At 37.0% G+C, this 57671-nt stretch carries 53 protein-coding genes and 6 tRNA genes (2 of these 59 cut by a window edge); 32 read left to right on the top strand and 27 right to left on the bottom strand.

The genetic code is table 11. The annotated features are described in order from the left end of the window. From lolB to H4J69_RS07245, 3 genes are all read left to right on the top strand, one after another. Nucleotides 1–346 carry the 3' portion of a lipoprotein insertase outer membrane protein LolB gene (gene lolB, locus H4J69_RS07255; RefSeq protein ID WP_182244526.1) on the top strand. It extends 290 nt beyond the left edge of the window, so only the last 346 of its 636 coding nucleotides appear in the window; its start codon lies off the left edge, out of view; the stop codon is at nt 344–346. Continuing rightward, nucleotides 339–1262 carry a 4-(cytidine 5'-diphospho)-2-C-methyl-D-erythritol kinase gene (gene ispE / locus H4J69_RS07250; protein WP_182244527.1) on the top strand — a complete coding sequence of 308 codons (924 nt, stop codon included), beginning with the start codon at nt 339–341 and terminating at the stop codon, nt 1260–1262. Before lolB ends, ispE begins: the two co-directional genes overlap by 8 nt. 129 nt (nt 1263–1391) lie before the next feature. Continuing rightward, nucleotides 1392–2339 carry a ribose-phosphate pyrophosphokinase gene (locus tag H4J69_RS07245; RefSeq protein ID WP_070376156.1) on the top strand — a complete coding sequence of 316 codons (948 nt, stop codon included), beginning with the start codon at nt 1392–1394 and terminating at the stop codon, nt 2337–2339. A 120-nt stretch (nt 2340–2459) separates the two neighbouring features. Here H4J69_RS07245 and H4J69_RS07240 read toward each other — a convergent pair whose 3' ends face one another. Beyond that, on the bottom strand, nt 2460–3581 hold the full coding sequence (locus H4J69_RS07240; RefSeq protein ID WP_182215473.1) for an alanine--glyoxylate aminotransferase family protein: 1122 nt from the start codon (nt 3579–3581) through the stop codon (nt 2460–2462). Nucleotides 3582–3925: 344 nt separating this feature from the next. Here H4J69_RS07240 and H4J69_RS07235 point away from each other — a divergent pair, with 344 nt between their 5' ends. The 10 genes from H4J69_RS07235 (at nt 3926) to H4J69_RS07190 (ending at nt 7988) form a co-directional block, all read left to right on the top strand. Continuing rightward, nucleotides 3926–4546, top strand: a complete 621-nt coding sequence (locus H4J69_RS07235; protein ID WP_182215475.1) for a 50S ribosomal protein L25/general stress protein Ctc — start codon at nt 3926–3928, stop codon at nt 4544–4546. A 19-nt stretch (nt 4547–4565) separates the two neighbouring features. Continuing rightward, a complete protein-coding gene (pth, locus tag H4J69_RS07230) occupies nt 4566–5150 on the top strand; it encodes an aminoacyl-tRNA hydrolase (protein WP_182215476.1) in 585 nt (194 codons plus the stop codon). A gap of 43 nt (nt 5151–5193) precedes the next feature. Further along, nucleotides 5194–6285, top strand: coding sequence for a redox-regulated ATPase YchF (ychF, locus tag H4J69_RS07225; RefSeq protein ID WP_182244528.1), 1092 nt, complete (start codon nt 5194–5196; stop codon nt 6283–6285). A 292-nt stretch (nt 6286–6577) separates the two neighbouring features. Further along, a complete protein-coding gene (locus tag H4J69_RS07220) occupies nt 6578–6925 on the top strand; it encodes a DUF3718 domain-containing protein (protein WP_182222688.1) in 348 nt (115 codons plus the stop codon). A 216-nt stretch (nt 6926–7141) separates the two neighbouring features. Further along, nucleotides 7142–7218, top strand: a tRNA-Met gene (locus H4J69_RS07215). Between the two features lie 37 nt (nt 7219–7255). After that, nucleotides 7256–7340: transfer RNA gene (locus tag H4J69_RS07210), tRNA-Leu, on the top strand. Nucleotides 7341–7392: 52 nt separating this feature from the next. Further along, a tRNA-Gln gene (locus tag H4J69_RS07205) sits at nt 7393–7467 on the top strand. Nucleotides 7468–7569: 102 nt separating this feature from the next. Further along, nucleotides 7570–7644, top strand: a tRNA-Gln gene (locus tag H4J69_RS07200). 132 nt (nt 7645–7776) lie between these two features. Then, a tRNA-Leu gene (locus H4J69_RS07195) sits at nt 7777–7861 on the top strand. Between the two features lie 52 nt (nt 7862–7913). After that, nucleotides 7914–7988: transfer RNA gene (locus tag H4J69_RS07190), tRNA-Gln, on the top strand. A gap of 101 nt (nt 7989–8089) precedes the next feature. Here H4J69_RS07190 and H4J69_RS07185 read toward each other — a convergent pair. Next, on the bottom strand, nt 8090–9301 hold the full coding sequence (locus tag H4J69_RS07185) for an FAD-dependent monooxygenase (protein WP_182244529.1): 1212 nt from the start codon (nt 9299–9301) through the stop codon (nt 8090–8092). A gap of 252 nt (nt 9302–9553) precedes the next feature. On the opposite strand from H4J69_RS07185, the gene miaB reads away from it, so the two are divergent. The 6 genes from miaB to H4J69_RS07155 all read left to right on the top strand — a co-directional run bounded on the left by miaB (nt 9554) and on the right by H4J69_RS07155 (nt 16783). Continuing rightward, on the top strand, nt 9554–10996 hold the full coding sequence (miaB, locus tag H4J69_RS07180) for a tRNA (N6-isopentenyl adenosine(37)-C2)-methylthiotransferase MiaB (RefSeq protein ID WP_182215480.1): 1443 nt from the start codon (nt 9554–9556) through the stop codon (nt 10994–10996). A gap of 36 nt (nt 10997–11032) precedes the next feature. Then, nucleotides 11033–12079 carry a PhoH family protein gene (locus tag H4J69_RS07175; RefSeq protein WP_182244530.1) on the top strand — a complete coding sequence of 349 codons (1047 nt, stop codon included), beginning with the start codon at nt 11033–11035 and terminating at the stop codon, nt 12077–12079. Next, a complete protein-coding gene (gene ybeY / locus H4J69_RS07170; protein WP_182215483.1) occupies nt 12079–12537 on the top strand; it encodes an rRNA maturation RNase YbeY in 459 nt (152 codons plus the stop codon). The genes H4J69_RS07175 and ybeY overlap by 1 nt, the downstream gene beginning before the upstream one ends. Before the next feature lie 108 nt (nt 12538–12645). Further along, nucleotides 12646–13521 (top strand): HlyC/CorC family transporter, encoded by an 876-nt coding sequence (locus H4J69_RS07165; protein ID WP_070376146.1) that lies wholly within the window; start codon nt 12646–12648, stop codon nt 13519–13521. 5 nt (nt 13522–13526) lie between these two features. Then, the gene (lnt, locus tag H4J69_RS07160) at nt 13527–15095 is read left to right on the top strand and encodes an apolipoprotein N-acyltransferase (RefSeq protein WP_182230472.1); all 1569 of its coding nucleotides are present in this window, start codon (nt 13527–13529) and stop codon (nt 15093–15095) included. A 26-nt stretch (nt 15096–15121) separates the two neighbouring features. Continuing rightward, nucleotides 15122–16783, top strand: a complete 1662-nt coding sequence (locus tag H4J69_RS07155; RefSeq protein WP_182230471.1) for an amidohydrolase — start codon at nt 15122–15124, stop codon at nt 16781–16783. Nucleotides 16784–16844: 61 nt separating this feature from the next. On the opposite strand, the gene H4J69_RS07150 is transcribed toward H4J69_RS07155, so the two are convergent. Both H4J69_RS07150 and H4J69_RS07145 read right to left on the bottom strand, forming a co-directional pair. After that, nucleotides 16845–17813: a diguanylate cyclase gene (locus H4J69_RS07150; protein WP_182215488.1), complete on the bottom strand. Its 969-nt coding sequence runs from the start codon at nt 17811–17813 to the stop codon at nt 16845–16847. Between the two features lie 2 nt (nt 17814–17815). Next, nucleotides 17816–18925 carry a response regulator gene (locus tag H4J69_RS07145; protein ID WP_182215489.1) on the bottom strand — a complete coding sequence of 370 codons (1110 nt, stop codon included), beginning with the start codon at nt 18923–18925 and terminating at the stop codon, nt 17816–17818. A gap of 173 nt (nt 18926–19098) precedes the next feature. Here H4J69_RS07145 and tpx point away from each other — a divergent pair, with 173 nt between their 5' ends. Further along, the gene (tpx, locus tag H4J69_RS07140) at nt 19099–19761 is read left to right on the top strand and encodes a thiol peroxidase (RefSeq protein ID WP_182230470.1); all 663 of its coding nucleotides are present in this window, start codon (nt 19099–19101) and stop codon (nt 19759–19761) included. A 295-nt stretch (nt 19762–20056) separates the two neighbouring features. Next, nucleotides 20057–20548, top strand: coding sequence for an Hsp20 family protein (locus tag H4J69_RS07135; RefSeq protein WP_182230469.1), 492 nt, complete (start codon nt 20057–20059; stop codon nt 20546–20548). Between the two features lie 136 nt (nt 20549–20684). Here the strand turns inward: H4J69_RS07135 and H4J69_RS07130 are convergent, their stop codons facing one another. The 4 genes from H4J69_RS07130 to H4J69_RS07115 are packed head-to-tail and all read right to left on the bottom strand — an operon-like array spanning nt 20685 to nt 24627. Beyond that, nucleotides 20685–21920: an ABC transporter permease gene (locus tag H4J69_RS07130; RefSeq protein WP_182230468.1), complete on the bottom strand. Its 1236-nt coding sequence runs from the start codon at nt 21918–21920 to the stop codon at nt 20685–20687. Continuing rightward, a complete protein-coding gene (locus H4J69_RS07125; RefSeq protein WP_310733593.1) occupies nt 21913–22653 on the bottom strand; it encodes an ABC transporter ATP-binding protein in 741 nt (246 codons plus the stop codon). Before H4J69_RS07125 ends, H4J69_RS07130 begins: the two co-directional genes overlap by 8 nt. A gap of 33 nt (nt 22654–22686) precedes the next feature. Beyond that, on the bottom strand, nt 22687–23892 hold the full coding sequence (locus tag H4J69_RS07120; protein ID WP_182215497.1) for an efflux RND transporter periplasmic adaptor subunit: 1206 nt from the start codon (nt 23890–23892) through the stop codon (nt 22687–22689). 15 nt (nt 23893–23907) lie between these two features. Next, a complete protein-coding gene (locus H4J69_RS07115) occupies nt 23908–24627 on the bottom strand; it encodes a YIP1 family protein (protein ID WP_182215500.1) in 720 nt (239 codons plus the stop codon). A gap of 312 nt (nt 24628–24939) precedes the next feature. Here H4J69_RS07115 and H4J69_RS07110 point away from each other — a divergent pair, with 312 nt between their 5' ends. From H4J69_RS07110 to H4J69_RS07100, 3 genes are all read left to right on the top strand, one after another. Then, nucleotides 24940–25914 (top strand): methylenetetrahydrofolate reductase, encoded by a 975-nt coding sequence (locus tag H4J69_RS07110; RefSeq protein WP_404842436.1) that lies wholly within the window; start codon nt 24940–24942, stop codon nt 25912–25914. Between the two features lie 73 nt (nt 25915–25987). Further along, a complete protein-coding gene (locus tag H4J69_RS07105) occupies nt 25988–26692 on the top strand; it encodes an ABC transporter substrate-binding protein (RefSeq protein WP_182218589.1) in 705 nt (234 codons plus the stop codon). Nucleotides 26693–26708: 16 nt separating this feature from the next. Continuing rightward, on the top strand, nt 26709–26897 hold the full coding sequence (locus tag H4J69_RS07100) for a hypothetical protein (protein ID WP_259367726.1): 189 nt from the start codon (nt 26709–26711) through the stop codon (nt 26895–26897). On the opposite strand, the gene H4J69_RS07095 is transcribed toward H4J69_RS07100, so the two are convergent. From H4J69_RS07095 to H4J69_RS07085, 3 genes are read right to left on the bottom strand one after another with little or no spacing between them, the layout of a single operon-like run. Then, on the bottom strand, nt 26898–27236 hold the full coding sequence (locus H4J69_RS07095) for a HopJ type III effector protein (RefSeq protein WP_182222109.1): 339 nt from the start codon (nt 27234–27236) through the stop codon (nt 26898–26900). Between the two features lie 29 nt (nt 27237–27265). After that, on the bottom strand, nt 27266–28405 hold the full coding sequence (locus tag H4J69_RS07090; RefSeq protein WP_182244532.1) for an RNA polymerase sigma factor: 1140 nt from the start codon (nt 28403–28405) through the stop codon (nt 27266–27268). Between the two features lies 1 nt (nt 28406). After that, nucleotides 28407–29282 carry an alpha/beta fold hydrolase gene (locus tag H4J69_RS07085; RefSeq protein WP_182244533.1) on the bottom strand — a complete coding sequence of 292 codons (876 nt, stop codon included), beginning with the start codon at nt 29280–29282 and terminating at the stop codon, nt 28407–28409. Nucleotides 29283–29479: 197 nt separating this feature from the next. Here H4J69_RS07085 and H4J69_RS07080 point away from each other — a divergent pair, with 197 nt between their 5' ends. Then, nucleotides 29480–29719 (top strand): hypothetical protein, encoded by a 240-nt coding sequence (locus H4J69_RS07080; protein WP_182222105.1) that lies wholly within the window; start codon nt 29480–29482, stop codon nt 29717–29719. A gap of 260 nt (nt 29720–29979) precedes the next feature. Here the strand turns inward: H4J69_RS07080 and H4J69_RS07075 are convergent, their stop codons facing one another. The 6 genes from H4J69_RS07075 to H4J69_RS07050 all read right to left on the bottom strand — a co-directional run bounded on the left by H4J69_RS07075 (nt 29980) and on the right by H4J69_RS07050 (nt 35779). Beyond that, nucleotides 29980–30897: an ABC transporter permease gene (locus H4J69_RS07075; protein ID WP_182242981.1), complete on the bottom strand. Its 918-nt coding sequence runs from the start codon at nt 30895–30897 to the stop codon at nt 29980–29982. Continuing rightward, nucleotides 30894–31754, bottom strand: a complete 861-nt coding sequence (locus H4J69_RS07070; protein ID WP_182244534.1) for an ABC transporter ATP-binding protein — start codon at nt 31752–31754, stop codon at nt 30894–30896. Before H4J69_RS07070 ends, H4J69_RS07075 begins: the two co-directional genes overlap by 4 nt. Beyond that, nucleotides 31751–32107: a GntR family transcriptional regulator gene (locus H4J69_RS07065; protein ID WP_182218583.1), complete on the bottom strand. Its 357-nt coding sequence runs from the start codon at nt 32105–32107 to the stop codon at nt 31751–31753. The genes H4J69_RS07070 and H4J69_RS07065 overlap by 4 nt, the downstream gene beginning before the upstream one ends. A 251-nt stretch (nt 32108–32358) precedes the next feature. Beyond that, the gene (locus tag H4J69_RS07060) at nt 32359–32748 is read right to left on the bottom strand and encodes an acyl-CoA thioesterase (RefSeq protein ID WP_070376128.1); all 390 of its coding nucleotides are present in this window, start codon (nt 32746–32748) and stop codon (nt 32359–32361) included. A 135-nt stretch (nt 32749–32883) separates the two neighbouring features. Next, nucleotides 32884–34362, bottom strand: a complete 1479-nt coding sequence (locus H4J69_RS07055) for a VCBS repeat-containing protein (protein WP_182244535.1) — start codon at nt 34360–34362, stop codon at nt 32884–32886. Between the two features lie 532 nt (nt 34363–34894). Next, nucleotides 34895–35779, bottom strand: coding sequence for an alpha/beta hydrolase (locus H4J69_RS07050; RefSeq protein WP_182222102.1), 885 nt, complete (start codon nt 35777–35779; stop codon nt 34895–34897). Between the two features lie 294 nt (nt 35780–36073). Here H4J69_RS07050 and H4J69_RS07045 point away from each other — a divergent pair, with 294 nt between their 5' ends. After that, on the top strand, nt 36074–38524 hold the full coding sequence (locus H4J69_RS07045) for a DUF748 domain-containing protein (RefSeq protein ID WP_182244536.1): 2451 nt from the start codon (nt 36074–36076) through the stop codon (nt 38522–38524). 170 nt (nt 38525–38694) lie between these two features. On the opposite strand, the gene H4J69_RS07040 is transcribed toward H4J69_RS07045, so the two are convergent. Both H4J69_RS07040 and H4J69_RS07035 read right to left on the bottom strand, forming a co-directional pair. Then, nucleotides 38695–39336 carry a LiaF domain-containing protein gene (locus tag H4J69_RS07040; RefSeq protein WP_070376125.1) on the bottom strand — a complete coding sequence of 214 codons (642 nt, stop codon included), beginning with the start codon at nt 39334–39336 and terminating at the stop codon, nt 38695–38697. A gap of 185 nt (nt 39337–39521) precedes the next feature. Continuing rightward, a complete protein-coding gene (locus H4J69_RS07035; protein ID WP_182242973.1) occupies nt 39522–40295 on the bottom strand; it encodes an ABC transporter substrate-binding protein in 774 nt (257 codons plus the stop codon). A gap of 154 nt (nt 40296–40449) precedes the next feature. Between H4J69_RS07035 and H4J69_RS07030 the strand changes: the two genes are divergently transcribed. From H4J69_RS07030 to H4J69_RS07020, 3 genes are all read left to right on the top strand, one after another. Then, nucleotides 40450–40767: a DUF2956 domain-containing protein gene (locus tag H4J69_RS07030; RefSeq protein WP_070376123.1), complete on the top strand. Its 318-nt coding sequence runs from the start codon at nt 40450–40452 to the stop codon at nt 40765–40767. A 226-nt stretch (nt 40768–40993) separates the two neighbouring features. After that, the gene (locus H4J69_RS07025; RefSeq protein ID WP_070376122.1) at nt 40994–42865 is read left to right on the top strand and encodes a GNAT family N-acetyltransferase; all 1872 of its coding nucleotides are present in this window, start codon (nt 40994–40996) and stop codon (nt 42863–42865) included. After that, nucleotides 42862–43818 (top strand): histone deacetylase family protein, encoded by a 957-nt coding sequence (locus tag H4J69_RS07020; RefSeq protein WP_070376121.1) that lies wholly within the window; start codon nt 42862–42864, stop codon nt 43816–43818. The genes H4J69_RS07025 and H4J69_RS07020 overlap by 4 nt, the downstream gene beginning before the upstream one ends. A gap of 61 nt (nt 43819–43879) precedes the next feature. Here H4J69_RS07020 and H4J69_RS07015 read toward each other — a convergent pair whose 3' ends face one another. The 5 genes from H4J69_RS07015 to yegD all read right to left on the bottom strand — a co-directional run bounded on the left by H4J69_RS07015 (nt 43880) and on the right by yegD (nt 48112). Continuing rightward, nucleotides 43880–44830, bottom strand: coding sequence for a DUF808 domain-containing protein (locus H4J69_RS07015; RefSeq protein ID WP_070377206.1), 951 nt, complete (start codon nt 44828–44830; stop codon nt 43880–43882). 214 nt (nt 44831–45044) lie between these two features. Then, nucleotides 45045–45383, bottom strand: coding sequence for a ribosome hibernation-promoting factor, HPF/YfiA family (gene hpf / locus H4J69_RS07010; RefSeq protein WP_070377205.1), 339 nt, complete (start codon nt 45381–45383; stop codon nt 45045–45047). A 125-nt stretch (nt 45384–45508) separates the two neighbouring features. Beyond that, nucleotides 45509–45853 carry a YajD family HNH nuclease gene (locus H4J69_RS07005; protein ID WP_070376120.1) on the bottom strand — a complete coding sequence of 115 codons (345 nt, stop codon included), beginning with the start codon at nt 45851–45853 and terminating at the stop codon, nt 45509–45511. A 121-nt stretch (nt 45854–45974) separates the two neighbouring features. After that, nucleotides 45975–46652, bottom strand: a complete 678-nt coding sequence (locus H4J69_RS07000) for a hypothetical protein (RefSeq protein ID WP_182171239.1) — start codon at nt 46650–46652, stop codon at nt 45975–45977. A 101-nt stretch (nt 46653–46753) separates the two neighbouring features. Next, on the bottom strand, nt 46754–48112 hold the full coding sequence (gene yegD / locus H4J69_RS06995; RefSeq protein ID WP_182214996.1) for a molecular chaperone: 1359 nt from the start codon (nt 48110–48112) through the stop codon (nt 46754–46756). A gap of 588 nt (nt 48113–48700) precedes the next feature. Here yegD and H4J69_RS06990 point away from each other — a divergent pair. The 3 genes from H4J69_RS06990 to H4J69_RS06980 all read left to right on the top strand — a co-directional run bounded on the left by H4J69_RS06990 (nt 48701) and on the right by H4J69_RS06980 (nt 51657). Next, nucleotides 48701–49813 (top strand): DUF3083 family protein, encoded by a 1113-nt coding sequence (locus H4J69_RS06990; RefSeq protein WP_182222098.1) that lies wholly within the window; start codon nt 48701–48703, stop codon nt 49811–49813. A gap of 137 nt (nt 49814–49950) precedes the next feature. Beyond that, nucleotides 49951–50916 (top strand): 23S rRNA (adenine(1618)-N(6))-methyltransferase RlmF, encoded by a 966-nt coding sequence (gene rlmF, locus H4J69_RS06985; protein ID WP_182222097.1) that lies wholly within the window; start codon nt 49951–49953, stop codon nt 50914–50916. Nucleotides 50917–50934: 18 nt separating this feature from the next. After that, the gene (locus tag H4J69_RS06980) at nt 50935–51657 is read left to right on the top strand and encodes a tRNA (adenine(22)-N(1))-methyltransferase TrmK (protein ID WP_182222096.1); all 723 of its coding nucleotides are present in this window, start codon (nt 50935–50937) and stop codon (nt 51655–51657) included. Nucleotides 51658–51814: 157 nt separating this feature from the next. Here the strand turns inward: H4J69_RS06980 and hppD are convergent, their stop codons facing one another. The 3 genes from hppD to H4J69_RS06965 all read right to left on the bottom strand — a co-directional run. After that, the gene (gene hppD, locus H4J69_RS06975; RefSeq protein WP_070376113.1) at nt 51815–52870 is read right to left on the bottom strand and encodes a 4-hydroxyphenylpyruvate dioxygenase; all 1056 of its coding nucleotides are present in this window, start codon (nt 52868–52870) and stop codon (nt 51815–51817) included. 279 nt (nt 52871–53149) lie between these two features. Continuing rightward, nucleotides 53150–54952 (bottom strand): DEAD/DEAH box helicase, encoded by a 1803-nt coding sequence (locus H4J69_RS06970; protein WP_070376112.1) that lies wholly within the window; start codon nt 54950–54952, stop codon nt 53150–53152. A 499-nt stretch (nt 54953–55451) separates the two neighbouring features. Then, nucleotides 55452–57671, bottom strand: partial view of an ATP-binding protein gene (locus tag H4J69_RS06965; RefSeq protein WP_182215003.1) — the 3' portion only. Its footprint extends 183 nt past the window's final position; only the last 2220 of its 2403 coding nucleotides appear in the window; the start codon falls outside the window, past its right edge; its stop codon occupies nt 55452–55454.

Here is a 57671-nt window from a genome sequence, read left to right as displayed (position 1 = left end):
GTCGGTCAATAATATGCATGTTATTAATGTCGATGGTGAGCGCTACCAAAGCCCTGATTTAAACACCCTGCTTGCTTCGCTAACAGGTTTTACATTACCGACACACGCGATGACTTTCTGGTTAAAAGGCTTACCTTATTTAGCTAGTGATAAAATAACGTATAACGAAACAACACAATTACCCCAAACATTGACCAGCTACTCTGGTGAAAAAAAATGGTTTATTAAGTATAGTGGCTATCAACAAGTAGACCAATATCAATTAGCAACGAAGTTCACCATAAAACAAGATAACATCACCATTAAAATTAATGTTCATCAATGGGACGTGACAAGTAATGACTAAGACTAACCAGCAATTTTATAGTTTTCCTGCACCGGCAAAGCTTAATTTATTCCTCCATATTATTGGTCAACGCAACGACGGCTATCATCAGTTAGAAACTATTTTTCAATTTTTAGATCACAGCGACACCATAGAAATAAGAAAGACTCAGGGTAATAGTATTGAATTACTCACGCCGATTGATGGTGTATTACATGAAGATAACTTAATTGTAAAAGCAGCTCGGTTACTACAAAACCACCTATTAAAAAATCCGACTACTTTTAATAACGTATATTTAGGTGCACAAATAAAAATAACAAAAATTCTCCCTATGGGGGGTGGATTAGGTGGCGGGTCATCCAACGCCGCGACTATTTTATTGGCATTAAATACTTTGTGGCAGGCCAACTTGTCTACCACCGAGCTAGCAAAACTTGGCCTATCGCTAGGTGCTGACGTACCGATTTTTATTCATGGTTTTTCTGCTTTTGCTGAAGGTGTTGGTGAAGAACTCACTGCTGTTTATCCTCAAGAAAGCTGGTTTTTAGTCAGTAAACCTGATGTCAGTATTTCTACTGCCAGTATTTTTACTGATGCTGACTTAACTCGCAATACGGCAAAAGTTAATTTAAATGATGATATTAGTAAGTTAGACATAGACTTATGCCACAATGACTGCCAGACGTTAGTAATAAAAAAGTATCCCGAGGTTGCCAAGTTACTGGCTTGGTTGGTAGAATACGCCCCGTCTCGAATGACTGGTACCGGAGCGTGTATTTTTTCTCGTTTTGATACTGAGCAAGAGGCTTGTCGCATCCAGTCATTACTTCCTAATGGAATAATTTCTTTTGTGGCAAAAGGTGTCAATACATCTCCATTACGCAATGCCATTAACAACTTAGTAACATTGCAAGTAGAAAATGCAGAATATTAATACCATTGAGAATTTATTTTCATAAAAATGCCAAGAACCACTGGAAAAAATTTAATAATTTGCTGATAGTAAACTCAAGGTTTACTAATAGCGTAACTTAAAATGTCAATAGTTTCCGAGGAACTGACCGTGCCTGACATGAAAATATTTACGGGTAATGCCACCCCTGAACTGGCCAAGAAAGTAGCTGATCGCTTGTATATGACTTTAGGCGATGCCAAAGTCGGTAGTTTTAGCGACGGTGAAATCAGTGTTGAAATTAACGAAAACGTGCGCGGTGCGGATGTTTTTATTATTCAATCAACTTGTGCGCCAACGAATAATAACCTAATGGAATTAATTGTGATGATTGACGCATTACGACGAGCATCTGCTGGTCGTATTACTGCAGTTATTCCATATTTTGGTTATGCTCGCCAAGATAGACGTGTACGTAGTGCTCGTGTACCAATTACTGCGAAAGTTGTCGCTGACTTTTTATCAAGTGTTGGTGTTGACCGAGTATTAACGGTTGACCTACACGCTGAGCAAATTCAGGGTTTCTTCGATGTACCGGTAGATAACGTATTTGGCACACCTATTTTACTTGAAGATATGCTTTCTCGTGATCTAGATAACCCGATTGTAGTTTCTCCTGATATTGGTGGTGTTGTTCGCGCTCGTGCCGTAGCTAAATTACTCAATGAAGCCGATCTTGCTATCATCGATAAGCGTCGTCCAAAAGCCAATGTTGCACAAGTTATGCACATTATTGGTGATGTTGCTGACCGCGACTGTATCATTGTCGACGACATGATAGATACTGGTGGCACATTAGCAAAAGCGGCTGAAGCATTAAAAGCACATGGCGCTAAACGCGTTATTGCTTATGCTACTCATCCAGTTCTTTCTGGTAATGCTGCGCAAAACCTAAGAGATTCTGTTATTGATGAGTTAGTGGTAACAGATTCAATACCACTTACCGACGAAATTAAAGCGCTTGGTATTGTTCGTCAACTTACTTTAAGCGGTATGTTGTCTGAAGCGATTCGCCGTGTGTGTAACGAAGAATCTATTTCAGCAATGTTTGACAGTTAAGCATTCCTGATAAAAGAACTTCATAAATAATAAAGCCCCGAGTCATATTTTGACTCGGGGCTTTTTTATTTAACACAACACTGGAGCTACGCTCGCTTAATTCTTTTGGTCAGACGTTGACTATTTCTCTAAAACATCCGCTAAAGCCGCTAAACATAAAGTCACATTTTCAGTTCTTGCCGCATAGCCCATTAAACCAATGCGCCATGCTTTACCAGCAAAACCACCTAGGCCAGCGCCAATTTCTAAATTATATTCATTAAGTAAGGTTTGGCGAACAGCTGCATCATCAACGCCTTGAGGAATCAATACCGTATTTAATTGTGGTAAACGGTATTGCTCTTCAACAACAAACGCTATGCCTAGTTTTTCTAATCCCGTTTTTAATTTCAGGTGTTGGTTTTTATGGCGTTGCCACGCATTTTCTAAACCTTCATCTTGTAACATCACTAAAGATTCATGCAAAGCATAGAGAGAATTCACCGGTGCCGTATGATGATAACTACGTTTACCTGTACCGCCCCAATAGCCCATAACCAAAGATAAATCTAAAAACCAACTGGGCACTTTAGACTTTCTACTTGTTAATTTTTCAACGGCTTTAGTACTAAAGCTAATCGGTGATATGCCGGGCACACACGATAAACATTTTTGACTACCCGAATAAATAGCATCGATTCCCCAATCATCAACCTTTAGTTCAACACCACCTAATGAGGTCACGGCATCGACGATAGAAAGCGCTGAATTTTCTTGAGCTATGGCACATAAGGCTTTTGCATCAGACAATACACCAGTAGATGTTTCAGCATGAACAAAGGCTAAAAACTTAACATCACTATTGTCTTTAAAAGCTTGTTTTACTTTATTGACATCGACAGGCGTTCCCCACTCATCGTTTATAACGATGGCTTGAGCTCCTATGCGTTGAACATTTTCCACCATACGCGAACCAAAAACACCATTTACACAAACAATCACTTTTTCGCCTGGTTCAACTAAGTTAACAAAACAAGTTTCCATACCTGCCGAGCCTGGCGCTGAAACCGCCATCGTTAATTCATTCTTGGTTTGAAATGCGTATTGTAGTAATGATTTAATTTCGTCCATCATCTGCACAAACTCTGGATCTAAATGACCAATGGTCGGACGACCTAAAGCAGATAAAACACGGGGTGAAACATCACTAGGACCGGGGCCCATTAAAGTACGAGGAGTTGGATAGAAAGATGTAATTGTCATAGTTAATTCTCTTATCGACATTAGGCATTAGAAGTTATGAGGCACATATACCCGCTCAATTTCAGGACGCAGGTTGCTAGAGTGTATTTTGAATGGTAACGGGTCTAACACCTAAATTTCAATAAAAAATTATCTATAACGGCCATTTAGCCCAATGATACCCATAATAAGGAGCCATGATTAATAGTTTATTAATCATATTAACGTTGGATATGTTTAAGTTGAGGTGTTATTATGCCGCGCCTTTTATGATGATTGAATTATTTTTATTGTTGTAAAGGTTCATTGTTGTTTTTGGTCGCAAAAAACAACTCAACTAACTCTTTAATATTAGGTATTAAAAAATGACTGATTTATTTACTTTAGAAGCTGAAGTTCGTACTGACCTAGGGAAAGGTGCGAGCCGCCGCCTACGTCACGCAAACAAAGTTCCTGCAATTTTATACGGTGAAGGCCAAGAGCCGATTTCTTTAACGTTAGAGCACAAAAATGTTTACCGTGCACAACAAGAAGAAGCATTCTACTCTCACGTTTTAACTGTAAACATCGACGGTAAGCCAGTTGAGTGTCTTTTAAAAGACATGCAACGTCATCCGTTCAAGCAACTTGTAATGCATTTAGATTTTTTACGCATTGATGCATCTCATGCAGTTCACGTTAACGCTCCTATTCACTTCCTTAACGAAGAAGAAGCAGAGAAAAAAGGTGGCAACATTACTCACCAGATTAACGAAATTGCGATTAGCTGTTTACCTGCTGACATTCCAGAATTCATCGAAGTTGATGTTGCTGATTTAGAAGTTGGTCAAACATTGCATTTATCAGACGTTACTTTGCCTAAAGGCGTAACATCTGACGAATTAGCAAAAGGCGAAGATCATGATCAAGCTGTTGTTTCATTAAATGCACCGAAAGGCGTAACTGAAGAAACTGATGAAGCTGAAGAAACTGAAGCTACTGAATAATCATTAAGTATAAGCTTAAATGACTATTCAACTAGTTGTGGGCCTGGGTAATCCAGGCCCCGAATATACAAAAACTCGTCATAATGCCGGAGTTTGGTTCGTCGAAGAACTTGCTTCTCGCTACAACATCTCCCTCAGACCAGAAAAAAAATATTTCGGACTTTACGGCAAAGGCCTAATAGGTAACGAAGTTGTTCATTTGCTTGTTCCAACAACGTTTATGAATAGAAGTGGTCAGTCTGTAGCGCCTCTTGCAAATTTTTTCCGTATTCCCGTCGATAATATCCTTGTTGCTCATGATGAGTTAGACATGGAACCGGGCGTCTGTAAAATTAAAAAGGGTGGCGGGCACGGTGGACATAACGGCTTACGCGATATTATTTCGTGTCTGGCTAATAACAAAGAATTTTATCGGTTACGCATTGGTATAGGCCACCCAGGTCATAGAGATCGCGTTACCGGACATGTACTTGGCAAAGCACCAGCTATTGACCAAGACAAAATAGATCAAGCGATTGATGAAGCAAGCCGATGTATCGACATCTGGCAAACAGACGATTTAAAGAAAGCTCAAAATCGTTTGCATTCATTCAAACCGCTATAACTAAACTTTTAAAACAATTTTGCAAAACAATTAAGGTATTATCATGGGATTCAAATGCGGTATTGTTGGCTTGCCCAACGTAGGTAAATCAACACTTTTCAATGCATTAACAAAAGCAGGTATTGAAGCAGCTAATTTTCCATTTTGTACTATTGAGCCGAATACGGGTGTAGTACCCGTGCCCGACCCTCGTTTAGATGCATTAGCCAAAATTGTAAACCCTGAACGCGTTCTAGCAACTACTATGGAATTTGTTGATATTGCAGGTTTAGTGGCTGGCGCTTCAAAAGGTGAAGGTTTAGGAAATAAATTTCTTGCTAACATTCGTGAAACCGATGCAATTGGTCACGTTGTGCGTTGTTTTGATAATGACAACATTATTCATGTTGCCAATAAGGTTAGCCCTAGTGATGACATAGAAGTGATCAATACTGAGCTGGCTTTGTCTGATATGGACACAGCGGAACGAGCGATTTTCCGCTTAGCGAAGAAAGCCAAAGGTGGCGATGCAGACGCTAAATTTGAAATGCCGGTATTAGAAAAGATATTAAAGCATGTTGAAGAAGGACATATGATACGTTCTTTAACATTGTCTAAAGAAGAAAAAGCAGCGGTAGACTACTTAAACTTTTTAACACTAAAGCCGACCATGTATATCGCGAATGTGAATGATGATGGTTTTGAAAATAATCCTTACCTAGATCAAGTTCAAGCAATTGCTGATGCCGAAGGTGCTATCGTTGTTGCTGTTTGTGCTGAAATTGAAAGTGAATTGTCTGAAATGGATGATGAAGACCGTGTTGAATTTATGGCTGACCTTGGACTAGAAGAACCTGGGCTTAATCGTGTTATTAATGCTGGTTATTCTTTGCTTCACTTGCAAACCTATTTTACGGCAGGTGTAAAAGAAGTACGTGCATGGACAGTAAAGCAAAATGCTACTGCTCCACAAGCTGCGGGTGTTATTCATACCGACTTTGAAAAAGGCTTTATTCGCGCAGAAGTTATTGCCTATGATCACTTTATCGAATTTAATGGCGAGTCAGGGGCTAAAGAGGCCGGTAAATGGCGTTTAGAAGGTAAAGAGTACTGTGTTAAAGATGGTGATGTGGTTCACTTCAGATTTAACGTGTAAAGTTTACGCTTTAACGCGAAAAAATTAAATAGTAAAAGGAGCTTCGGCTCCTTTTTTGTCTTTAAAAATAAGTTATTACTCGTCATTCAAGTTTAAAAAAATGACTGCAAAAGAAAAAGATATAAATAATAAACAATGAAAACAATAGACTACTTAATTTAAAAAATTTAAAAATATCTTGTTTTATTTCTAAAATATACCACAATTATCATAATACCAATCTGATATAAGTTAAAATCATCAACGTCAGACCAACAAACTATTACTTTAATAAACAATAAAAAGGCAGACCATGAAAAAAACACTCCTACTTGCTAGCTTAATTGCCGCTTCAGTAACTTTTGCCCCTGTGACTAAAGCCGATAATATATCTCTTCGTATTTGTGAATACGTTGCGGCTAATGATAAGAACCGCTTACGTTCATTTATGAAACAAAATAAATTAAAAATTCGTGCACTTTTTGGTAGTATCGAATGTAACGGCCAAAATTTATTAGTTTTTGCTGCATCTAATAGCGCTTTAGAAACAGGTGAATTTATTATTGGTAAAGTTCCTTCAAAAGAAGTTGCTAAACATATCGCCGATATTGGTAAATACTCAAAACATTTAGAAGAAGAAGCAAAAGAACGCGTAAAATAATCATAAGTTGATATCTACGCTTCTTTAAAATAAAGCAAGAACTTAGCGTTCTTGTTTTTATTTTAAAGAGATTGCGCTTTCCTAGAATATTAAACGCCCAATTTGTAGACTAAACAAGCAAACAGAAAGAAATTAGCATTTATTATAAAAAAACGGTTGACGTAGCCTAAGCAGATTTGCATAATACGCGCCACTTGCTGAGAGGCAATACGGAAAGGCTACATAGCTCAGCTGGTTAGAGCACATCACTCATAATGATGGGGTCCCAGGTTCAAATCCCGGTGTAGCCACCATTTAACTCTTAGTAGTGAAAGAAGTATTAGAAGAAATGCGGGTTTGGCGGAATTGGTAGACGCGCTGGATTTAGGTTCCAGTATCGAAAGATGTGAGAGTTCAAGTCTCTTGACCCGTACCATTCTAACTAACATTTATCATCATGATATTTGTTAGAAAGTAAGTAACATTGCAGGGGTATAGCCAAGCGGTAAGGCAGCTGGTTTTGATCCAGTCATTCAGAGGTTCAAATCCTCTTACCCCTGCCACTTTCTTGTTTAACATTCCTTTTTTAAAACTCAATCAGTCTTTATTAAAACTAATATTAAACATTATAAGTGTCATATTTACTTGTTATTTAGAATACCTACAGGGGTATAGCCAAGCGGTAAGGCAGCTGGTTTTGATCCAGTCATTCAGAGGTTCAAATCCTCTTACCCCTGCCACTTTATTGTTTAATATTCCTTTTTTAAAACGTAATTAGTTTTTATTAAAAAAATAGTAAACATTACTGAGTGACATAATAATTATTTGAAATATCTACAAGGCTATTAATGCTTAGTAGTATTAGAAGCAATGCGGGTTTGGCGGAATTGGTAGACGCGCTGGATTTAGGTTCCAGTATCGAAAGATGTGAGAGTTCAAGTCTCTTGACCCGTACCATTCTAACTAACAGTTATCATCATGATAGTTGTTAGAAAATAAGTAACATTACAGGGGTATAGCCAAGCGGTAAGGCAGCTGGTTTTGATCCAGTCATTCAGAGGTTCAAATCCTCTTACCCCTGCCATTCTTTTTGAATCTTACCTTAAACACCCAATAAATATTATCTTAAGACTTAATCTATTACTGCATTGAAAAATTTCTTTTAAGATCCATTATCACTTCAACTTATACACCACAAGCGTAAGCTAAAGCCTTATTTTTCAAAAAAGGTATCTTATTTGCCATTGTCAGCCCTATGTTTCGAAAGAGTTTAATAGCTGGTGATGGGTGGCTAAACGTTGCATACAGTGAATCCATCGTTGTCATCATCAATAGATTGTCTATTCGTCGCTTAGATTCGTAACGTGATAAAACCTCAGGCAAGTGCCAACACTCATTATTACCAATGGCACTGGCTATGACGGTTTGTAAAGCCTTAACATCTTTAAAGCCAAGATTTACTCCCTGCCCTGCCATGGGGTTAATGGTGTGCGCTGCATCACCTAATAATAATACTCGACCTTTTTGATAAGTATTAGCATGTCGACGAGTCAGTGGAAATGCCCCTTTATTAATAACCTTTATTTGACCTATTCGTTGTGGAAATTTTTCAATGATTTCACTTTGCAGTTGTTCATTAGATAAAGCCGACAACCTTTTTATCTCGTTTTTTTGATGATACCAAACCAAGGAAGCATAACCACCTAATTGACTTTCTCCTGGCAGCGGTAAGAAAGCAATTGGGCCAGTCTGAAAAAATTGTTGCCAGGTAATATCTTGTTGTAAATGTTGAGTTTCAACATTAATAAGCATTGCTGATTGCTGATAATCCCAACCCGTTATACCTATATGAGCTAGTTTTCTTACCTGTGAATGAGCGCCATCAGCCGCAATTAATATTTGAGTGGTAATTTTTTCTATTTCACTACACTCTTTTTCAGCCGGTTTAATTGCCAAGCTTACTGCGATTTCATTTTGATGTTCAGTAAAGCTTTCTAAACTCGCTGGTGCAAATAAAGTCACCTTACTGTGAGTTTTAATTTGCTGCCATAAGGCAAGCTGAACTAAGCGATTTTCAATAATATGGCCAAGATGAGATTGCCCAATGTCATCGGCGTTAAACTCGGTATAACTTGCCTGATTTTCCCAAACACCTAATCGTTTATAAGGACACATTCGCCATTGTTTTAATTGTGGCCAAGCCCCCAATTGTGTTAACAAATGCTCAGAAGCAAGCGATATAGCTGAAACACGTAAATCTAGTGCTTGTGTTTCATTAAAACAGACGGGTTGCTTTGGTTCGACAATAGCCACAGTTAACCCTAAGTTTGCCAAAGATAACGCACTAGCAGCGCCGACCATACCACCACCGACCACGACACAATCAAAATTGCTCATAAAATTTACACTTTTTATTTAATGATTTTTCAAAGTTATTCTAACCAACCTATATCAGTTATACGAATATTATTAATGGTTGCGGTCAATAATTGAGATCAGATAGACCCGCGCCACTTAAAGTTGAATCGGGTACTGGCGTCAAGCGTCAAGAAGGAGTAAAATATGCATCCTTAAATTGAACTAACTGCTAAGCAATAAATTTCATGTTAGTTTGTCTAAATTTTTAAATATTTAATGAGTGGAAAGTTAATGAGTAAAAAGCTATATATCAAAACTTGGGGTTGCCAAATGAACGAGTATGACTCGCAGAAAATGGCCGAATTATTAGATTCAACGCATGGTTTTGTATTGGCTGACGAAGCTGAAGATGCTGATGTCATCTTATTAAACACTTGTTCTATACGCGAAAAGGCACAAGAAAAGGTTTTTCATCAGCTAGGGCGTTGGAAACATCTAAAAGACAATAAACCCGGTTTATTAATTGGTGTTGGTGGCTGTGTTGCTTCTCAAGAAGGTGATGCTATTCGCCAGCGTGCGCCTTATGTTGATATGGTTTTTGGCCCACAAACATTGCACCGCCTACCTGAAATGATCCAACAAGTTACTGGTGATCATAATCCTGTTGTTGATGTTAGCTTTCCTGAAATTGAAAAGTTTGATCGTCTTCCTGAACCTAAAGCTGATGGCGCTAGCGCTTTTGTGTCGATTATGGAAGGCTGTAGTAAATACTGTACCTTCTGTGTTGTACCTTACACTCGTGGTGAAGAAGTCAGTCGTCCACTTGACGATGTATTATATGAAATAGCTCAACTTGCTGCACAAGGTGTACGTGAAGTTAATTTATTAGGACAAAATGTTAATGGCTATCGTGGTATTACGCACGATGATGAAATTTGTCGCTTTTCAGAATTATTGCGTTTGGTTGCTACTGTTGACGGCATTGACCGTATTCGCTATACGACATCACATCCGATTGAATTTACCGATGATATCATTGAGGTCTACAAAGACGTTCCTGAATTAGTGAGTCACCTACATTTACCGGTACAAAGTGGCTCAGATAGAATTTTAACGCAAATGAAACGTGGTCATACTGCATTAGAATATAAATCACAAATTCGAAAATTAAAGAAAGCACGTCCAGATATTTGCATGAGTTCAGATTTCATTATTGGTTTTCCTGGTGAGTCGGATGCTGACTTCCAAGCAACAATGGATTTAATTAAAGCGGTAGATTTCGATTTAAGCTTTAGTTTTATTTACAGTGCGCGCCCTGGTACACCGGCAGCAGATATGATTGATGATATTTCTGATATCACTAAAAAAGAACGTTTAAAAGTGCTTCAAGACCAAATTACTCATCAAGCATTACGTATTGCACGTCAAATGTTGAATACAGAACAACGTATTCTTGTTGAAGGTCCTTCAAAGAAAAATCCGATGGAATTACGCGGTAAAACAGAAAATAACCGCACGGTTAATTTTGTTGCTCCTCACACGGTTATTGGTCAATTTGTTGATATTAAAATTACTGATGTTTATGCTAACTCGCTGCGCGGTGAATTAGTGCGCGAAGAAAGTGAAATGGGCTTGCGCATTGCGTATTCTCCACAAGACATCCTAGCGAACAGTCATCATACTAGCAAAAGTAGTAACATCGACGAGTTAGGTGTTGGTAGTTTTACGCCTTAATAATTAAAACCTTAGCCTATAAAAACGGATATAAATTTGACTACAAGTATTAGCAAACAATTTGACTTAACACCGCTTGATAATAATCGCCTAGCGAATTTATGTGGTTCAATGGACGATAACTTAAAAACCATTGAACGTCGCCTTGGTGTTAAAATAAGTTACAGCAGCAATGAATTTAAAGTGATGGGTGAACCCGCAAATTGTGAAGCCGTCATTGTCTTGCTTAAGAATTTATATATTGAAACAGCAACCGTAAAAAATGAGCTAAAAGAAATCACAGAAAAAATGGTCCATCTTGCTATTTTAGACGCAAAAGTGCTTGAGCAAGAGCCCACTAAAGTTGATGTTGATTTCGACAAGTTAGTGACTATAAAAACCAAACGTGGTGTCGTCAAACCTCGTAATCCAAACCAGCAAAGTTATGTGCATAACATTATGAGTAATGACATTAGCTTTGGCGTTGGTGTTGCGGGTACGGGTAAAACCTATTTAGCCGTTGCTTGTGCTGTCGAAGCTCTTGAAAAACAAGAAGTTAGACGAATTCTGTTAACACGCCCAGCCGTTGAAGCGGGTGAAAAATTGGGATTCCTTCCAGGTGATTTATCACAAAAAGTGGATCCTTACCTGCGCCCTTTATACGACGCACTCTTTGAAATGCTGGGTTTTGAAAAAGTTGAAAAGCTTATCGAGCGCAATGTCATTGAGATTGCTCCTCTTGCCTATATGCGTGGCAGAACATTAAATGATGCTTTTATAATTCTTGATGAAAGTCAGAATACGACCGTAGAACAAATGAAAATGTTTTTAACCCGTATTGGCTTTAATGCCCGTGCTGTTATCACCGGCGATATTACCCAAGTAGATTTACCACGTGGTGCTAAATCAGGCTTACGTCACGCGATTGAAGTACTTGACGATATTCCTGGCATTAGTTTCAACTACTTTGAATCAAAAGATATTGTCCGCCACCCTGTTGTGGCTAGAATTGTTGATGCATATGATGCTTTTGAACAAAAAGAAAAACGTTTAAAAGATGAAAAAAGAAATAAAGCGGCACTTGATACTATGGATAATCAATAGTGGCAACACTACTCGATCTTCAACATGCTTGTGATGCCAAAAATTTACCCAGCAATGAACAGTTTCAATCTTGGGTAAATATCGCTTTAAATAATGATAAAACGGATTTTGAACTTACCATTCGTCTCGTTGACGTTAAAGAAAGCCAGTCTCTGAACTTACAGTATCGTGGAAAAGATAAACCGACCAATGTTTTATCATTTCCTTTTGAGGTACCAGCAGAAATTGAACTAGACTTACTCGGTGATTTAGTGATTTGTGCTGACATCGTCGCCCAAGAAGCCAATGAACAGCACAAAGACCTGCATAATCACTGGGCTCATATGGTGATTCATGGCTGCTTACACTTATTAGGTTACGATCATATTGATGAAGTTGAAGCCACAGAAATGGAAGCACTGGAAACAAAATTACTTAAAGCACTCGATATATCCGATCCTTATATTATAAATGAATAAATTTATCCTTTAGAATTCATAGATAAATAACCACTTACTACTTGAATTTACTTTCGATTGATTAGAAAATAAGCAACAAGTTAACCTTACAGGAAATAAATAAGCTCTATGAGCGATGACCACCCCCACTCTAGCAACGGCTCTGCAAATCGATCGATACTTGATAAAATAGTACAGGTCTTTACCGGAGAGCCCAAAAGTAAAGACGAATTGGTTGATGTATTAAATGACGCTGAAGACCGCGACTTAATTAAGCCAGAAACCAAGTTAATGATCCAAGGTGTATTAGAAGTTTCTGATATGCGAGTGCGTGATATTATGATCCCAAGATCGCAAATGGTCACGCTTGATATCAACGATCCGATTGAACATTCTTTACCGATCATCTTAGAGTCTGGTCACTCTAGATTTCCTGTTATTAACGACGACATTGATCACATTGAGGGAATTTTACTCGCTAAAGATCTGCTCGCTTACGGCTTTGGTCAACAAGAAGAATGCATCATAGCCAAAATAATTCGTCCATCGATTATTGTTCCAGAAAGTAAAAGAGTTGAACCGTTATTACAAGAGTTTCGTTCTCAGCGTTATCATATGGCAATTGTTGTTGATGAATATGGTGGCGTTTCTGGTGTTGTCACCATTGAAGATATTCTTGAATTAATTGTTGGTGAAATTGAAGATGAAACAGATGATGAAATTGAACTAGATATTAAGTATCTTGCCGGTAATGTTTATCAAGTTAAGGCATTAACAGAGCTCGATGACTTCAATGAATATTTTAATACTGAGTTTGATGGCAACGATGCCGATACTATTGGTGGCGTAGTTTTACATCAATTTGGCCATATGCCTAAAAAAGGTGAAATAATGACGATTGGTGATTTTGAATTTAAAGTCACCGCCGGCGATAATCGCCGTATCCAAAGCTTACATATTACGATTCCAAAAGACCATAAAATCAATGGAAAGATAGTCGACTAACCTCAATGGCGATCAAGACACTAGGCGCTCGCCTACTAAAACGACTACACGATAACTTATTTAATAAGCGTAACTGGCTCAGCTTCCTTGCTGGGCTCAGCTTAGTGCTCGCCTACGCTCCTTTTTCGCTATGGTGGCTGATGATTATTGTACTGCCGTTATTTCTCCATTCTATTAATGGTACTGATGTAAAGACAGCCACTAAACAAGGTTTCATCTTTGCTCTTGGTTGGTTTGGTAGCGGTATTAGTTGGGTGCATGTCAGTATTGATCAATTTGGTGGTTTACCACTATTTTTCTCACTGTTATTGATGGTGTTATTGTGTTGTTATTTGGCACTTTATCCAGCACTTGCTTGTTATTTATCAACGAAGTTTGCGCCAAAGAAAAAATTCTCTCTGTGGTTACTGCCACCCTGCTGGCTTATTTCAGAATATTTGCGTGCTAACGTCTTGACTGGTTTTCCCTGGCTTTCAATTGGCTATAGCCAAATCGATGGTCCACTAGCTAGTTTTGCACCACTGATTGGTGAAATAGGAATAAGTGCTTTGCTGCTGGTAATCAGTATTGCGGTTATTAATGTTGTAAATAACTGCTATCGCAAGACACATATAATCTTATTGATTGCTGTGTCTATCTCCGCTTATTTATTAACGCATGTTGCTTGGGTAACACCGACCAGCAAAACAATAACCGCTGCTTTAGTACAAGGTAATGTTGAACAATCAATGAAATGGCAGCCCGAAAAAGAGTGGCCCATCCAATTAAAATACCTAGATCACAGCCGAGAAAATTATGATGCTGACATTATTGTTTGGCCGGAGTCAGCAGTAACAGCATTAGAACCCGCTGCACAAGACTTTCTCAGCATGGCCGATAGATCTGCCGCACTCAATGATAGTGCTATTATTACCGGTATTTTAGATTACAAATATCAATCAAAAACCTATTTCAATTCACTGATTGTCATCGGTAAAAAAGAAAGTAACGACGATACTGGGCATTACCGTTATAACCATAGTAACCGCTATTATAAAAACCACCTGCTACCCATAGGTGAATTTGTGCCTTTTGGTGACATATTAAGAAAAATTGCGCCAATATTTAATTTACAATATTCTTCTTTCACCCGAGGTGACTATATTCAACCCAACCTTGTTGCTAAAGGCGTTCATCTATTACCGCTTATTTGTTTTGAAATTGCCTTTCCTGAGCAATTAGCCGCTAACTTTACCAACGAAACCGACATTTTACTCACGGTTAGTAATGATTCTTGGTTTGGCGATTCACATGGTCCACATCAACATTTAGACATTGCTCGCATGCGCGCTTTGGAATTTGGTCGACCACTGCTACGTGCCACCAACAATGGTGTAACCGCTATCGTTGATCACCAAGGAAATATTCAAGCCACACTGCCACAGTTTACTGACGCTGTGCTTAAAGCTGACCTTGAACTCGTCCAAGGAAAGACTTTTTATAGTCAATATTGGCAACTTATTCATTGGTTATTACCATTAATACTATTAATTTTATTTTTCTGCCTTTATCCTATGCTCAATAAAAAAACATAAAAAACAATAATACATAGGATTTATTTATGAAAGTATTGACTAAACACCTGTCCACTTTAACCTTATTTTTACTGACCTCTACCAGTTTAGCCTTCGCACAAACAACCATTATCACCAATGTTCAGGGCTATACTTTAGCTGACCAACAATTAAAGCAGTTTACGGCTATTCAATTTACCGATGATAAAATTGATAAACTTTTTATCGATGGTGAAGTATTACCTAAATCCGGTCAGATGACGGTTATCGATGGCCAGGGTAAAACACTACTTCCGGGCTTAATTGATGCTCATGGTCATATATTAAGTTACGGCTTAAGTTTGATGCAAGCAAATTTACTTGGCTCACTTTCAGAAGAATCAGCGGTAAAGAAAGCCGTAAATTATGCAAAGGCAAACCCAGATATTACTTGGGTACAAGGACAAGGCTGGAACCAAACTCAATGGGAAAACACCCAATTTCCAACAGCAAAATCGCTAGATAAACACTTTCCTAACAAACCAGTATTCTTACGACGTGTTGATGGACATGCGGGCTGGGCCAATACTAAAGCGATGGAGCTTGCTGGTATAACATCAGCGACACAAAGTCCAACGGGTGGCGATATAATTCGTGATGACTCTGGTCAGCCAACAGGAATTTTTATTGATAATGCCATGGATTTGATTACTAAAAGCATTGCCCCTTTGACCAAGCAAGAACAAAAATTAGTCTTAAAAAAAGCGCTTAATAAATTGGTCTCTTTTGGTTTAACCAGTGTTCATGATGCTGGTATTTTTACTGATAACCTTGAACTATTCAAAGAATTGAGCAATGAAAACGCCCTCCCTATGCGTGTCAACGCTATGTTGTATTTACCCTCTGAAAATTGGCAGGAAACACTCAAGCAAGGACCATTCACTAGCCGTGATAACATGCTTAATTTTAATAGTGTGAAAATTCAAGCCGATGGTGCTTTGGGTAGTCGTGGCGCCTCTTTAATTGCTGATTATTCAGACCATGCTGGTCATAAAGGTTTAATGTTACATGACAAAGAAAAGTTAACCTTGTATATGAATACTGCGATGAAGGCAGGTTTTCAGGTGAATACTCATGCCATTGGTGATAATGCTAATAAAGTGGTTCTAGATTTATATCAACACCAAATAAAAGCAACAAATACCGAAGCGCTTCGTCATAGAGTTGAACATGCGCAAATATTACAATTAAGTGATATTCCTCGCTTCGCTGAGCTCAACATTATCGCTTCAATGCAAGCTACACACGCAACTAGTGATAAAAACATGGCTGTTGACCGAATTGGTAAAGAACGTATTTTAGGTGCTTATGCATGGCGTAAATTGATGAATGCCAAGGCTATAATCGCTGCAGGCTCAGATTTCCCAGTGGAATCCCCTAATCCATTTTTTGGTTTACACTCTTCAGTCACCCGTCAAGATCATCAGAACCAACCGAAAAATGGCTGGTTCAGTGAAGAAAGTATGACACGCTTAGAAGCCTTACGAACTTTTACTATTGACGCGGCTTATGCAGCACACCAAGAAAATACTTTAGGTAGCTTAGAAAAAGGTAAAAAAGCTGACTTTATTTTATTAGAAGATAATTACTTTACAGAAAACCAACAAGATATCTGGAAGAATAAAGTCATAGCGACTTGGGTAAATGGAAAAAAAGTTTACGCTCATTAAAGTAAATATTTTATATAAAAAAAGCCCATAAGGGCTTTTTTTATGACTTATTTGTAACGAACTAAACTAGTTGCTTAGGGTGCAAGGCTATTTGATTACGGCCATTATCTTTTGCTCGGTACATAGCGGCATCAGCACACTCAATCCAAGCTTCATAACTTTCAATACTAATGTCTATTTCAGCAATCCCCATACTTACCGTATATTTAACATCAATGTCATTATATTTCACCACAGATTTTTCAATCTCTTCTCTTAATCGTTCAGCAAATACTTTACCATTATCTAATGATGTGTCCGCTAATAATATAACAAATTCCTCACCACCGTAGCGCCCCGAAACATCTGTTTCACGCACATGATGGCGAATAAGTCCTGAGATATGGCGAATAACTTCGTCACCAACGACATGGCCATAGGTATCGTTAACCACTTTAAAATGATCAATATCAATCATCACTAAGCAACTAGGGTTTTGACTACGGATCCAACGCTTGTATTCCGCTTGCAAGCAATGCTCCCAGTGCGTGTGATTAAACAGTTTTGTTAGGCCATCAGTTTGACTCAAAATAGCTAATTCTTTATTCGCCTTAACTAAGTCTTTTTTATGAGAAGCATTATCAGTCACATCATAAATAATGAGGCATAAATGAGTCACTATTCCTGTCGCTGACATCAAAGGAATAAAAGTAGTATTTTGATACATATAATCAGCCGCCCCTGTGATAGGACGATAATTTTGAAACTTAAACAAATAAGGACGTTGTTCCCAAATTGTAAAGGCTTTATTTTTTAGTAAAAAGACTGATTCAGCTTTGCGCTTAAACCATGCTTCAGGTATTTCATCAAACAAAGGGAATAGCACTTTATCTTTCACTTCACGGGGTAACAGACCGCTATGATTCTCCATAAAACCATTCCATATTTGCACTTTATAATCTCTATCTAGTACAACCAATCCTACATCGATGGTGTGTAACATTTCCATTAACCAATGTAATTCATTTATTTGTGATGTTTCTAATGACATAGTTAATCCAGTAAGTAAGAGATTTTATTATTGAGTGTACGCATAGACTCTTCGGTAAAGAGTAAGAGTAAATCACATTTGATTGAATAGTCTTCAATGCTATAACTAATTTCGATAGCTAAGGTACGCTTCCATTTTTTAGAGTTGGTCGCTATCAACTCAGATATTTTTTTATGTTGTCCTAAAACAACGGGGTGGCCTTGGCTAAAAGGCATATCTAATTGGGCAGAAACACCATTTAAACAAGCACCAATAAGTACATTGGCTAGATCCATTAATAATTCAAGCTCAGTACTTTCATCAACTTCATACTTATAATTCATTAATGAAGCAACATCTTTAAAACTTGAGTCATTTAAAATAAGTAGTGCTTCACCAGAAATACCTGCGCCAATAAATCCTTGGCAAATTCCCGAAGTACTTTCTTGTTCTTCTACATCAGAGAGCGCCATGCTCAGTTCACTAACTTCAATTAAATTAACATTAGGAATGGGGAGAACAACAAACACATCAAGTAAACGCGCTAATAAATCTCCTGCTTGTCCCATAGCGACGTTGGCTATTTCTTGGTAACAGTCTCGTAGTTCAGGGTCTAAGAAAAACGCTTCATCTGATTGTTCTCTTTCAATACTAACTGTCTCTGCCGCTTGTGTCAGTGGTGCCAACTCGCTATGTTTAGGAGCTGGGGCTATCACCGGCGGTTTTTCGATTTCAACGGGTAAAGGCTTTTCTTCTTCGCTGTCTTGGGTAAAAATACCGTAAGCCAATAATATTTCTGTTAGTTTGGTTTTATTGACTGGCTTTTGAATAAAGTCTAGAGCACCTAAGCTCGTAACACGTTGGTGTGCTTCTGGCTGTATATCGCCAGAAATTACAATCACCATAGTGTTTAAGTCTTCTTTAATAATAGTTTCAAGGACTTGGTAACCGTCCATCACTGGCATATTTAAATCAAGTAAAAGTACATCACCTTTACCAGCTTTTATTGCTTGAATGCCTTCTTCGCCGTTAGTAGCAAAGCTTATCTCGACATCCCAATCATCAGGTAAAGAACGTGCTACCTGCTTACGCGCCATATTTGAGTCATCACAAATTAACAAGGGTATTGACATATTTTCGTTATTCCTATTTTCAGATAATAGTTGTGGTGATGATTTTTCAACATTTTACTGTTTATCTATAAATAACAATAGATAATATTTGAAATAAAGCACTAAATAATGGCTATTTTTTATCGTCAAAGTTAACATCTCTTTATACAAAATTTTTAAGCGCGCTTAACATTATGAAATTTTCAACCGTATTTCTTACTTTTTCACTGATTTTAACTTTAAATAGCCTGAGCATTTTTGTGGCATCTGCAAAGCCACTTGATGAAGATAATTTACAACAAACAACTGACTTAGTTAAGGCAAATAACAAATTCATCACGCTATTAGGTACACAAGTTGATGTTGGTCAAAAAGCCCCTAATTTTAAAGTGGTTAATGCCAGCTTTGTGCCGGTAACTCTCGAAGCATTCTCAGGAAAAAACATTCTTATCTCTGTGGTACCAAGTTTAGACACCGGCGTCTGTGCCTTACAAACAAAACGTTTCAACGAAGAAATGGCTAAATTACCCCAAGACATTGTTGTGTTAACGATTAGCAATGATTTACCTTTTGCGCAAAAACGTTTTTGTGAAGCAGAAAGTATCGATAAAATAACGGTCTTATCTGATTCAGTGTGGCGCAACTTTGGTAGTAATTACGGCTTACTCATTAAAGATATGGGCTTATTAACACGAGCGATATTTATTATTGATTCATCAGGAATGATCGCTTACAAGGAAATTGTTGCTGATATTTCAAAGCACCCTAATTATGAATTAGCCCTTTCGACCATAAAAGCATTAAGCCCAAGTGAAACACTGGATATGGAAACGGTTCAAGAGAATAACGACAAATAATAAATCACAATATTTCAAAGACTTAAATTAAAATCAATTTTAATTTAAATTTAAAACTTGAAAAATAAAACATCGCGCCCATCTTTATTAATGTAGTCGCCACAAGCTAAACGGGACTACATTAACCGCCTGTTCAATATTGAAAGGCACCTTAAATCTCTGAGAATAATAATTTCAGCCTAGCTATATCGCGACTTTATGTTGGTTATAGTAAGCACAGAAATATTCAAAAGAGATCCCATATTGCTAATACCCTTACATCTCAATTATGGGTATAACTAATAGGATATGAATTATGCGTATACAAACAGATATCAGCCCACTTTACCGTTCATTTATTGGCTTTGAACACTTAGCGGGTTTAATTGAAAAAGCGTCTCGTACAGACAAGCAATCATCTTACCCCCCTTACAATGTAGAATTACTTGCCGAAGACCAATATCGTATTACTATGGCTATTGCTGGCTTTGCCGATGAAGATCTTGAAATTGAATCAAAAGAGAACACCTTAATCGTTACCGGTACCAAACCTGTCAACGATAATGGTTCACCAAGAAACTTTGTACATCAAGGTATTGCTGAGCGTAACTTCGAACGTAAATTTCAACTCGGTGAACATGTCAAAGTCATCGGTGCTTTTATGGAGCATGGTTTGCTGCATATAGATTTAGAGAGAGAAATACCTGAAGCGTTAAAACCAAGAAAAATTGCGATAAATGGTAAAAGTTTACTGCAAAAACGTCCCGTCTCTACGGTTAATAAATCAATATCAGGCAACGAAAGTTAACCTTTTTTGATTGATTGTGTTTATCCCTTATATTTTTTGCCCAGTCAATGACTGGGCTTTTTTTAATCAATTAAATATTGGCTTACTTTACTTAACCTCGAAGATAATTGGTCCTTACCATTAATACTCGCGTTAGTTATTCATAGCGTAGTGCGTCAATAGGGTCTAGGTTAGCGGCTTTCGCAGCAGGTATAATACCAAATAATAGCCCAACTCCCGCGCTAAAACCAAACGACAGCATTACCGCCCACAGCGGAACTTCTGCAGAGGGTAAGTCGATTAAATTACTCACTAATGCGCCAATACCATAGCCAATAGCTAAGCCAATTAGTCCTCCTAATAAACACAAGAACACCGCTTCAATTAGAAATTGTAGCAGTATGTCAACTCGCGTTGCGCCAAGCGCTTTTTGAATACCTATTTCGCGGGTGCGTTCAGTCACTGAAACCAGCATAATATTCATAATACCAATACCGCCTACCAATAATGAAATACCAACAACACCACTGAGCACCATAGTGGTACTTGAGGTAATACTATTGACGGTTTCAAGCATTTGCTCTGCGGTACTAATTTTAAAATCATCCGCTGTTTCTTTAGATATATTATGATTTCGACGCAGTAGATTTTGAATATGCTGCTTAATACTTTCAAGTTGATTTGCATCGTCCACTTGCAGCGAAATACTGATATCGGGTTCTTCAGCACCACCTAACAAAGCTCTTGTTGTTGTATAAGGCAACAGTATAAAGTCATCTTGATCAAAGCCAAAAAGTTTACCACGCTTTTCTAGCACGCCAATCACTTTAAACCACTCACCGCCAATCATAATATACTGACCAACAGCAGAACCTTTGATTTCAAGTTTGTCTATAATCGAGTCCCCTAACACGGCTACGCGGCGTCGAGACTTATCATCATTTATATTAAAAAAGCGCCCCGTTTCAGGAAAGATGCCATATAGAGATTGATAACTAGAGCCTGTACCGACAACGCGTGTTGCCGTTGACTCCCCTTTATACTGAACTACGCCATTTGGGCCTGTTGCGGCAACCGTTGGAGTGATATGGCTAATGCCTGAAACTTTATACTGTATTTCTAAAAAGTCACGGTAAGTTAATTTGGCAACTTTGCCTTGAAGACGTTCTTTTAGCGGCGTAAAAGCATTAATACTGACAACATTAGTGCCCATATCGTCGAACTGCGAAGTAATACTGCTGCTTAATCCTTGTACGACAGAGACAACAGCAATCACTGAGGCAACGCCAATAATAATACCTAAGGTTGTTAAAAAACTTCGAAAACCGTGAGCACGCACCGAATGTGCCGCTGAACGAGTACTCTCAACAATTTTAAAGAAAACACTAGACATTAGCACTCTCCTTTATCAGTTGCTGCTCTTTATAGTGCTGTTCAATATTTGGGTTTAATGAATCAGCAACTAAGCAGCCATCAGTTAAGCGTATAACTCGCTGACAACGATCGGCTATTTCCTGTTCATGGGTTACAATAATTAGGGTTTGGCCATCTTGGTGAAGCTCATCAAACAGTGCCATAATTTCCATTGTGGTTGCTGAATCTAAGTTCCCGGTAGGTTCATCTGCTAACAATATCGCAGGTTCAGTGACTAATGCCCGAGCGATAGCGACACGCTGACGTTGTCCACCAGACAACTGATTCGGTAAATGGTCAATGCGGTCCTTTAAACCGACCCGGGTTAAGGCTAGCTTAGCCTTTATACGGCGTTCTTTGATTGGCATGCCTCGATATATCAATGGTTGCATAACATTTTGTAAAGCACTTGATCTGGGTAATAAATTAAAACTTTGAAAAATAAAGCCAATTTCTAAATTTCTAATACCCGCCAGAGTTGTTTCATCAAGCTTAGCTACATCTCTGTCTTTAAGTTTATATTCACCACTTGTTGGATAATCTAAGCAGCCAAGAATATTCATCAAGGTCGATTTACCTGACCCCGACTGTCCGGTTATAGCAATAAAGTCATTATATTGAATATCCAAATCAAAATTATTGAGTGCATAAAACGCTTGATTACCCATTTTATAAAGGCGAGCGATATTTCTTAATGAAATAATTGGCGCTATCACTTTTTTTTCTTGAGAAATGTTAGACATCATTTATGCCTCTTTATCGATCACTTTCACCGACTGAGCATCTTTTAATTTACCAAGTGCTCTTGCGGGTCCAATGATCACTTTATCACCTACTTTTAGGCCTGAAGTAATTTCTTGTAAGCGATCATTTGAGATACCTAGCTCAACATTCTGCTTTACAGCCTTACCATCAATAAGCACAAATACGTGGTCAACATTATCTGCAAGCGCTTCGTTATCGCTTTCATCGTCTACTTGAACGTTCTTGCCCTGTGTAGCAAAAATGACTGACTCACTGGGTACCGCTATCGTTTTACTTTTACTCTGGGTATATATTTCGGCGCGACAACTCATACCAGGTCGAACGGCGATAGTATTTGAGTCAGACAATAATATTTTAACTTTGAAGCTTAAACCTTGTCGTCCTTGTGCGCGCTTAGCTGTGGTGGCAATGCTCTGAACTTGCCCCTTAAGCGCTTTATCAGGAAAGGCGACCGCAAAGATATCGGCTTGCTGTCCAACAAGAATATTTGCAATATCTGCTTCGTCGACCTCTACTTCAATGAGAATAGAAGAGGGATCAGCTAAAGTAATTAAATTTGATCCTGAAATATTTGTGCTGCCACTAATGGCTGTTTCGCCTTGTTTAATATCAACTGACGTCGCAATACCCTTTATAGGAGAACGAAAAACGGTTTTATCTAAACGCTCTTGTGCTTTATCAAGTGTAGCTTGCGCTTGCAGTAAAGATTCTTGACGAGAACGTAAATCAATTTTTGCTAATGCGTATTGATTGTCGATAAGTTCATAAGCGTCACGGTCAAGAATTTTTCGTTGATATAAGTCATGTTTGCGCTGCCATTGAGATTTTAAGTTTTCAATTTTCTTGCTTTGATGCTCGATGGCAATCTTTTGAATACGAACAAAAGCCGCTTGTTGCTCGACATCAGCACGGAAAGTGCGAGGTTCAAGGCGCATTAATACTTGCCCCTTAGTCACCTCATCACCTTCTTCTATTAACATTTCACTGACTTGGCCAATAACTTCAGAGCGTAACTGAACCTGCTCTTTATAAACTAAAGTGCCTGAGGCCAAAATTGAACGTTTAATGTTTTCAGCAGCCACTTGCTGAACCTTAACTTCAAGCGTCTGGGATTGACCCGTTTTTTTAAAGTAAGCTAAACTGACTAGCCCAATAATAACCACAATAATAATCAGTATTTTTTTCATAAAATCGTGCTCTTTTTAAGCGATAAACATTATGTATAAAGCCCAAGAAATAAAGATAAGTATTTGCGGAGCAGCAGCAATAAAAAATGCTTTTTGAGTGTTAATATTCAACCAAGAGCGCAGACCGATAGTGGTCACTGCAATCAGCCAAAATGAAAATAAGTTAATCGCTTCAAGCAGGCCAAACCAAGCATTGTTTGCCTCAACAGAAAATAATAAGCTATTAAAACTTGTTGGCTGCAAATCTTGCATTGACACCCTACCATCGCCAGCAAATACAATAACAAGTGCACTTAGCACGACAGAAATAATAGCAGGAAAACTTGCCCACCAAGTAAACGCAAACCATTGAGTAAATTTATACTCACTTGCCGCGCTGACTTTCGTCACTATGTGGTAATAGACGGCTGTCAGCATGTTAATAACCACAAAACCTAAAGAGCCACCAATAGCGGTTGTCCAAATCATGGTATCCTTTTGATAAAAACTTGCTACGGCTTTAAGCTCATCATCGGTCATCGGTTTTGACGCCGCAATTTGGTTAATCATTTGCTCTTTTAACCAAGTAAAATCAACAACACTAAAGTAATAGATAAATAACACAAAAGTAGAACTAGTCAGCAGAATAAAAGGTAACCATGACCAGCCTTTTTTTTCTTTAACCGTATCAAAAGCAACAAGGGGTGAAAGTATAGTATCCAAGCAAGCTTGAAAAGGGTTTGCAGACAATTTCATAATCTTCTCTTTTTAGTTTTTTTAGTTTTTTTATATACAGCAATAACTTGTTGAGTTCTATTGCCAACACTGTACAGCTAATTAAATATAGAGCTAACCTATCATTACGAAGTATTACGTCAACTCTTTTTGTAAACTATTTGTAAATTATTAATGATAACTTTGATAAGAAATAACTAAAATAAAAATGATTAATGCCATTTTTATTTTTTATTAACAATAAAATATAAATATCACAAAGATTTTTAGTGGCTAAAAAGGTATTATCATGACATCAGTTTTATCAAATTTACGGTATAGAATAAAGTGAACATAGGATCAGAATTAAGAGCTCGCTATAACGATAATACACGCGGCGTCTATTTTATTGGCACAACACCTCCTAAAAGTGATACACCCGCAGAGCAAATTGAAATTATTGCTAATAAGCTGCTTGAACGTGTCAGTGATATCGATTTTGATGGTTTGATTGTTTATGATATACAAGACGAAAATTCGCGTACCAATGTACCGCGTCCTTTTCCTTTTAAATCAACATTAGATCCCCGTTATTATTCATCATTACTGCAGAATCAATCTCAACGACCCGTGATCACTTATAAAAGTGTTATTCAGTCAAATAACGATGATTTTGATCAATGGGCAAATGAAGCTTGGCACACATATGGCATTCGTGACGTTGTTCTTGTTGGTAGCCCTTCGCAAAAAAACACGATTTCATTGCCACTTGCCAGTGCTTATAAAACCTTAGTTGATAATAAAAATGATTTCTTTATCGGTGGGATCACCATTGCAGAACGTCATGCAAATAAAGGTAATGAACATACTCGGTTGATAGAAAAACATCAACAGGGCTGCAATTTCTTTATTTCTCAAGCTATCTATAATCCACAAGCCACTATAGATATGTTGACGCGCTATGCGATTGAATGTCAGCAGCAAGGATTAAAGCCTCAGCGGATAATTTTAACATTTTCACCTTGTGGCAGTAAAAAAACACTCGAATTTATTGAATGGTTAGGTGTTAGTGTTCCTGAAGCGACTAGTCTACGTATTCTTAATGCGGAAAAACCACTATATGAATCTATTCGCATCTGTTTAAATACTTTACAACAAATACTCGATGCTGTTTTACCCTACGATTTACCATTAGGGTTAAATATTGAGAGTTTAACCAACCGTAAAGAAGAAATTGATGGCTCTATTTTATTATACAAATTACTGCGTTCAACCATGGAAAACTACCTGTCCAAACAAGAGCTCGAGCGATTAATTCATCAGAAGTAATAATTTAAGCACAAGCTATTATTTTTGTTATAATTGAGAGAGAAGAAAACCGAAACAACGAGTCTTTTATAGCATGAAGTGGATTTGTATTTTATTGTTTATCAGCTTAAGCGCTCAAGCAGAAACGATAAGGGTGGCACTTTCCTTCGATGGAAAGCCTCCTTATTCATTTGGTGAACAAGAGCATCGCGGTATTTATGTCGAAGTGTTTCAAGAGATATTTAAACTAACCCCTTATCAATTAGAGTTTGTTTATCTCTCTTCTGCACGAGTACGTTCTAGCTTTACCGACGGTAAAGTCGATATCGAATGTTGTCCTATTGGCGCGTGGCGAGCAAACGAAACGGCCATTTCTATCTATAGCCAACCGCTATTTAAAACTGAAGACGTTTATGTATTTCCGCAAGGAAAATTAAGAAATATAGGTCCGTTAGCAGATGAAACCATTGCAACGATCAACGGATTTGGCTACGCTTTTGATACCGTTTTCACCCGTTATGATGTTGAAAGTGAACTGAAATTATTAAAACTTATTGAAGGCAATAGGTTACCAGTCGGCATTGTCGATAGAACCATAGTTAACTACCTGAGTAGAAGTCATCAGTTAACCGTTGTCATAGGTCAAGTTCATGAACATTCCCTACGCCCGTTACGTATACATAAATCTAAAGCGCATATCGTGCCGATCATAAACCAAGCTATTAATAGCTTAATAAATAATGGAAAAATAAGTGCTATAGTCAGTAAATATACCAGCACGTTAAAAGAAGAAAATTAAGCCATTGAAATTAATTATGAAAACAGCGTTTGATAATTTAAGAAACAATCCGCTCCATCAATACCAAAGCGACACTAATGGCGAAAAACAAGTCATGAAAGTTTATTTTGGTGAGTCACTTATCGCCAAAATGATCAAACTAAAAAAATCTGTTCGATATTTTGGCGTAAAAGGTTACGAACAATACCTAATAGAAGAGGCATAATTACGAAAGCGCAACACCAAAAAAATTAATACCTTGCCAGCCCTGCTTAATGAAGTTTCTAATATTTCCGTGATCTGTCCCCGCAGAATTCAACATAACATCCTCGCGGTAATAATGACCAAAACACGCCAATGTTGCTTCTTTAGATAGCCCCTGTAATTGTGCAAAAGCAAAAATTTTACATGAACCTTCATTCGTGCCTGACAGATTAGTTAATTCACCATTTTCAAATGCACATGGCTGATAATGGTAATTAGCAGAAATAACCGCCATCACTTCATTAAATTCAATCAGTTCTGGGGTAGCATTTACCTTTTCAAGTAACTCATTTAATTGCATAGTGTTCCTATTTAAATCTATATTTTTTATTACCAAAAAGTCGCAAAACGGCCGCTATTGTATAAACCAACAAGTAAACCTGAACCACCCCCCAAGAAGCCCATTATCAAGCCGAACTGGCACCATAACTTATCTTTTTTTGATTGCTTAATCAAATCAGTGTCACTTAATTCTGTTGTAGCAATCGAAAGCCCCACGAGTGTGTTCACTTGTTGAGTTGAACGATAAATAAAATAAAATAATGTTATAAAACATAAACAAGGCATACCCCAACCTTCTGTGAATTCATAACTTAACGTGAAAAAAATACCACTGAGGAACAATTGAAAAGCTGTTTTATTACGTAACACCTTAAGCTGAGCTTTTTGTTTTTCATCTACCATCTTTTCAATGACTTTGGACATACCAATATAACTTGCCACCATACCGAGTAAAGCGCCTATCATTGCGCCTCCTAAAGCCAATAGTACTTTTACTAACCAATGGCTTTGACTACTCACAATACTTTTCGTGACAACAGCTGCAGCAACAGGTGAACTCACTGAAAGTCCTGATAAAACTAACGCCGTTAAACCTAACGGGCTCGTTGATAAAATAACTTTGCCATAACGTGCTAAGACTTGTTCTTTTATTAATGCTCGTACGCGGCTTAAACGTTTTCTAACCGTCGCTTCGTTTAAACCTAATAGCAGAGCTACACACTGGCTACTTTGCTGCTCTCTGTAATATAACAAAACAATTTCTCGACTCTCGTCGGGTAGCTCTGCTAATAGCGTTTGAATTAAAGTATTTTGTTCTTCGCGCAGTAAACTTGCATCGCCCGAATGACTTGGGTCAACAAGTGTGGCAAGTAAAATATCGGTTTCATCACCTTTTACGTTACGGTTAACCTTTTCGCCTCTTATATGATTTAACGCGGTGTAACGGGTGATTTGTCGAACCCAAGGTAAAAAGCTTATATTCTCTTTAAGTTGGTTGATTTCTCGCCATACTTTAATGAAAACTTTTTGGCTCACATCTTCACTGCTATCGAGATCTTTGGTAATAGCTAAAGCAATAGCGCCTACGGTATTTGTTAGTTGTTCAATTAAACGGGTAAAGGCGAGTTGATCCCCCGATTTTGCTAGTGCGATATCAGGAAGTAATTGTTGCTCATCAGTAAATAGCATTTTATAACACCCCCTGTAAGAATATATCTGTTTGTGCCATTAACCATTTATTATCATCCCACATAATAAAATGTCGAGCATCAATGTTGGTAATTAAATGGGCATTAGGCACATTTTCTATTTGTTGTTGATATAACACGGTAGCAAATCGTCGAGATTCTTCATCGGTAAATGCACCTTGCGCAGCAATAAGCAGTAAGGGCGTTTTCACTTGCTTTAATGGCTCTCGTAAATCATTGAGTAATAAAAAATGCAAAGCTGAAGCCACTGTTTTTTGATCAGACACTTTTGCCATAGCAATAACCGCTTGCTGATTTTCTATTGATGTGGCTTGAATAGCAATGGTTTGTTTAGTCATATCAGCCATTTGCTGAGTCGTTGCTTGTTGATACATACTTCGAATGTAGTCAGCTTGTCGTCGCATATCTTTTGGTATAGTCGCAGGTGTTTTTGTAAATATTGGCGCAATATAAGGTAAGCCGTCGACCGCAATAATGGCAGAAAATAATGCCTCATTTTTTATCGCTAAACTATAAGATAAAAAAGCCCCTAAGCTATGCCCTATTAATACTGATTTTTGTAATTGATGTTTTTGTATGTAGCTCAATAATTCAGATTTTACCGCGGGTATAATATTATCTGCACTAGGGCATGGGGCTGTCGTTGCAAATCCTGCAATACTCACCGTATGCACCTGATAATTTTTTGCTAGATATTCTTCACTTTTCTGCCAAATCTCGCCGTTACTCATTAGTCCTGGAATTAAAATTATCGGTTGTCCTTCACCGTGCACCTCAACACTAATGCAACTTTCAGCTTTGGTATTCAGGCTTATCGAAATCACGAGTACGGTTAATATTATATGTACTATATTCATCATTTTTCCTTGTTGTAATCGATAGGAAGACAGAAACTTCCTATTTCATTACCAAGACACCATCACTTTTTATTTCGTGACATTTTTTTAAATTAACTTTCGAAACCTCATGTAACATTTGTAATTAATTTGGCTATAGAGTGAATAAGATAACTTTGCTAAGCTAATTAATATTGAACAAAGAAGAGAAATAAAGCATGAAGATATTTCAAAATAAAGAAGTGCAAGGTTTGTGCTTATGTCTTGCCGTAATGGGGTTAACCTATACACTGTTATTAATGGTTTTAATTTTATTTACGGGTATTAAGTTATATAAAACAGTGATTATTGTTATCACGCTTTCAAGTATACTTTTTACACTAGGGCTCAATAAGCAGGTTAAAAATCGCTTAAAGCTACAAGTTGAAGGTTTTTTTGCAAAAATAGTTACCGCTTAATTTATCTTTATCACGCTATAGTATCAACTATAGCGTATCTAGTTTTCAGCAAGAATAACCGACTCCTTACCTGTTCACACATTAATAATTTATTCTGCTACATTCAGAATAGAACTGCCTCAAGTATATTTAACAACAAATAATAACTCATCTTTATTCTGGTTAATTAATTTAACCCATAAAAAAAACTGCATCATTCACATATTGAATATGTTGGTGATGCAGATTTAAATAATAAAGATTAATGTTCTGTAATTGAGTTACACCTCAGCTTTATTCTTTCTTAACCAATATGTGCCATAAAGTAATGAAATACCCACTAATACACTTCCTATATTTAATTTAGTAATAAGTGCTTGCAATGGTACCGTTCTGGCAAAATTTTCTTGCCCTTGCACAGATTCAACAAATTGTGATGAAAGTGAGAAATACTCAAGTAATAAGCCACCTATATAGAATTGCGATAAATGGAAGTAGTGCACGACAAAGCCTTCCACTAATAAAACAACGGCGACAGGTAATATTGCCCATAAAAATGGTGCTTTCTTCGCATACATAGACGCTAACATTAACCATGCAAACAAAGGTAACATCCAAATAGCAAGAGGGATAAGGTGTAACCAAATAAGTGATACTCCACTTAAAATATCAGCTTCAACCCACAATGCCCATAAGCTAGCATCGTAACCAACCGACAATATAATGCAAACTAAAAACGCTAACAAAAGAATCAAGCACAAAGTAGCGGTTGCGGCGCCTAAAAATATAGCTGGAATTGCCAAGGCTCCGGTAATTAATTTGGCAATAATTGCTGTGACATCAGAAACAGGTAACGAGCGCCAAAACATAATAGATAAATCTCTGCGTTCATCAAATAGACATACAGTAAAATAATAAAGCTGAATGATTAACGCCACCACTAAAAAGGGTGCAAATAAAGAAAGAGCCATTACAAAGAATAACTTAGGAATCATTGGTGCATGCTCAGCAGAAAAAAACTGTTCAGGGAATGTCGTTAAAAACTGAAATAAGTCACTAAAACTTTCATTACTTTGCATAAAAATAGCGAGAGGCATCACGATGACCAAAGCAGCGATAACCATGGGCACCCATTTTAGAATATTGCTAAATTCCCATAATTCTTTTTTAATTGAAGTTGTTAATACTTTCGTGTTCATGAACATATCTCCTTGGTCATCACGCCAACAAAAATGTCAGCTAAACTCGGTACGCTTATTTTACCCAACGCTTGTAAGTCCTCATTTTTTTGATTGTCAAAAAGCATGGTCGTTAACCCCATTAAACTATTTGAAAAGAGCGGTTTAAATTGCTTTGCTTGCTCGATATTGTCCTGAGTTACGGTTAACAATGTAAAACGTTCACGAATATTTTCAGTGCTTTCAGCTATAACAATTTTACCTTCTTGAATAAAGGCAACATCTGTTAAAATATGCTCAATTTCTTCAATCTGATGCGTAGTTATAAGAATACATTTATCTTCCGTATAAAAGTCCTCTAATAAGTGCGTATAAAACTGTCTACGGGTTAAAATATCTAACCCCAACGTTGGTTCATCTAAAACAAGCACTTTAGCGTCTATAGCTAACACTAAAGATAAATGTAACTGAGTAACCATTCCTTTAGACAAAGCCTTCACTTTATCATTCATATCGATATTAGTTTTTGCCAGAAATGTACGTGCTTTTTCAATATCGAAATTAGGATGAACATCATTCATGTAGCTTAATGCTTGAGTAACTTTTAACCATTTAGGCAATATAGCGACATCTGAAATATAGGCGACATCGTTAAGCATCTTTTCACGGTCTTTTCTTGGATGATGGCCAAGAACATTAATGTCACCTTCAAAATCAATTAAACCTAGCAACGATTGAAGACATGTGGTTTTACCCGCACCATTAGGACCAACTAAACCAACAATTTGTCCTTTATGAATACTTAAGCTCACATCAGACACAACATGTTTCTTACCGTAAGATTTGTTTAAACCCGTTATAGAAATTAATTCATTCATAACTTATCTCCTGTTAGCAACTGCTCAGCAGAAAGTTTTAATCGCGTTATTTGTTTTAATATTTCTGGCCATTGCTGAACCAAGAAAGTTTCGCGCTCTCGATCAAGCATTAGCTCTTGCGCTCCTGATTTAACAAATAAACCTTTTCCACGCTGTTTTTCTACAACTTGTTCATCCTGTAACATTTGATACGCCTTAGAAATAGTAATTGGATTCACTTGATATTCTGCAGCCACTTTTCGGACTGATGGCAATGCTTCGCCTTCTTTGATATAACCATCGAGAATACGAGCAACAACTTGCTGGTATAACTGTAGGTATATCGGTTTTTCATTATCCCACTGAGGTGTCATAATATTTCCTAACGGTAGTTATGCTTAAGTTCTGTTATTTATGTTTAAATAAAAACAATATAGGTGTTATACACCACCAACACACTAACACACAAGAAAAATATCTAGATAAAATAATCTACATATGTAAATAAATATTTCAAAATGATTCTTTAGCGGAGTAAAATCAATAAAAAAACTAAAAAAATCAACAGGAAATGTTGATTTTTTATGACAGGGATATTTTTGATGAGAATCTAAACTGGCGTGATTTATTCGGCTTCTTGAGCTTGTAAAGCTAGTAAGGTTTTTCCATGTGGGATAGGTGCTTTAGTTTCAGGGTCGACTTGTACAAAGACAATATCATCAGCTAAACAGATGGTCTTTTTAGTAATTTTATTACGCATTAAACAAGTGATTGTTATTGACGTTTTCCCCACACTTTTGGTTGATAATCCAAACTCAACTACATCACCCTGCACGGCTGGTGATTCAAAATTTATCGCACCAATATGTTTAGTCACTAAGCAGTTAGTCTCTAATTGACAAATAGCAAAAATAGCAGCCTCTTCATCAATCCAGGCTAATGCGCGGCCACCAAAAAGTGAGTTTGCATAGTTTAAATCATTAGGAAGAACCAATCTACGGGATAAAAAGCGCATAATGTGACCTTAAAAATTGTCATGATGTTATTCATAGCACCATGACATTGCTAAAAAAGAGGGAAGGCTTTTGATTTGCTTGCAGCAAAGAACATCGGCATTCACCCGTGATAGTATAGCGAACTTTAGTGTTAATTAACTCGCTGATAACCATAATGTCAGTTTATTTTCGCCCACTTCTTTCTCTTCATCTTCATCATAGTGGGTGCCATATAAAAAGAGGATGTCTGCTTTACCATCATTATTAAAATCTTTAATTTCAGTGCGGACACTTTTAGGTAAGGAAATTTCATAATCAGCGCCACGTTTAGCAAATAAACGTTTGCCTTTAGCCCCCGAGTAGATGGTAAATTCTTTATCATCAGTTTTAAGGATCAAGTCATTAATGCCATCACCATTAAAGTCGCTAACATCGGTTAGTGCCTCACCGTCACTGCCAGAATTAATTGCTATTTCAACTTCATTTTCATAAACAGGCTTTTTTACATACTTACCGTTTTTTTCCAACTTATAGAAGCGTAAATCCATATCTATAGCACCAGACATTGCCGACATCATAGTACCTATGCCCATTTCAACACTTAAGGTGTAATAATCTTTCAAGCCATCACCATCAACATCTTTAAACTTTATCATACCTTCACCATCAAAAGTCGCATGACCATCAGCTTCCTTTTTGTACTGCATCAGACCATTTTCTATGAACCCATAACGTATCATCAGGTGATTAGTTCTAGACATCATGCCTTCTCGTACTGACTCTTTGGTGACAATATCAACGAGGCCATCACCATTTATATCTTCAATGGTTTCAAGCTTTACAGAAGCACTTTTTTCACCTTGCTGTTTTTTTATCTTAGAATTCTTATTTTCTAAATGTGCATTTAAGTTAATAACCATGGGATTATGATCAAATAACTGAGTAGGTGTTTGAGCAAAGACCATCAATTGATCATCAATTTGGAAGGCGATATCTTTTTTGTCATCGTGATTAAAGTCAGCATGGTAAAAATTTTGTGGGGTAAATGACAGACCACGCCCTGACTTTTCAATACGAGGTGATATAGCAAAGGATTGCTGAGTAAATGCTCCCGTAGCGTTTTGCAAATATATATGAGTTGTATCTAAACTATGAGTAATAAAATCGCTTAGGCCATCCTGATTAAAATCGTGGACAAAATCACCAAAGTTTACCTCAAAAATGCCTTGGTACTTGTATAAGGTATCAACGTCTATCAATTTACTGATGGTTTTATCTTCTAGATTGTAAGACATCACCGCATTAGTTGTTAAGTAAACAATCACTTCGCCTACTTGCTTCGCCAATGTTGCTTGATTAAAGAACTGTGCGTTTTCTGGAATATCAATAATCTGTGCTTGTTCAACTAATCCACTCTCACTGATACAGGGATAATAACTAAAGCGGTTATCATCATGAATAAGTAGATCAACATCACCATCTTTCTCATTTAGATACAGCAACTTCCCTGTTATTTTGTGCTGCGAGCTTTGCTGAGATTTATTAAAATTTAATTCATTAGCTTTTGCTAGAAGTAGAGGAGAAGCTAAAGTCGTTAATAATAAAACCATCGTTATTGTTGCTATCTTTGACATAATAATCCTTTGGTGTCTGATTTCTTGCTAGCCTTTATGCCCATCTAAGTGAACACAAAGATATTGAACTAATATTGATTACAAATAATTAACATAGTTCAAATTTAATAGCATTATCCTCTAATACCAAGTAATAAATGGTAACAATGGCTGTTTTTACAAAGTTGAGCTGCCTGACCTATCATTGAATAAGGATGAGTTGTGCTTGTCGTTATGTTGATTTTATCTTTTACTAGGGTTATTAAACAAAGTATTCATCTAGGATTAATCCTAGATAAATACCTACAACAAGGTTATTCATTGATAACACCTTCATGTTTACGCATCACATCATTTTATGTTGTCGGTAGGAAGGTTAGAGGAATAGCTTTTACCCTTGCAGCATTCAGTAAAGGCGATTGCAGCAACTTTTTAAGTACTAAAGTATAGGCTAAATATCTACACTGAATTAATAACATTATTGACTTAATAAGGTATCGGATAAAAGGTTATCTGTATAACCACTTAAAAAACGACCTAACGGTTCGGTAAGTCAGTGAGATTTTAACCATTTTACTAACTGTGGATAGTGATCAATTCTAGCATTAGGATGAGTAAGAATATTAATGTGATCGTAATTTTGCATATTCCCTGAAGATTTTGACAACAAAGTAAATTTCGCTTTCGGATTATATTCTTGAATGAAAATATTTACATCGCTGGCATGTCCTAACACTTTATCTTTACTACCAGTAAAGTGCCATGTTGGAGGCCAATCAATTGACTTAGCTGCTTGAAAGTAATCAAAACCATCTGTCGTATCATGCCAAGCACTTTTTTTAACCCAAGCGACGCTATCGGCTAACGATTGTTCGGTTTCATTATCAGAGCCAATACCATGCTTTTTAGCATCTAAAAATCCTTTGTTCCTTGCCAATTTAGGGGCGACATTATTCCAAACAATATCCACCTTAAACATTTTTTCTAAACTTTTTACCGTCACCATGCGCTTGGTACCAAAACAAGTTTTACTACGAATACGTTCAATTATTTTAGGAAATCTGGCCAACGTACTCGCCAATAAAACCCCTCCCCAGGAATGTGCAACAAGATGAATTTTTTGTTGTGTGACTTGAAAAATGTAATTTATAAAATGTGGAATATCTTCAGTGATCGCTTCAAATTGACCATGTACAGCATGTTTATCAATACGAGGCGTGCTTTCACCACGGCCACGTAAATCGGCGACATAAACATCAAAGCCCTGCTCTGCTAAGTAGCATGCTAGACCTTTACCTTTTTTAGTATAAAAAATAAGGCCATTTTCAATAGCACCATGTAACATAAAAATAGGCGTACCGCCCTTTTGTTGCCAAATATGCCTTAAATGAAGTTGATGATCTCCATGAGATAAAAATAAAGATTCTTGATTTGTCATAGGATTATTAAAATATTCGTGAATAGAAGAAAACAAAGGTCAGACCAGTTAACAATCAGCATACGGTGTTGGATACTGTTGAGCAACAAAAATAACTTAAGACTTGGATTACTGGCAAGATCCCAACCATAAGACTAGACAGTCGATAAAAAAGTCAATAACCTACTCACATTTACAATATTATTGCCGTTAAGCATCATTTGTGTAACAGAACATGATACAAAAGTATTAAAGATCCGCTTCATTTAATGAATAATAATTTTAATAACAACAGCTCCCTAAATTAGGAAAACTATGTCTTCTTCGATAAAAACCTTAGCTAAAGTAATTAAGTTTATCGGCTTATTTATTATTGCTCTTTTGCTAATTATCTGGCTCTCTTCACCATTTGTTAGTCGACATTACCTAACTAAATACCTTAATGAGCAGCAGCTCACCCTAGCTGATAAAACAACCATACGTTATAACCCTTTTTGGTCGAATTTAAATATACGAGAACTAGAGATAGTCAGCGTAGAAAATAGCGATAAGCCCCTTATATCGTTAAAGTCTTTAAACGTTACGGTGAGTTTATTTAAACTATTAACTGATACTTTGTATGTTTCAGAGTTTGCTATTGATGGCTTATATCTAGATGTTAATTTAAATGGTGAGGCACCGATTATTGGTGGCTTTGTTATTGCCAATAATTCAAACGATACTAAAACATCCGTCGAAACACCTACAGCACAAACAACAGATTTAGCAAAAAATCCAAATAATGAGGTCGCCAATAATTATCAAGTTTCATTACCCTATTTTAGCCTTTCCAATGCTATTTTTAATCTAGGTATTGAACAAAGCCAACAAGAATTTATCATTAATTCACTTGTTATAAAAAATGTACTTGCCTCGACAAAAACACAACAAGCAGAGCTTGTACTTAATGCTTTAATTAATAAGGCCCCTTTGTTTTTAAAATTAAATGCCGATTTGACTTCAGAGCAGCGTAAAATAAGCTCTGAAATAACCTTGTCTGAATTAGCACTCACCCCATTACAGCCGCTGTTAACCGCTAATAGTCCCGAGCAAGAACCACTAACAATGCAGGGTTCTATCAGTCTTAATAGCAAGCAGTCAATTTCTCTGTCGACTGCTGTCACCGACATTAACGTTGAAACCTTTGAGTTAAAAACAACTGACTTTAAAGCGACACAAAAAAATAAAACGCTTGCACTTAATATTTTCCCGCTAACTTTAGAAAACTTTTCTATTGCGCTTGTTAATGAACAAGCGCCTAAAATAACCGGCACCGCTTCACTAAACATTAATGATTTAAAGGCCTATGAAGGTGAAGGCGCGCAACTATTAGCTAAAATATCAGCAATAAAACTTGATGATATTGCGGTGACTACAACAGAGTCATTAATAACTGCTAATATCAAAAATCTGATTATTGAGCAAAGTCTATTTGCTGAAAATACCGCAGATGATTTTCCCCCTTTAGCCCAATTCAAAAACCTAAGTATTAATGATGTAATTGTCTCTCAGCAAGGTCTATTCATCGATACGATTAACCTATTAGGTTTAACTATTGATACCAACTTAGACAAAGAAAAAAATATTACTGGCTTACCCACTTCACCAAAAGATCAACCGCCCGTTGCCGAGCCGCTGGCCAAAACAATTAATTCACCAAAAACCATTGAGGGTGAAGCAGAAAGCGAAGAAAGCTTATTTTTATTGTCACTTAATTCTTTTTCATTTGGTGATAGCGCCGGTATTACTTTTATTGATCGCAGCACAAGTCCTTATTACAAAAGAGCATTTAACATCACAACGTTTAACGCTGGCCCTTTTGATAACCAAAAGCCACAGCAAGAAAGTAATTTTATCTTAACCGGTAACAGTGATAAATACGCCAATTTCAACTTATCTGCCGTTGCTAAACCTTTTAGTAAAAAAGATTATTATAAATTGAATGGTTTCTTCAAAGAGGTCAGCTTGCCTTCATTATCGACTTATATTGCGCAAGCACTTAACTACGAACTTAAAAGCGGTCAGCTTGATGTCGATCTAGATGTAACCGTTGATGATAAAAAAATTGCTGGCAAGACCAAGTTATTTTTAAGAGGTGTGGAGCTAGGTGCAGCAAACGATCATGAAACAGGCACAGTGAAAAGCCAAACATCGATACCTTTTAACATTGCCTTAGGGATGTTAAAAGATGGTGATGGCAACGTAGAGCTAGATATTCCGTTGAAAGGTAGCACTGATGATCCTTCTTTTGGCATGAGTGGTTTTATTAATTTACTGGTAAAAAAAGCAACGATGTCTGCTGCTAAAGAATATTTGATCACTACCTTTGTGCCTTACGCCAATGTAGTTACTGTTGCTATGTCTGCGGGTGATTACTTATTAAAAGTTCGTTTTAATGATTTAAACTTTCCAATAAAAGAAACACAATTAACGGCTCAGCAAAGCCAATTTTTGGCTCAATTTTCAGCCCTGATGACAGATAAGCTCGATACACAATTAACCTTGTGTGCTATTGCAACACCAGAAGACATTGATAAACCGTTAGGGACTAAGATTACCGACATAGATGATATAAAACAATTGGCTGAAATTTCTGGGCAGCGCCTTGAGGCTTTTAAAGATTATATGGTAAAAGAACACGGCATCGCCTCTTCTAGGCTGTTACTTTGCTCACCAAAAATAGACTCTACTAAGGGTGCTAAACCAAGAATTACTTTTACAGACTAACTATTTTATTAGCGAATAAAAAAACGCTGACACGTAATGTGTCAGCGTTTTTATTTATCTATTAGGCGATTATCGCAAGTGCCTTTATTACACGTTACTCTACCAAAATTAAATTTACTTTCCTTGAGGAATAAAGCCGTTAATTTAGCGTTGAAATAACATCATCTAGGCTAATAAAATATATCTTTTAACCCATTAGCAAAAGCGGTGAAACGTTCTTTTAAGGTACGTTTCAGCTTGATATCTAGTGCACCAAATAAAACTAAACCTTCAACATATATTGTTGGTGCATCAATATAATCAGTTGATGGCGCTTTATTGTCAATGCCACCAAAAATACAAAAAGCTTTCGAAACAACTTTAACATTTTCAGGTACGAATATATCAATTCCGCCAAACAAACAAAAAACTTTCACCGTAACTTCACGCTGAGTAAAAATAGCCTCACTAAAGTCAATATCACAACCACCAAAGACACTTATTGATTTAATTTCTTTAGCGACTCGCCATTCACCACTGCGGCCACTTCCACTAAAGATATTAATAAGTAAATCACTGTCATCTGTTGGCGTTGAAGAATAATTAAAGCGAAAGTCTTCTTTTTTCTTCTCGATATATTCTTCGTCAACTTTTAAGTCTAAATCAGCAACAAGTGAAACAAGGTCTTCATTAGATTCAAAAGCCATTGCTTGATCTAATCGCCTTTCAAAAGCTTCATGTGAAAGTTCACCGTGACTATAGTTCATCACTAATTGGTCAACCACCTCTTCTCTTACTTTGTCGGTAGGTCTATCTGCAATGTTAACGGCCATATTATTATTCCTTTAAACAGTTAAAATATTATTAAAATGAAAGCAATAAACAGACCATTAATAATAATGTTAAATTACAACACCCTACATATACACGGTAATAAATAGACAGATAAAACATGATGATTTAGTATTTTTAACCAATATCCATGTAATTCAACCAACCCATCAAGCAATAACAAGGTTTATTCTTTACAGTCATGGTCAAAATTTGGTGCTAACTCATCATAGGATATATTAAGTCTATTTATCAAATCGGAGGAGGTATTAAGGCTACTCGCTAAATATAAATTACGCGTTAAGTAATCAATAGGAAAAATAGGTTCTATCTTGTCCGCATAGGGTGAATTGCTTTCAATGAGCGATGCAAAGTATGTTGATGAGAGAACGACCAACTCAACACGGTCGAAGGCTAACATTTGAATAAAATTATCGTTATTATATGAAATGGATAGATTTTTTTCAGGTTCAAAACCTAGTCTTAATAAATACTCGGCTGAAGCTTGCCCTTTTTGTGCAGCAATAAGATAATTTTTTGCTTCTGCTAATGAATTAACTTGAATATCAGGCCTAGTTTTTAAGCGATAAAATGAAAATTCTATCGAACATAATGGTGCTACCCACCGAAATAAAGACTCCCTCTCTTGTGTCCTTAACAGCGAAAATATAAAAATATTGGGTTGCGTTAACGCTAGTTGATAAGCCCGTGCCCACGGATATATCTTTATCTGATAATCAATAGAGGAATGATGAAAGAGCAATTTTACTTTATCAGCAGACAGCCCACTAAGCTCACCATTTTCATTGATAACTTGGTAAGGTGGATAAATTTCAGATACAACCTGAATGCCAGGTGACTCCTGTTTGAAGGTTTTTACTTGATTTTCATTAGATGCGTAACTATCGACATTAATAAAGATAAGTAAGACAAGTAATTCTCTTTTAAATAATAAGGTCATACAATTAAAAAATCTTCATTCAAAGTTCAACAAATACCTTCGCTGGCATACGCATGGTTTATCACTTTTTAAAAGTTAAGATAAGCCTTGCTCAACAGGTGAGGTTCTTATAGATTCATCCTTATGATATTAATATTAGACGATAATAAATAAAATGTTAGATAAACACTCTCCTGAAGTACAAGAACAAGCAATAAAAATAGCTAAAAGCATACAAAAGCCTAAACAAACGAAGGAGCAGACTAAACTTATTGCCCAAGGTATTGAGAAAGGTATTGCTGAATATAAGAAGCAGCAGAGTAAAAAATCTCGCATACGTGATAAGGCCAAAAAATCATTACTGAGAGAAAAGAACAATCAAGAAAAAAGCACTGAAGCTTGCCCTCAAGAGATACCACCTAAAAGGGCACTTTACTTACCTTGGTTGCTTTTAGTCATCAGCTGGATTGGTTTTATTCTTTTCAGTCAATGATGATAAATAAATTGATTACTTTTATAACCAAAAAGTATCTATCTCAATGTTAAAACCCTTTAATTTTTATTTAAGTATAAACAACAAAATATTCACACGTTAAGACTAAGGTATAAGACCATAGACAATAACGTTACGTTATACTCAATTGCCTTGATTTTAATCAATAAAGCCTTTAGCTGTTGCGGCATACTTTATTTATCATCATTAATGAGAGTCACTTACTATGTCATTATTCGACCAAGATAAGAAAACAGTAAAATGGGAACAATTCTTAAAATCAGGTAATCGCATTTTCATTGGCTCTAATGCCGCTGTACCAAACGCCTTAATCGACGATTTAATTGCCAACAGTGCAAAATTGCATGACATTGAAACGGTTCATATATTAACGCTTTCAGATAATAAGTGGGCAACACCTGAGCACAAAGATTTATTCAAAGTAAATGCGCTATTTATTGGTGGTAAAAATATTCGCGAAGCTATCGCAGAAGGCAGAGCTGACTATACACCGAGCTTTATTTCTGATATTCCCCGTTTATTTCGTGAAAATGTTTTACCACTTGATGCGGCATTAATTATGGTTAGTCCGCCAGATGAATATGGTTATTGTTCACTTGGCGTGAGCGTAGACATAGTGTCGTCGGCAGTAAAATCAGCAAAATATGTTATTGCACAAATCAATTCAAAAATGCCACGAACGAATGGACATAGTTTTGTTCATGTTAATCAAATTCATGCTTGGTTAGAGGCAGATCAAACTCTTCCTGTTTTAGCACAACCGAGTATTGACCGAGTGGCAGAGCAAGTAGGTCAATATGTTTCTATGCTCATTGAAGATGGCTCAACCCTGCAAATAGGTATAGGAAAAATTCCTGAAGCGGTCTTACGCTATTTAGCGAACCATAAAGATTTAGGCATTCATAGTGAGATGATCTCTGATGGCGTAATCGACTTAATACGTTCGGGTGTTATTAACAACCGTAAAAAGACCTTCCACAAAGGAAAAGCCGTGTTAACTTTTTGTATGGGAACGCAGCGACTCTACGATTTTGTTGATGGTAACCCCCATGTTGAATTCTATCCTTCAGAGCATGTTAACTCTCCGGTAAATATTGCTAAAAATGATAATATGGTTTCTATTAATAGCGCTATAGAAGTAGATTTGACTGGTCAGGTCGTTTCAGATTCTATTGGTTATCAATTTTATAGTGGTATTGGTGGTCAAGTCGATTTTGTACGTGGCGCGTCATTGAGTAAAGGTGGTAAACCCATTATTGCGCTGCCCTCGACAACAAAAGATGGAAAAACCTCTCGTATTGTTGCCCATATTACCGAAGGTGGTGGTGTGGTCACTTCTCGCGGTCATGTCTCTTATGTTGTTACTGAATATGGTATTGCTTCATTATTAGGGAAAAGTATCCGTGAACGGGCATTAGAACTTATTCGTATTGCTCATCCAAAATTTCGCGAGCAACTTTTAAAAGATGTCAGGAAAAACTATTGGGTGCCAGAATATCAAGAGAGCTCGCCAACCTCAGTACCTGAATTAGGCGAAATAGAACTCAAAAAATTTACCTTTGAAGACATTAATTATTATTTACGCCCCTTAGCTCCCGCTGACGAACGTCGTTTACAGGAGTTTTTCTATTCGCATACCAAAGAAACCTTGATCATGCGTTATAACCATCATGCCACACAAATGACCCGTGAAAACGCTTGTAAGTTAGTCAGTGTCGACCAACATAAAGATTTAGCCTTGTGCTTTACTCAGCGCACTAATTTAGCTGATGTTATCCATGCCGTTGGTCGCTACTACTTCATCGAAAGTCATAATTGTGGTGAAGTAGCTTTCGTTATCAGCGAGCATAAACGTGGTAAAGGAATGGCAAAAACCTTATTAGATGAAATAATAAAAATTGCTACCCTACGTAAGCTAGACAAGCTCATTGCCTGTGTAAGACGAGATAATGCGCCAATGTTAAAGGTCTTTGAAAAAGCAGGATTTCTTCGGAAATATTCTGAAGAGATGGACGAACTCAATTTAGAATTACAATTAACAGCATCAACAATAGCAGAAATAGAGGAACAATCATGACAGTAGGTGTAATTGGTCATCATAAATGTAATGGGCACAGTATGGGGGATTATCATCCAGAAAGCCCAAAAAGACTGGGGGCGATTCAAGATCAGTTGATCCGCAGTGGTCTTGAATATGTTATCCGCCAATATGATGCTACACCTATCGACCGAGATCTCATTTCACTTGCTCACGATGACAAGTATATCCAATATATTTTTGATAATGCTCCAAAAACAAGCGATCAAGATGCCATTTTTCGCCTTGATGATGATACCAGCATGAATGCTGATACCTTACCAGCTGCCTTATTATCGGCTGGTGCAGCGATTAATGCCGTTGATTTAGTGATGGATAAAACCTTAACGGCCGCTTTTTGTGCTACGCGCCCTCCTGGGCATCATGCTGAATATGATAAAGGTATGGGGTTTTGTTTTTTTAATAATATTGCTATCGCAGCCGCTTACGCAAAGAAAAAATATAAACTAGAACGTGTCGCGATCGTAGATTTTGACGTACATCATGGTAATGGCACCGAAGATATTATTAAAAGAGCCACCGCTAATGGCAAAGAACAAGGTTACTTATTTTGTTCAAGCTACCAGTACCCTTTTTATCCTTTTGAAATGCAAGAAAGTGATACGCCACCTATTATCAACACCCCCTTACCTGCCACTTGCAAAGGCCCTGAGTTTAGAGCGGCGATAAGTAAGCATTGGTTGCCGGCTTTAGAGAAATTTAAACCGCAAATTATTTTCATTTCTGCTGGTTTTGACGCTCATATCGAAGATGAAATGTCGCAAATTAGCCTGACTGAGTGTGATTACCGTTGGGTAACGGATGAACTTAAGACCATTGCTGATAAGTACAGCGAAGGTCGAATAATATCAATGCTTGAAGGGGGCTATGCTCTAAGTGCTTTAGGACGAAGTGTCGTTGAACATATGAAAGGTTTAATCAGTAATCAGTAATCAAGCATGTAGCTGAATATTTTTAAACATCAGCTACATTAAACTAACCACAGAAAACATATTAATGGGCTTTTTTAAGTGACTTTACTAATGTTACGACTAATAACACTAAGCCTCCGGCAATAATACCTATGATACCTTCGGTTAATATCGGTACTATAATTTCAGCGATCGCCCCAAAAGTGTTCGCCAGAAATTCAACCAGATGATGTACCTGCTTATGCAACCATGAAAAACTATGGACCAAAATACCACCGCCTACCAAGAACATTGCAATAGTACCAACCACTGTCAGCGTTTTCATTAATGCCGGGGCAAAAATAAGTAAACCGCGCCCTAAAGCTCGTTGAATGGCATTAAAGCGCCCCGAAACAGACTTTCTTAATAAGTATAAGCCTAAGTCGTCAAGTTTAACGATAGCGGCAACAAGCCCATAAACACCAAAGGTTATTGCTAGGGCAAGTCCAGAAACGACCGCAACTTGAACTTCAAAGGCAGCCTCTTGAACTGTGCCTAAAGCAATAACAACAATTTCTGCTGATAATATAAAATCAGTGCGGATGGCACCTTTAATTTTTTTCTCTTCAAAGGCGACTAAATCTACGTTTTCATCGGCTAAAGCTAACAACTTTTTTTGATGTGCCTCTTTTTGATCTTGAGATGAATTATCATTATGTTGGAAGAATTTATGGAAGACCTTTTCAAAACCTTCAAAGCATAAAAACAGCCCGCCAATAACAAGCAAGAGAGTAATTAAGGGCGGCGCAAAAGCACTAATAACTAAAGCGGTAGGCACAATGATAAGTTTGTTTAACAGCGACCCTTTAGCAACAGCCCAAACTACCGGTAATTCACGTTCAGCTTTAACTCCTGAGACCTGCTCAGCATTCAGTGCTAAATCATCCCCTAATACGCCAGCTGTTTTCTTTGCTGCGACTTTTGATAAGATAGCGACATCATCAAGTACTGTTGCAATATCATCGAGTAAGGTTAATAAACTTGATCCGGCCAATGGTTTCTCCCTGTTTACGCTGCCAGTTATAGACATCATCGTTATTTACCATCCACAATGGAAGGTCTAAATTTGTCGGCAGCTAAAATAACGTGCAACAAGCACTATTGCAGCAAAGACTAGGATGCCTAAAGCTGTTATCAACATTTTCCTGAACATAAAAAAGGCTGCTCATAGCAACCTTTGTTAAGATAATAAACTAATTCGATTACATTTATTCCACAGGTAAAAATGCATCTGATTGTTCAACTTCATATTTTTTATGTAATTTTGCAGCTAAGACACCTTTGCGGTGAGCGAGGGCTGCTTCCATCTTTTTAGCGGCACTTGCAATAGCAGCGTACAACTCTTTTCCTGATGCCGTTACGGAGATCTCATTACCTTCATAGTGAGTAGAAACTTCTAATTTTTGTTGATGAGGCTCAACGGTAATAATTGCGCTAATAGAAGTGAGACTTGGGTAATGCTTAGCAACTTTTTTAAACTTGTCCTCAATTGACTGCTGGATACCTTCAGTAATTTCAACATGGTGACCGGAAATATTTATTTTCATAATGTTACCTTTTACTAAGAGAAAATTGTCTTCAGTTAATATACTCGGGGTTATCTCGGTAAAACACAATGGTAATTTTGTAAAAAAATGAAAAAAAATTGTAACCATATTGAAATATAAATAAATTACTTCTTAAGCATTGATTTCAAGTCAGCAAATGGATTATAGGTTGCCGTATCTTGATTAGTATCACCGGCAATAACTTCTGTTTTATATTTAGCGTGATCTGTATATTTAGCGTGCTCGTTATCGTGACAGTAAATACATAACAGTTCCCAATTACTTCCATCATTTGGATTATTAGTATGGTCGTGATCAACATGATGCACAGTTAACTCCATAAGGTTTGAATAAACAAACTCACGAGCACAGCGGCCACAGACCCAAGGAAATAATTTGAGGGCACGGTCACGATAACCCTTTTCTTTGGCTTTGTAATTGAGGCTTGCGCCTAAGGTATCAGAGGACATAATTAAGCAATATGAAAGTAAACATAAACCATTGTAAAATGCTGCTTAAATATGTTCAATGTCTATTTCAATTCAATTCAATTCAATTCAATCAACATAACGCTTCAAAGGCTTAACGCATTTAAATGACTTCAATCTTATATTCAATATCCTGCATCATATGTCCATGTACCGAATTATCATGATGGTACTGGGCATTAAACTTTAACGTATGAACACCTTTAGCTAAGGGGCGCAACATTAACCAATAGCCATCAGTAGCAGAAGGATAAACTTTTTCTGTTGCTTGTGTTTTCGCAAGTAATGCGTGTAAATCAAAACACTCTTTTGATTTTATTCGATTATTACGGATATTGGGAATAGATTGGCCATCGAGTTCAGCATAAACAAAATACAACTCTCCATTGTTTAATGCCGCTTCTTGTTTTACTTCATCACAGGTTTTACTGACATTTTGTTCTGGCCAATACGCCATATTAATAATAGGAAAGAAGATATGTTTACCATAAGGAATAATGCAATGCCGCTTTATTTTCGAGGTGCCATAACCACCGGCTAAAAACCAAACATTCCCTTTTTGATTAACACCGCAAAACTCTCCCGTACTATCACGCACCGGAGAGCTTCTATCACTCATCGTTTGGGTCCATTGCCACCAAGTATTCGCATATTGATCAAGTGATTTACCGGCAATGCTCTCATTAACGCCAACAACTATCGGTTGATAATTATTAGCTAAGCCACTGAAGGTGAAAAAACTATAAATAAAACAAATAAAACTTAATGTTTTAATACACATATCAATTCCTTTTTAAATGTAAAACCAGTCACAACTCCACAGTATTGTTTTTAACATTGTTGACACTACTATTACAAGATAATTGCAGTGAAATAGTCATGCTATTGAAATACTTTTTCAGCCCAGCGCGCTAAGCCAACGGTTACACTGCCAAAGTGATCGCCAGCAATCACCGGCGTATTTGGCATTTGCTCACGTAAAAATTGGTTTAACACCGGTGACTTTGCTGAGCCTCCAGTAACAAAAATCACATCAGGTTGGCAATTAGCTTGCACCACACATTCATTCATCAATTGAGCAATTTGCTTCAATTGTGAAGAGCTTGCTTTCAACATCAAGGCACGATTAACTTCTACTTTTAAATTATCAGCTAATTCATCTAGGTATATTGGCTGAGAGTCTTGTTCGGTTAAGCCTATTTTTGCTTGCTCTGCACCATTAACAATAAGGTGACTTAATTTTTGCTGGTGAACCTTTAACAAACGGGAGAATACCTCAGGCTGTTTAGCATCGCGTTGCAGCGTTTGCAAATAACGATAATTGGCTTGACTGTAAAAATTAGTTTGCTCGTTAATATTATTAATGGCCACAGCTTGATTAAAACTATTAACAGGCATAGGTTTACCCGTTTTTAACGTATCATTCATCCCTAGGCTTGGCATTATTCCCTTGAGCGCTAATTGAATATCGAAATCATTACCGCCAATACGAACACCGGTGTGCGCAAGCAAATGTTGCTCTCTTGAAGTACTGCTTTTAAATTGTGGTCCCATCAATAACATTGAGCAATCAGTAGTACCACCACCTATATCAACAACCAAAACTTTCGTTTCTTCTTGCAAACTTGCTTCATATTCAAAACCAGCGGCAACTGGCTCATATTGAAATTCTACACTCTTATAACCGACGCGTTTAGCTGCATTAGTTAATATCGTTAACGCTTGACGATTACTTTCTTCACCTTTTAAGCCTTGAAAATTAATCGGTCTGCCAATAACAGTCTGCGTTATTTCTTTTTGCTGGTTTTCTTCAGCCAATGTTTTTATGTTGCTCATCATTGCAGCAACAATATCTTCGAATAAGTTAATTTGGCTATCAACCAAACCACTCGCCCCTAAAAAGGATTTTGGTGACTTAATGTAATAACCTTCTTCAGGATCTTCTAAGTATAGATTCAGCGCCGCTTGGCCAAACGATAATTCACTAGGGATGCCATCGAGCTTTAGCTCTCGTAATACATTCTGACCCCTTTGTAACGGACCAACCCGTTGTTGTTTGAACAGGAGCTGTTGCTCTTCACTTAATTGTTGACATAACCAATGAGAAATAATGTCTCGACTTGGTGCGTATAGTGTTGAAGGAATATACTTACCATGTTCGCCTAAAGATAATATCTTCGGCTGGCCACTTTCCATTACTGCGACAGCACAATTTGAAGTACCGTAATCAAAACCTATCATTGTTTATTTATACCACTGGGTCTAAAAGGGGTCGCGTAGCATACTGGGCAAGTGAGTAATTTTCAACTCATTAATAAATTTCAGTGATGTAATCGGTTTAATAACGCGGGTATTTACATTTTATTCAGTTGGTACCAATGACATTAAATAATAATCTTCAGTACAATTAAAAATAACTTTATTTATCTAATACTTTTGTTTAAAAACGCCTTAGTTAATTAACTGTCTCTTTTGAACATGATTATTACGACTATCAAAATATATTTTTCTCAGTGGATATAAATGTGCCACACAGTATGTTTTACCCACTAAGTCCTGCGCATTAGGTGCTCATTTGCAAAATGCGCTACTTAATAAAAAAAATCAGCTTAATAGTACATTTACTTTTTAGTATTTTCATCGGGGTATTCTCTAATAATAAAATGGCTATTAGTTCACTAACTTGCTGATATTTATTTACCCTCGAAAATTTTTAAACGTGAGGATAAAGTGATCATACTCCAAATTTTTGTTTTAGATCATGTGAATACAGACGCTTCTTGTTATAATGCCTTTAAGATTTATGACTCTATTTAATAAGGAAATAAAATGCCTATCTCACGTTCTCGTAATAATCAGCATAAAGTATACATTCCGTCATCTGCGCGTACTAATCACTACTTGTTAGTTAAATTCCCACTGACTGACGAGTTAATCAGCCTGAATAATCAATTAATTGATCGAACTAGTGAGCAGCCCTACCAGCGTCTATATCAACATTTAGCTGACAGTTTCTTTGACGTGAATAATAAATTAGACATAGAAAGTGGACAATTTATTGCTAACGGAAAATTTGCTCGTATCCGTTATAGCCCAGAAAAATTAACCGTACAAACTGATGAAGAAATTCTTTTTTTGTACAGTCCGCGCAACCATTACAGCCAAAACACTTACATTAATGGCAAAAAGCGCGTGCGAGTTATTACACTGGTATTTTTAGCTAATGGTGACGATGTTCGCCAAACCTCAGCAGAGTTTCATAAGAATGTTCTGCTCGCTTTAAATGAGTTTATTGACGTTAACCACATTAATAAATCAACAGTAAGAGTCTGTGATCACCAACATTTTACTTATGATTTATTCTCTAAAGATAAAGGCGTTACGGGTACACAAACCCATAAATTACGTACTTTAAAAAATCGCTATGCCGCTGATGATATTAGCTTGCCAGACAAAAGAGATGTACTTACTTATGTAGTGGCTGATTTACCTATTAACCGCCGCATCAAAGAACTACTTAATATTGATAAATCAAAAGAGCAACCTTATCAACCACTCTATGATTTAATCAGCCATGCTTTTATTGAGTCGGCTAATAAGCAACATTTATTCGAAGGTGCTATTTTAGCTAATGGTTTAATACCTATCGTCAGAAGTCGTTTGGAAGAAAAGCATAAAGCTGCAGGTGAGTTACAAAAATTAAGCTTCAACCCATTTGAACCTAATAATAACTTCACCTTACATTTTGCTGGCGATTGCTTAGTTGATTCCATACAATTTGTTATCATAGCAACAGAAGATCATAAAACGAGTCAAGGCTATGGTAAATTCCTTAATTTAGCTGAACAAGCACTGCGTTCAACTGCTGTAAAACTAGGCTATGTTAATTCGAAAGAAGAATTAGTCATCCGCTTACACCAGCACCTAGGTTATGACCTTTAAACCATTCAAGTAAAGATGATGCTATTGACGTTTGTCGTATAACCTTTATATACGACAAACTTATCATTTATTATCATGTGGCATGGCTATAAAGGAAATGTTAAAATGTTAGGGATATTTATTTGTAGAGAAAATTCGTGCCATTAAAACAAAACCTTCATCCAAGCAACCGCCATAACAACGGTTATGATTTTTTAGCACTGTGCCAGTCGTTACCGACATTAAAACCCTTTGTTCATACCAATAAATATCAGAACTTATCTATTGATTTTGCCAATGCAAAGGCGGTAAAAGCACTTAATCAGGCATTATTGAAATATCACTATCAAGTAAATCAATGGGATATACCTACGGGGTATTTATGTCCACCTATCCCTGGCAGAGTCGACTATATTCATTATCTTGCTGATTTATTAGCAATATCACTCCCTGCAACTTCAACCTTAAAGGAAAGCAAAGTATCAGTGCTTGATATAGGCGCTGGGGCAAGTTGCATTTATGCTATTTTAGGTCAACGTGAATATCAATGGCAGTTTACTTGCACCGATATAGATCCGACGTCCATTAAAGTTGCCAAGCAAATAATCGCTGCTGACAAGTCGTTTAAAAAATCGATTACTTGTCGCTTACAGCCGAATTCATCACAAATATTTAATGGCATCATTGAAGAAGATGATCGCTTTGAATTAACCATGTGTAACCCTCCTTTTCATCGTTCATTGGCTGAGGCAACAAAAGGGTCAGCTCGGAAAGTCAAAAATTTAGCGGCAAATAAAAAAACGTTCAACCCCTCGCTAACAACCAGTCCCAGTGTACCGTTAAATTTTGGCGGTCAAAATGCGGAATTATGGTGCGAAGGTGGCGAGCTTGCCTTTATTAATCAGATGATAAAAGAAAGTAAATCTATCCAAAAACAAGTGCTATGGTTTACCTGCTTAGTGTCAAAAAAAGACCACATTAGCCAACTAAAGCAGACGCTTAATAAGTCGAAAGCCAAACAAATAAAAGTTGTAGATATGGCGCAAGGACAAAAAATCAGTCGTTTTATTGCTTGGAGTTTTCTCGATGAAAGCCAGCAAAAAAATTGGTTTAATTTGGTTTAATTTGGTTTAAGCACGCAGATGAGAAACATTAGTCAACGATTGCAAAAAATAGATAATATGGTCAGTACTCACTATCAAAGCATTTGGGATTGTTGCTGTGATCATGGTTTACTGGGACTAACATTATTAAAGCGCCAAACAGCTGACACCGTGCATTTTGTCGATATTGTTCCCTCATTAACCACGCATCTTGAATCATTATTACAAAAGCACTTTAGTGCAGACGACTATATTCAAGCTTGGCAGGTCCATTGTATTGATGTCGCAAAGCTACCGTTGGCAATACAAGATAAACAGTTAGTTATTATTGCTGGCGTTGGTGGAGAGCTACTCATTAGTTTTATTGAAAGTATCATCACTAATTTTCAGCAAAACTCGCTCGTTCCCCCAACAAGCGAAATAGAGTTTATCGTTTGCCCCGTGCATTACAACTACCCTGTAAGACAAACCCTAATAGCTCATAATTTTATTTTACTGGATGAATGTATCGTTACTGAAAACAAACGTTGCTATGAAATTATCCATGTCAAAAAACAGTTTGGTGCATCTGCCGAAATTGATAATCCTTTAAATAAAATATCACCTACCGGTGATAAAATGTGGGATTTGTCGATTAAATCACATCAACAATATTTAGCGAAAACCATTGGCCATTATAAGCGTATGTTACTGGCCGCAAAAGATAATGAGAAACAAACGATTAACCGTATTATTGAACAATACTCTTCCCTTACAACCTAGCTAAGAAAACCTTAAAACAAATCTTGATTAATTTGTATTACATCTAAGTTTATTCGTTAAAAATCAAGTAACTAAGCCACTTAAACAAACGCAAAATAGCAACAAAAAAGGCCTGCATAAGCAGACCTTTAATCATTATACCGCTAATTTATAAAAATTAAACGGTACCTTTTTCCATTTGGTTAAGCTCAATAGATTTAAACAAAGCGGTAAAATTGCCTTCTCCAAAACCTTGGTCGTCAACACGCTGAATCATTTCGATAAAGATTGGACCAAAAATATTTTTAGTGAAAATTTGTAATAAATACGAGTTTTCTTTTTGGCTATCGACAAGAATTTGATGATCTTGAATGCGTTTATGATCTTCTTTAACCCAAGGAATGCGTTTAAATACGTCATCATAATACTCAGGGACGATATCAAGGGTATCAATAATATTTTTATCTAACTTGTCTAAAGAACCAACTAAGTCATCACTGATAAAGGCTAAATGCTGAACACCAGGACCGTTATACTCATCTAAGTACTCATCGATTTGGTTATTCTTCTTACCCTTACCTTCATTAATTGGTAAGCAGAAAGTGCCACAAGGCGATGCTAACGCGTATGAAATTAGTGCAGTTTTCTCACCTTTAATATCAAAGTAGCGCACATCGGTAAAGCCAAAAATATCTTTATAGAAATTAGCCCAATGCTCCATCGTACCTTGATGAACATTGTTCGTTAAATGATCAACACGTAAAAAACCTTTATCTTCGTTAATAACCGGAGCGTCAATCGCTTCAAAGTCATCTTCGTAGATAGAACCCGGATTAGTCGTTGATGCTGCAAATTTCTCAATAAAATAAATTAAACTGTCACCAATACCAAAAATAGCTGGATAGGGTAATTTGTTGTCTTCGTTAGCCGCAGATTTAGCACCACGCTTAATCGCTTCTTCAAAAGCAAAATCAGCATCGTCTACACGCCAGCCCATAGAGCAAATAGCAGGACCATGGCTTTTAGCAAATTCTTTTGAAAAGCCTGCTTTTTCATTGTTTAATAAAAAATGAATATCATTTTGATTAAAGTAATCGATATCACGACCTTTAAACTTTTTCGTTTTTGAAAAACCAAAACCATAAAAAGCGTTTTCCATAAAATCTGAATCGGGTGTCGCATATTCAGTGAATTCTATACCACGAAGGTTAAGTGGATTTTTTACATCAGTCATGTTTATCTCTCTTAAAGAATCAATGGGTGCATTATTACTAGGTTTTCAATGAAGAGATAGCGCAAAGCAAATCTAATAAAACATCGCAGCGTAACAGAAAATGTACGTGCTATCTGTGCGGAATGTATTCGACGTCGAGACAAGCCATATAGTGCTTAGCCAACAGCTGTTCAGTTATGTTTACATGACTAATTAACGCTAAAGTATTCATGCTTTTTGGTAAATTACAGGCATAAAAAAAGGTACGATATACGTACCTTTTTATTATTTATTTATCGACTAGCTAGGACGATTAGAACGCTCTTGACGTTTACGAGGACGATCAGTTGTTGGTGTTGATTCAACCGTTTTAACATCTGAAACCGTAATTTCTAATGATTGACGACGAATTTTAACACGCTTTAATTGCTCAAATGATTTCTCTGGCATGCCTTTTGGTAACTGAACATAAGTATGTTTATCATGTAAGTTAATTGCACCAATGTAGCTACTATCTAACGAAATTTCGTTAGCGATTGCGCCAACGATATCACCAGGACGTGCACCATGCTCTTTACCTACTTCTAAACGGTATGTCTGCCAATCAACGTCGGTACGGTTAACTTTAACTTTACGAGGAGCACGTTCGCCACCACGCTCAGCGCCACGTTCACCACCACGTTCATTTCTGCCGCCACGACTTTCGTTACGACCACCACGCTCACTTCTAGAATCACGGTCACTACGCTCACGCGTTTCACGACGAGGCTTAGGATCTTCTTTTGGTTGTAATGGCTGGTTTAATTGTTTTTGGAACAATAAAGCTGCAGCTAAATCAGTCATAGAAAGCTCTGATTCATTGGCCATTGCTTCAACAATTTCACGCATGTTTACTAAATCTTTATCTGCAACAATTTGTGCCATTTCAACACGTGTACGTTCAATACGTTTTTTACCAATTTCTTCAATATTTGGTAATTCATAAGTGTTAATAACACCTGAAGTTAAACGTTCGTAATGACGTAGAGAGTGCATTTCGCGAGGACGAACAAATGCAATTGACATACCTTCACGACCTGCACGACCTGTACGACCGATACGGTGAACATAAGCTTCATTGTCGCCTGGTAAATCATAGTTAACCACTAATGAAATACGTGGAATATCTAAACCACGAGCAACAACATCAGTTGCCACTAATATAGATGACTTACCTGATTTCATTTGTTCGATACAACGTTCACGCTGTGCTTGGTTCATGTCGCCGTTTAAAGCTAATGCTGGGTAACCAGCTCGCTCTAATTGTTCTGCAACTTCTACCGTGTCGCTACGAGTACGTACGAAAACTATCATCGCATCGTAATCAACGATTTCAGCTATACGCTCTAAAGCGGTAATTTTACGAATGCCACTAACTTTCCAAGCAAATTGAGAAATATTTGCTTTTGACTGTTTAACAGCAGCAATTTTAATATGTTCTGGATCTTTTAAGAAACGGTTAGCAATTTTACGAATTGCTGGTGGCATAGTTGCAGAGAACAAAGCCATTTGCGTCGTTTCTGGTAAATGGTCAAGTATCCACTGAATGTCTTCAAGGAAACCCATGTTAAGCATTTCATCAGCTTCATCAAGTACACAAAAAGATAAGTTACCTAGTTTTAGACTCTTACGACGTAAGTGATCCATTAAACGACCAGGTGTGCCAACAACAACTTGAGCGCCACGCTCTAATTGTTGAAATTGTGGCTGGTATGATTGACCACCGTATAAAGTAGCAACCAATAAACCTTTCATATTTTTACCGAAGCTTTCAATTGCTTCAGCAACTTGCATCGCTAATTCACGTGTTGGTGCTAACACCATTAACTGTGGCTTTTTCAATGAAACATCAATTTTAGCCAATGCAGGTAAACCAAAGGCAGCAGTTTTACCTGTACCTGTTTGTGCTTCACCTAAAACATCTTTACCAGCTAATAATGGCGGAATAGTTTTTGCTTGAATATCAGTTGAGTTTTCGAAACCGATAGATTTTACAGCAGATAATAAAGTTTCAGGCAAACCTAAAGAGTCAAAGCTCACAGGAGCATCGTTAGAAGTAGTCATAAATTTTGTCTTCTCTTGTGGCGGAATAGGTTAAAAGTAACCAAAACATTCCGCGTTATATACGAGGAAACCACCAGGAAGACTTAAGGCACGTTCACTAAAGAACATAGGGCTAATAAAGAATATTAGCTAAGAAGTCTATTGGGCGGAAAACCCCACTCATTTCGTATAACCAGTGTGAAAGAAAATATTCAAGTCAGAATCACTGTTATCGAGGCGCGCATTATACTGACATTTATTTATTATTCAAGGTATATAAATCATTTTGTTCAAAAAACAATCAGAAAAATGTATTTAATACCAATAAAGATAAATAACAGGGGTAATGAGATTGACCGTGAAAAAGAAACGGCTATGGTTAAATTACAAATACTGACAAGTAATCCTCTGTGGCCTGAGCTATATCGGTCATTTTATGTAGACATTGATATAAAAAAGGCCAGACGCTTATATATGCCTGACCTATATTAAAATCAGTTAAACGTAGATAATATTTTAATTACTCGTCAGCACCCGTTAACAAATCAGAAAAAAGTGAAAGTTTATTTAAAACTAAACCATGAATAGATTTTCTTGGGTAGCGCCCCGTTCGACTAATTTCTCCAGCGGGTTCATTCATCAGCAACTCTAATGCTTGATCAATGTCTTCAACAGCGTGAATGGCAAATTGGTTGTTTTTAACCGCTTCAATAACATCGTCCGCTAACATCAGATTATTAACATTGGTGCGCGGAATAATAACCCCTTGCTTTCCCGTTAAGCCTTCGTCTTTACATAAACGATAAAAACCTTCAATTTTTTCATTAACGCCACCAATTGATTGCACACCTCCGTGCTGATTAATCGAACCAGTAATGGCAAAGCCTTGTTTAATTGGCAGTAAAGAAATAGCAGAAATAAGCGCACAAAGTTCCGCCATAGACGCACTGTCACCATCAATATGTCCGTAAGACTGTTCTATTGCAAGGTTGGCAGAAATTGACACTGGAAAACCTTGCCCGTATTTATGTCCTAAATACCCGGTTAATAACAGCACACCTTTGGAGTGAATAGACTTACCTAAGTCTACTTCTCTTTCTATATCGGTGACGCCTTCACTTCCCGCATAAACGGTTGCTGTGATGCGCGCAGGCGTTCCAAAAACACTGTCCCCTATTTCTAAGACAGTTAAACCATTTACTTTACCGATATGGTGCCCTTGGGTGTCAATCAATACTTGTTTTTCTTTTATTTCACCTAACCATGCCTCACTCATTCGGCCAGTTCTTCGCTGTTTAGCTGCAAGCGCTAAAGCAACATGGCTGGCAGTTAAATGACCTTTGTTGTCTGTTTTCTTCCACAAATAAAAAGCTTCATCAAGTAAGTCGTTTACTTGAACAATATTAGCCGAAATTTTATGTTGATGCTCTGCACGTCTCAATGCATAGCGCACTAGCTCTAATACAGCTTCATTACTGACATGTGGATAGTTGTATTTATGTGCACGCTGGCGAATCAAATGAGCGTAATCATTAAGATTTTCTTCGTTACTTTCAAGATACTGATCAAAGTCTGCTAAGACCCTAAATAATTCGGTGAACTCTTGATCATAGTCTTGCAACATGTAATAAATTTCGGGGTCACCGAGCAATATAACTTTAACGTTTAATGGAATTTTTTCAGGTTGTAAGCTAAATGAGCCCGGTTGACTATATTCAGAGTAAGGATTTTCAATGGTAATTTCTTGTGATTTAAGCGCTAATTTTAAACGTGCCCAGACAAGGGGTTGATTGAGTAGCTTGTCTGCCTCTAAAATTAAATAACCGCCATTAGCCTTATGTAACGCTCCAGGTCTAATTAATCGATAACTGGTATAGGTGCTTCCTTGAAAGCTCGCGAAATCAACATGGCCAAATAAGTTTTGAAAGGTTGGGTTTTGCTCATAAATAACAGGAGCGCCAGCATCAGGTTTTTGAGAAACAAGTAAATTAGGTAAAAATTGTTCAACCATAAGTTTACGCGCATCTTTATCGTTTCTGTTCTCAACACTTTCATCAACAAGAATTTCTAAAACAGTATCAACTACATGGGTTTTTACTTTTGACAAGTATTTTAACACGCCAATATTACTGGCAAACTCATGCTCTAATTCTTCTAGAAATGGCCTAATAGCTTGTTCTGCTGTCTCATTTTTTAATTTACGTAATTTATCAGATGAGATGCGTTTCCATTGTGGTAATTCGATCAATTTTTCAGAGAGGAAATTTTCTAATTTATCTAACAACAGATAAAAGTCAGCACGTTTGCCTTCATCTAAACCGGCAAATTCTTTATCATTTAAAGGTTTTCCCTCAACCAGCGGAGAAAAACCAATCTCTCCATTTTCTTCAAACAATAAAACATTATCTTTTAAAGCACTTTCTTCGACTTCAGCGATGGCTTGATCATATTTTTTATTAAATGCGCGATCAACCGCCGACTTTTGTCGTTGATAACTTGGGTTATCAAAAATCTCAGGAAATAAGTCTAATAATTCATCAATAAAAGTATTGATACGTGCCAATAATTGTTTACCATCTCCGGGACTTAAATAGAGGTTGTGCGGTGCATGAACATCATCAAAATTATTGATATAACACCATTCATAAGGTGTTTCTTGATTGCCAGCGGTTGTCGCTAACATTTGTTTAATTAAGGTTTGTCTACCCGTACCATGCTCTCCCATAGCAAAAACATTAAA

The organism is Colwellia sp. BRX10-9, from assembly GCF_014077405.1.
Taxonomy (GTDB): domain Bacteria; phylum Pseudomonadota; class Gammaproteobacteria; order Enterobacterales; family Alteromonadaceae; genus Colwellia_A.
This window is presented reverse-complemented; position numbering and strand designations above follow the sequence as displayed.

Bases quoted from the DNA above. Each gene is read 5' to 3' on its own strand.
- ispE (WP_182244527.1), top strand. From the start codon at position 339: ATGACTAAGACTAACCAGCAATTTTATAGTTTTCCTGCACCGGCAAAG.
- H4J69_RS07000 (WP_182171239.1), bottom strand. From the start codon at position 46,652: ATGTGTATTAAAACATTAAGTTTTATTTGTTTTATTTATAGTTTTTTC.
- H4J69_RS07060 (WP_070376128.1), bottom strand. From the start codon at position 32,748: ATGCGCTTTTTATCCCGTAGATTGGTTCTTCCTAATGATTTAAACTAT.
- H4J69_RS07050 (WP_182222102.1), bottom strand. From the start codon at position 35,779: ATGACAAATCAAGAATCTTTATTTTTATCTCATGGAGATCATCAACTT.
- H4J69_RS07045 (WP_182244536.1), top strand. From the start codon at position 36,074: ATGTCTTCTTCGATAAAAACCTTAGCTAAAGTAATTAAGTTTATCGGC.
- H4J69_RS06980 (WP_182222096.1), top strand. From the start codon at position 50,935: ATGAGAAACATTAGTCAACGATTGCAAAAAATAGATAATATGGTCAGT.
- miaB (WP_182215480.1), top strand. From the start codon at position 9,554: ATGAGTAAAAAGCTATATATCAAAACTTGGGGTTGCCAAATGAACGAG.
- H4J69_RS07240 (WP_182215473.1), bottom strand. From the start codon at position 3,581: ATGACAATTACATCTTTCTATCCAACTCCTCGTACTTTAATGGGCCCC.
- H4J69_RS07055 (WP_182244535.1), bottom strand. From the start codon at position 34,362: ATGTCAAAGATAGCAACAATAACGATGGTTTTATTATTAACGACTTTA.
- H4J69_RS07030 (WP_070376123.1), top strand. From the start codon at position 40,450: ATGTTAGATAAACACTCTCCTGAAGTACAAGAACAAGCAATAAAAATA.
- H4J69_RS07120 (WP_182215497.1), bottom strand. From the start codon at position 23,892: ATGAAAAAAATACTGATTATTATTGTGGTTATTATTGGGCTAGTCAGT.
- H4J69_RS07185 (WP_182244529.1), bottom strand. From the start codon at position 9,301: ATGAGCAATTTTGATTGTGTCGTGGTCGGTGGTGGTATGGTCGGCGCT.
- H4J69_RS07130 (WP_182230468.1), bottom strand. From the start codon at position 21,920: ATGTCTAGTGTTTTCTTTAAAATTGTTGAGAGTACTCGTTCAGCGGCA.
- H4J69_RS07235 (WP_182215475.1), top strand. From the start codon at position 3,926: ATGACTGATTTATTTACTTTAGAAGCTGAAGTTCGTACTGACCTAGGG.
- H4J69_RS07080 (WP_182222105.1), top strand. From the start codon at position 29,480: ATGAAGATATTTCAAAATAAAGAAGTGCAAGGTTTGTGCTTATGTCTT.
- H4J69_RS07150 (WP_182215488.1), bottom strand. From the start codon at position 17,813: ATGTCATTAGAAACATCACAAATAAATGAATTACATTGGTTAATGGAA.
- hpf (WP_070377205.1), bottom strand. From the start codon at position 45,383: ATGAAAATAAATATTTCCGGTCACCATGTTGAAATTACTGAAGGTATC.
- hppD (WP_070376113.1), bottom strand. From the start codon at position 52,870: ATGACTGATGTAAAAAATCCACTTAACCTTCGTGGTATAGAATTCACT.
- H4J69_RS07105 (WP_182218589.1), top strand. From the start codon at position 25,988: ATGAAGTGGATTTGTATTTTATTGTTTATCAGCTTAAGCGCTCAAGCA.
- H4J69_RS07070 (WP_182244534.1), bottom strand. From the start codon at position 31,754: ATGAATGAATTAATTTCTATAACGGGTTTAAACAAATCTTACGGTAAG.
- yegD (WP_182214996.1), bottom strand. From the start codon at position 48,112: ATGATAGGTTTTGATTACGGTACTTCAAATTGTGCTGTCGCAGTAATG.
- tpx (WP_182230470.1), top strand. From the start codon at position 19,099: ATGAAATTTTCAACCGTATTTCTTACTTTTTCACTGATTTTAACTTTA.
- H4J69_RS07220 (WP_182222688.1), top strand. From the start codon at position 6,578: ATGAAAAAAACACTCCTACTTGCTAGCTTAATTGCCGCTTCAGTAACT.
- H4J69_RS07165 (WP_070376146.1), top strand. From the start codon at position 12,646: ATGAGCGATGACCACCCCCACTCTAGCAACGGCTCTGCAAATCGATCG.
- H4J69_RS07040 (WP_070376125.1), bottom strand. From the start codon at position 39,336: ATGGCCGTTAACATTGCAGATAGACCTACCGACAAAGTAAGAGAAGAG.
- ychF (WP_182244528.1), top strand. From the start codon at position 5,194: ATGGGATTCAAATGCGGTATTGTTGGCTTGCCCAACGTAGGTAAATCA.
- H4J69_RS07035 (WP_182242973.1), bottom strand. From the start codon at position 40,295: ATGACCTTATTATTTAAAAGAGAATTACTTGTCTTACTTATCTTTATT.
- pth (WP_182215476.1), top strand. From the start codon at position 4,566: ATGACTATTCAACTAGTTGTGGGCCTGGGTAATCCAGGCCCCGAATAT.
- H4J69_RS06970 (WP_070376112.1), bottom strand. From the start codon at position 54,952: ATGACTACTTCTAACGATGCTCCTGTGAGCTTTGACTCTTTAGGTTTG.
- H4J69_RS07090 (WP_182244532.1), bottom strand. From the start codon at position 28,405: ATGCTATTTACTGATGAGCAACAATTACTTCCTGATATCGCACTAGCA.
- H4J69_RS07095 (WP_182222109.1), bottom strand. From the start codon at position 27,236: ATGCAATTAAATGAGTTACTTGAAAAGGTAAATGCTACCCCAGAACTG.
- H4J69_RS07085 (WP_182244533.1), bottom strand. From the start codon at position 29,282: ATGAATATAGTACATATAATATTAACCGTACTCGTGATTTCGATAAGC.
- H4J69_RS07020 (WP_070376121.1), top strand. From the start codon at position 42,862: ATGACAGTAGGTGTAATTGGTCATCATAAATGTAATGGGCACAGTATG.
- H4J69_RS07155 (WP_182230471.1), top strand. From the start codon at position 15,122: ATGAAAGTATTGACTAAACACCTGTCCACTTTAACCTTATTTTTACTG.
- H4J69_RS07065 (WP_182218583.1), bottom strand. From the start codon at position 32,107: ATGACACCTCAGTGGGATAATGAAAAACCGATATACCTACAGTTATAC.
- H4J69_RS07115 (WP_182215500.1), bottom strand. From the start codon at position 24,627: ATGAAATTGTCTGCAAACCCTTTTCAAGCTTGCTTGGATACTATACTT.
- H4J69_RS07145 (WP_182215489.1), bottom strand. From the start codon at position 18,925: ATGTCAATACCCTTGTTAATTTGTGATGACTCAAATATGGCGCGTAAG.
- lnt (WP_182230472.1), top strand. From the start codon at position 13,527: ATGGCGATCAAGACACTAGGCGCTCGCCTACTAAAACGACTACACGAT.
- H4J69_RS06990 (WP_182222098.1), top strand. From the start codon at position 48,701: ATGCCTATCTCACGTTCTCGTAATAATCAGCATAAAGTATACATTCCG.
- H4J69_RS07075 (WP_182242981.1), bottom strand. From the start codon at position 30,897: ATGAACACGAAAGTATTAACAACTTCAATTAAAAAAGAATTATGGGAA.
- H4J69_RS07100 (WP_259367726.1), top strand. From the start codon at position 26,709: ATGAAAACAGCGTTTGATAATTTAAGAAACAATCCGCTCCATCAATAC.
- H4J69_RS07135 (WP_182230469.1), top strand. From the start codon at position 20,057: ATGCGTATACAAACAGATATCAGCCCACTTTACCGTTCATTTATTGGC.
- H4J69_RS07005 (WP_070376120.1), bottom strand. From the start codon at position 45,853: ATGTCCTCTGATACCTTAGGCGCAAGCCTCAATTACAAAGCCAAAGAA.
- H4J69_RS07025 (WP_070376122.1), top strand. From the start codon at position 40,994: ATGTCATTATTCGACCAAGATAAGAAAACAGTAAAATGGGAACAATTC.